The sequence below is a fragment of the Microbacterium sp. NPDC055599 genome (genome assembly GCF_053618975.1).
In genome coordinates, this window is sequence record NZ_JBSHIM010000004.1 from 1 (window position 1) to 56,856 (window position 56,856).

Here is a 56,856-nt window from a genome sequence, read left to right on the forward strand (position 1 = left end):
AAGACCGGGCCGGTCGAACGCGGGGCCACGCCCATCCAGCCCACGGACGCGGGGCGCGAGGACGCGGTGTTCGCCGCCCTCGGTGACGAGGCCCCCATGATCGAGAACCATCAGGACATGATCACGGCTCTCCCGCCCGCGGCCGTGCTGATGGCCTCCAGCGCGGCGGTGGAGAACCAGGCCTTCCGGCTGGGCGCGCACGTGCGCGGCGTGCAGTTCCACCCCGAGGCGTCCGCCGCCGACCTGGAGCGCTGGGACGACGCGGCGCTGCGTGGCGAGGGACGGTCGCTGCCGGCCCTGATCGCGGAGGCCGAACGCGTGCACGACCACAACACCGCCGCGAGCCGCGCGCTCATCGAGGCATTCGCCGACGAGGTGCTCGCCGGGGTCTCGGCATGACGTCCCCCGGGCCCCGCGGGCCGGCGGAGGCGACGGACGAGGGCGTCCTCCGGCTCGGGCTGGACGACGACGCGCGGCGCGGGGCCCCCGCGGCCGTCGCGGCGGTGTGCGACCGGGGCACGGTGCGGGCGGTCGCGGTGCACGGACACCCGCACGGCGACGGGCGCCCGACCACACGCGACACCGTGTTCCGCATCGCCTCGATGTCGAAGAGCTTCCTCGCCGCGACGGTCCTGGTGCTGCGCGACCGCGGACTGCTCGACCTGCACGCGCCGATCACCACGTCGGTACCGGGCGTGCGACTGCTCCACGGCGGCCGGGAGTGCACGGTGACGGGGGAGCAGCTGCTGTCGAACCGCTCGGGGCTGGGAGAGGACAACGCCTGGGTCGACCGTCACCTCGGCGCCGGCCGGGAGGAGCTCGCGGCGCTGTTCGCGTCGGGGCTGCCGCTCGCCGCGGTCCCCGGCACCGTGTATCAGTACTCCAACCTCGGGCAGTCGCTGCTCGGGCGGGCGGTCGAGGCCGTGACCGGGAGAGCGGTGGAGGACGTGGTGCGCGAGGTGCTCCTGGAGCCGCTCGGGCTGCACCGCACCGCGCACACCCCCGACGCGTTCCCCGACGACGAGCGGGCGCACGGTTTCCGCACGTTCGACGGCGGGGAGACCTTCCGCCCCGAGCCGTTCGTGGGGGCGGGGGCGCTCGGGTGCATCGGCAGCATGGTCAGCACGGTGGACGACATCGCGACGTGGATGTGGTTCCTCGGCTCGGCGTTCACGGATGAGCCCGTGGCGTCGGAGGTGCTCTCACCCGCGTCACGCAGGGAGCTGCAGCAGCCGCGCACGCCCATCCCCGGGCCGCCAGGGGCGTTCCCCGGACACGAGCTCGCCGCCGCCGGCTACGGCTACGGGCTGGTCGTCGAGGAGGATCGACGGTTCGGGCGGATCGTGCAGCACTCGGGCGGGCTGCCCGGGTTCTCGTCGCACATGCGGTGGCACGCCGCGACCGGGCTCGGCGTGGTCGCCTTCGGCAACTCGGATAACTTCGCGGCGCGGCGCGTGGCCGGCGTCGCACTGGACGAGCTCCTCGCGGGCACGGGGGCGCCGTCGGCCGTGGTGCGACCGTGGCGGGAGACCGTGGCGGCGGCGCAGGCCATCGATGCGGCGATCCGTGAGGGCCGGTCCGCCTCCGCGTATCCCGTCCTCGCGGATCACGTGCTGGCCGACGTGCCCGCGGATGTGCGGGATGCGCGGCTGGGCGCCCAGCTCGAGGAGGTCGGCGGACTCGTGCCGGAGCAGGCGCCGTTCGCGGAGCGTGTGGTCGCCGCCGGGAGCGAGGCCGAGCTGCGCTTGCGGATCGCGGGAGTGCGGGCCGATCTGCGCGTCGAGGTGCGGATGATCGGGCTGCCCGAGCCGCGGATACAGTCACTGTCGGTCGTGGTCGTGCCGACGGGGGAGTCGCGGTCGGAGGGGGAGCAGCCGGGCCCGGCCGACCGCCACCGCCTCGTGCTCCCCGCACTCTGACCTCCGGCGCACGAGGGCCGCGGTTACAGATCGACCCCGTCCAAAAATCGGTTCTAGGATGGATCCATCCCACCCGATCGTTCTGAGGACCGTCATGCCCGCCACCCCCGTGCGTCGTCTCCTGCCCGCCGCCGCGCTCGCCGCCGTCACCGCCCTGGTGCTCGCCGCGTGCGCCGGTCCCTCCACCGATGCCGACGGCGAGGTGGGCGATGAGCTCGTCTGGTCGATCGAGGGCGCGAACCTCTCCGCGGGGCACATGGATCCGCAGGTCAGCCAGCTCGACGTCTCCGGCATGGTGCAGCGCGCCGTGCTCGACTCGCTCGTGTTCCAGGAGGAGGACGGCAGCTTCAGCCCGTGGCTGGCGACGGAGTGGGAGGTGTCGGACGACAGCACCGAGTACACCTTCACGCTTCGCGACGACGTGACCTTCACCGACGGCGAGCCGTTCGACGCCGAGGCCGTGAAGGCGAACTTCGACCGCATCGTCGACCCGAAGACCAAGTCCGCGCAGGCGGCCAGCATGATGGGCGCCGACTTCTACGAGGGCACGGAGGTCGTCGACGAGCACACCGTGAAGGTCACGTTCACGCAGCCGTACGCCCCGTTCCTGCAGGCCGCCAGCACGCCGCAGCTGGGCTTCTACTCGCCCGCGGTGCTGAAGGAGTCCGCGGCGAAGCTGAAGGCCGGGGGCCCGGGCGTCACCGTGGGCACCGGTCCCTTCGAGCTCACCGAGTACACGCCCGATCAGGAGCTCGTGTACACGCGCAACGACGACTACGCCTGGGGGCCGCACGGGGAGAAGGCGCCGTCGTTCCAGACGCTGCGCGTGGAGATCCAGCCCGAGGCCGCCGTGCGCAGCGGCGTCGTGCGCAGCAGCGAGGCCGACCTCGCCAGCGACATCCCGCCGAACCTGGTCGAGGAGCTCGGCGACGGCGTCACGGTCGACTCGGTCGAGTATGCCGGCCTGCCCTACTCGCTGTACCTGAACGAGAAGTACGGCGTGTTCGCCGACGAGAAGGTGCGCCAGGCGTTCGCGCGGGGCATCGACATCGACGCCGCCGTGGAGGAGATCTACTTCGGCCAGTTCCCGCGGGCGTGGAGCATCCTCGGCTCGACGACGCCCGGGTACGACGCGGCGCTGGAGGGCACCTGGCCGTACGACCAGGACGCCGCGAACGCGCTCCTCGACGAGGCCGGGTGGACCGAGCGCGACGCCGACGGCATCCGCATGAAGGACGGCGCGCGCCTCTCGGTGCGCTGGATCGCGTGGACCCCGGTGCCCGACGACCAGGCCGCGCTCGCGAACGCCATCCAGTCCGACCTCAAGGCGATCGGCTTCGAGGTGCAGCGCGAGGTGCTGGAGCCGGGCGCCTACAACGCGCAGTACGAGCCGAAGACGTTCGACCTCACGGACTGGGGCTTCTCGGGTGTGGACGCCGACTTCCTGCGCAACCACCTGCACAGCGAGGGCTTCCAGAACGCCTCGCAGGTCACCGACCCCCAGATCGACGCGCTGCTGGAGCAGGCGGTCTCCTCGAGCGACCAGGACACCCGCAACGCCCTGTACGCGCAGCTGCAGGAGTGGAACGCCACGTACACCGCGATCGTGCCGCTCTACAGCCCGTCCGCGATCACGGCGGTCGGCGAGCGCGTGAACGGCCTGCAGTACGACCTGTACGGCCGGCCGCTGTTCTACGATGTGACCCTCGGCTGAGTCCGCTCAGCCGCCGGGACGAGGGAAGCAGGACGCAACGGTGAAGGCTGCCCTGCCGCGGATCGCCGGCCTCCTCGCGACCGTGGTGGTGGTGCTGTGGGGCGCCGCCACCCTCGCGTTCCTCGCCTTCCGGCTCATCCCCGGCGACCCGGTCTCGGTGATGCTCGGCCCGCAGGCGCAGGTGAGTGATGAGGTGAAGGACGGTATCCGCGCCGAGCTCGGGCTCGACCGGCCCGTCCTGGAGCAGTACGCGTCGTTCATCGGGCAGCTCGCCCGGGGCGACCTGGGCGAGTCGTATCAGCTGCGGCTGCCGGTGACCGAGGTGATCGGCCGTCAGCTCGGGGCGACCCTGCAGCTGTCCGCGCTGGCCCTGGCGATCGCCGTGGTGCTCGCGCTCGCCGTGACCGTGCTGGTGCGCGGACGGACGGCGCGCGCGGTGGCCGCGGCGGTCGAGCTGGTCGTGCTGTCCTCGCCGGTGTTCTGGATCGGGCTCGTGCTGCTGAGCGTCTTCGCGTTCGGTCTGGGGTGGTTCCCGGTGTCGGGCGCCCGCAACCCTGCGACCCTCGTGCTCCCCGCGGTCACGCTCGCGCTGCCGGTGGCGGCCCTGTTGAGCCAGGTGCTGCGCGACGCGCTCGTGCAGGCCGAGCGGATGCCGTTCGCCGAGACGGTCCGCGCGCGGGGGGCGAGCCCGTCGTGGTTCACGCTGCGGCACGGACTCCGTCACGGCGCGGCCTCGGGCGTCACGCTGGCCGCCTACCTCACGGGCTCGGTGCTGGGCGGCGCGGTGCTGGTGGAGACGGTGTTCGCGCGGCCGGGGCTGGGGCGCGTGACCCTCGCGGCGATCAGCGACCGCGACCTCCCCGTCATCACCGGCATCATCCTGCTGAGCGCCGTCGTGTTCGTGGCGGTGAACCTCGTGGTCGAGCTCGTGCATCCGCTGATCGACCCCCGGGTGCGGGCCGCAGCGGCCGGAGGCGCCCGATGAGCCGCGGTCAGCGGGCGGCCCTGTGGTCGGCGGTCGCGGTGCTCGCGGTGATCGCGGTCGCGGCGGTGTGGCCCGACCTCCTCGCTCCGCAGGACCCGCTGCAGACCGACGTGCGTTCGGCCCTGCTGCCGCCCAGCCCCGAGCACCTGTTCGGCACCGACCAGAGCGGACGCGACGTGTACGCGCGCGTGGTGCACGGGGCCGGGCGGTCGCTGGGCATCGGGCTCCTCGCGACCGGGATCGCGGTCGTCGTCGGGCTGCTGGTCGGCGCGGTGGCGGGGATGGCGCCGCGGGGCGTGGACCTCACCGTGATGCGGGTCAACGACGTGCTGATGGCGTTCCCCGAGTTCCTGGTGGCGCTCGTGGTGGTCGCGGTGCTGGGCCCGGGACCGGTGAACATCGCGATCGCGGTGACCCTGGCCGCGGTGCCGGTGTACGTGCGCCTGGCCCGGGTGCAGACCAGGACGCTGCGCGTGGCCGAGCACGTGGAGGCCGCGCGCATCCTCGGGGTGCCGCCGCTGCGGGCCTTCACCCGTCACGTCGCCCCCGGGGTGCTGGGCTCGCTCAGCGTGCTCGCGACGATCGGCATCGGATCCAGCATCCTCGCCGCCGCCGGGCTCAGCTTCCTCGGCCTCGGGCCGTCCGAGCCGACCGCGGAGTGGGGGCTGATGCTCGCCGGAGGCCGGAACGTGCTCGGACAGGCGTGGTGGATCTCGGTCTTCCCCGGCATCGCGATCACGCTCTCGGTCGTGTGCGCGACGGTCGTCGGACGGATCCTGCGGGCCAGGGCGGACGGGAGGACGGCATGAGGGCGCTCGAGCTGCGGGGTCTGCGGATCGCGTTCGACGGCACGGCGGTCGTGGACGGCGTCTCCCTGTCGGTCGAGCGCGGCGAGTGCGTCGCGATCGTGGGGGAGTCCGGTGCGGGCAAGACCCTCACCGCCCGCGCTCTGCTCGGGCTCACGCCGCGTGCGGCGACCGTGACCGCGGAGGGGCTCGTGATCGACGGGACGGATGCCGCCGCCCTCGGCGAGCGCGCCTGGCGGCGCCTCCGCGGCGCGCGGATCGGCCTGGTGTCGCAGGACGCGCTGGTCTCGCTCGACCCCCTGCGCCGCATCGGGGCGGAGGTCGCCGAGCCCCTGCGCCTGCACCGCCTCGCGCGCGGCCGGGGCGCCGTGTCGCAGCGGGTGCAGGAGCTGCTGCGGCGCGTGTGGCTGCCCGAGCCGGAGCGCCGCGCCCGCCAGTACCCGCACGAGCTCTCCGGGGGACTCCGCCAGCGCGCCCTGATCGCCTCGGCGCTCGCGGCGTCCCCGGCGGTGCTGGTCGCGGACGAGCCGACGACGGCGCTGGACGCGACGGTGCAGGCGCGCATCCTCGACCTGCTGCGGGAGATCGCCGACAGCGGGACAGCGGTGCTGTTCATCAGCCACGACGTCGCGGCCGTGCGCCGGCTGGCCGACCGGGTGCTGGTGATGAAGGACGGCGTCGTGGTGGAGTCGGGTCTGGTCGCGGAGGTGCTGGAGCGTCCGCAGCACGAGTACACCCGGGAGCTCATCGCCGCGACCCTGCACGAGCCGCGCGACGCACCCGCCGGCGAGGCGGCCCCGATCCTCGTGGCCGAGGGCGTGGCGAAGTCGTTCGGCGCCACGGCCGCCGTGGTCGGCGCGTCGTTCACGGTGCCGGAGGGGCGCACGCTCGGGATCGTGGGAGAGTCCGGGTCGGGCAAGACCACGCTCGCGCGGCTCCTGGTCGGCGTCGAGAAGGCGGACACCGGGTCGCTCGCCTGGCAGGGATCGCCGCGGGTGCAGCTCGTGCACCAGAACCCGCTCGGCGCGTTCGACCCGCGGTGGACGATCGGGCGGTCGCTGCGCGAGGCCCTGGAGGCCGGCGGGGTGCCCCGGTCCGAGCGCCGTGCACGGGTCGCGGGGCTGCTCGCCGAGGTGGGCCTCGGCCCGGAGCTGGCTGCCCGGCGCCCGCTCGCCCTCTCCGGCGGACAGCGGCAGCGCGCGGCCATCGCCCGGGCGCTCGCCGCCGACCCCGAGGTGCTGGTGCTCGACGAGCCGGTGTCCGCGCTCGACCCCTCGGTGCGCGAGCGCGTGCTGCGGCTGCTGGCGCGGCTGCAGCGGGAGCGACGGCTGACGATGGTCCTGGTCTCTCACGACCTCGACGTGGTGGGCGCGGTCGCCGACGAGGTGCTGGTCATGCAGGACGGGCGCATCGTCGAGCAGGGTGCGACGGCCGAGGTGTTCGCCGCGCCGCGACACCCGTTCACGCGCGAGCTCCTGGCCGCGGCCGGTACCGCGCGCCCCTGACCCGATGCCGTGGTCCCGGGGTGCCGCATCCGCGTACACTGGGAGCACGAGCATCGATCCGGCCATCACCGGGGAGCTCTCGGAAGAACGGTCCCGGCCCCGCGTCGTGGCTCAGTAGAACCGAGCGGGGCAGGCCCGTCACAGCCGCAGTGAGAGTGGTCGCGTCGCACGGCGCGGCACGCGAGGTGGTACCGCGGTCCGCGAGGGTCGTCCTCGCAGCAGCATCCGCCACGACGACCACTGCGAGACACGATGACCTACCCGCGCTCCTCCTTCGGACCCGCCGCCGACCAGGCCGCCACTGTGGCGCCGAGCCCCCGCTTCCCGCAGATCGAGGAGGAGGTGCTCGACTTCTGGAAGACCGACGACACCTTCCGCACCTCCATCGCGCAGCGCGAGGGCGCCCCCGAGTGGGTGTTCTACGACGGCCCTCCCTTCGCCAACGGGCTGCCCCACTACGGCCACCTCCTGACCGGCTATGCGAAGGACGTGTTCCCGCGCTTCCAGACCATGATCGGCAAGAAGGTCGACCGCGTCTTCGGATGGGACACGCACGGTCTTCCCGCCGAGCTCGAGGCGATGAAGCAGCTCGGCATCACGGAGAAGCGCGAGATCGAGGAGATGGGCATCGACGTCTTCAACGAGAAGGCGCGCTCGTCCGTCCTGAAGTACACGCACGAGTGGCAGGACTACGTCACCCGCCAGGCGCGCTGGGTCGACTTCGAGCGCGGCTACAAGACGCTCGACCTCGGCTACATGGAGAGCGTGCTGTGGGCCTTCAAGACCCTGTACGACAAGGGACTCGCCTACGAGGGCTATCGCGTGCTGCCGTACTGCTGGCGCGACGAGACCCCGCTCTCCGCGCACGAGCTGCGCATGGACGACGACGTGTACCAGATGCGCCAGGACCCGTCGGTGACCGTGACCTTCCCGCTCACCGGCGCCAAGGCCGAGGCGCTCGGGCTCACCGGCGTGCGCGCGCTCGCCTGGACGACCACCCCGTGGACGCTGCCGACCAACCTCGCGCTCGCCGTGGGGCCCGACATCGAGTACGTCGTGCTCCCCGCGGGGCCTGCGGGCGCGGCGGACGTGCATCAGGGGCGTGGCGCGCCCTCGGCCGACCTGGTCGCCGTCGAGTCGTCGGCGCACCGCTACCTGCTCGCGAAGGACCTGCTGGGCGGCTATGCCAAGGACCTCGGGTACGAGAGTGCGGAGGAGGCGGCGGCCGCGGTCGAGGCGACGCTGCGCGGCGCGGAGCTGGCCGACATCACGTACGACCGGCTGTTCGACTACTACGCCGACGAGGAGACCTACGGCACCCAGCACGCCTGGCGCATCCTCGTCGACGACTACGTCACCACGACCGACGGCACCGGCATCGTCCACCAGGCGCCCGCCTACGGTGAGGACGACCAGCGCGTGGCGGGGGCCGCGGGCATCCCGACGATCCTGTCGCTCGACGACGGCGGCCGCTTCCTGCCGAACGTGACCGATGTCGCGGGCGAGCTGTGGATGGACGCCAACAGCCCTCTCGTGCGGATCATCCGCGACAACGGGCGTCTGGTGCGCCTGCAGAGCTACGAGCACTCGTACCCGCACTGCTGGCGGTGCCGGAACCCCCTGATCTACAAAGCCGTGTCGAGCTGGTTCGTCCGCGTCACCGACATCAAGGACGACATGCTCGCGAACAACGAGCAGATCACCTGGGTGCCGGAGAACGTCAAGCACGGACAGTTCGGCAAGTGGCTCGAGGGCGCGCGCGACTGGTCCATCAGCCGCAACCGCTACTGGGGCTCGCCGATCCCGATCTGGAAGAGCGACGACCCCGAGTACCCGCGCGTCGACGCGTACGGGTCGCTGGAGGAGCTGGAGCGCGACTTCGGCACGCTGCCGCGCAACCCGGAGGGCGAGGTCGACCTGCACCGGCCGTACATCGACCACCTGACGCGCCCGAACCCCGACGACCCGACGGGCCAGAGCACGATGCGCCGCATCGAGGACGTGTTCGACGTGTGGTTCGACTCCGGCTCGATGCCGTACGCGCAGGTGCACTACCCGTTCGAGAACCAGGAGTGGTTCGACTCGCACTCCCCGGCGGACTTCATCGTGGAGTACATCGGCCAGACCCGTGGCTGGTTCTACGTCATGCACGTGCTGTCGACCGCGCTGTTCGACCGCCCGGCGTTCACGGGCGTCAGCTGCCACGGCATCGTGCTCGGCAGCGACGGCTACAAGATGTCGAAGTCGCTGCGCAACTACCCCGACGTGTCCGAGGTGCTCGACCGCGACGGCTCCGACGCCATGCGCTGGTTCCTCATGTCGAGCGCCGTGCTGCGCGGCGGCAACCTGATCGTCACCGAGGAGGGCATCCGCTCCGGCGTGCGGGAGTTCCTGCTGCCGCTGTGGAACTCGTGGTACTTCTTCGCCACCTACGCCAACGCCTCGGGCGACGGCGGGTACGAGGCGTCGTGGTCCACCTCCTCCACCGACGTGCTCGACCGCTACATCCTGGCGCGCCTGGGCGATCTGGTGCGCGAGGTGCGGGCCGACCTGGAGGGCCTCGACTCGACCACCGCGTCGGCCCGCCTGCGCGACTTCGCCGAGGTCCTGACCAACTGGTACATCCGCCGGTCGCGCGACCGGTTCTGGGTGGGCGTCACCGACGACCCGCAGAGCCGCGAGGCGTTCGACACGCTCTACACCGTGCTGGAGACGCTGTGCCGCGTGGCCGCCCCGCTCGTGCCGCTGGTCAGCGAGCGCGTGTGGCAGGGCCTCACCGGCGGCCGCAGCGTGCACCTGCAGGACTGGCCGGACGCCGGGCAGTTCCCGGCGGCCGACGAGATCCGCGACGCGATGGACGCCGTGCGCGAGCTGTCGAGCGTGGGCAACGCGCTGCGCAAGAAGGAGAAGCTGCGCGTGCGGCTGCCGCTCGCGCGCCTCACCGTCGTGTCGCCGCTGGCGGGCGACCTCGGGCAGTTCGAGGACATCCTCCGCGAGGAGCTGAACGTGAAGTCCGTCGAGCTCGTGTCCCTCACGGAGGACGCCGCGGCGGAGTACGGCATCAGCCACCGGCTGAGCGTGAACGCGCGGGCGGCCGGTCCGCGACTGGGCAAGCACGTGCAGAAGGCGATCCAGGCCGCGCGCTCGGGCGACTGGTCGGAGAGCGACGGCGTCGTCACCGCCGGCGGCATCGCGCTGGAGCCGGCGGAGTACGAGCTCGTGCTGGAGACGACGGGCCGGCCCGAGGGCGAGGCCCTGGCGATCGTGCCGTCGGGCGGCTTCGTGCTGCTCGACACCCGCACCACACCGGAGCTGGAGGCCGAGGGGCTCGCGCGCGACGCGATCCGCGTGGTGCAGGAGGCGCGCAAGAACGCGGGGCTCGACGTGAGCGACCGCATCGTGCTGGCGCTGAATGCGGCGCCCGCGGAGGCTCCGGCGCTGGAGGCGCACGCCGAGCTGATCGCCGCGGAGACCCTCGCCGTCGCGTTCGCGGTGCAGTCCACGGACGAGCTCGACCGTCTCGTCGACGAGGTCACGAGCCCCGGCGACGGCGTGCACCGCAGTGGGGCGAAGGCCCTCGGGGCGGGCAAGGCGCCCCTGATCGTCACGATCGACACGAACCTGGAGAGGGTGGGCGCATGAGCGCGAGGGACAGGGCGGACGCCGTCTACGAGACGCTGCTGAGCCGTGCGGGGGAGCGGTGGGTGCAGCCGCGCAAGGAGCGCACGGCCCGCGTGCTCGCCTACCTGGATGACCCGCAGCGCACGTACCGCGTGATCCACATCACCGGGACGAACGGAAAGACCTCGACCGCACGGATGATCGAGAGCCTGCTGCGCGCGCACGACCTGCGCACGGGCCTGTTCACGAGCCCGCACCTGGAGCGCTTCACGGAGCGCATCATGATCGACGGCGAGCCGATCGCCGATGAGGCCGTGGCCGACGCCTGGGACGAGATCGAGCCGTTCGTCGCGATCGTCGACGCCGAGCTGCAGGCCGAGGGCGAGGAACCCCTCACGTTCTTCGAGCTGCTGACGGTGCTGGCCTTCGTCGCGGTCGCCGACGCCCCGGTCGACGTGCTGGTGCTCGAGGTGGGCATGGGCGGCGAATGGGATTCCACGAACACGGCGGACGGCGACGTGGCGGTGTTCGCGCCGATCGACATCGACCACGCCGACCGCCTGGGCGACACGATCGCGAAGATCGCGGAGGTCAAGGCCGGCATCATCAAGGAGGGCGCAGCGGTCGTCTCGGCGCAGCAGCCCGCGGAGGCCGCCGAGGTGCTGCGTCGCGTGGCCGCCGAACGGCACGCGACCATCGCCTTCGAGGGCGAGGACTTCGGTCTCGCAGAGCAGAAGCTCGCGGTCGGCGGGCAGCTGCTCACGATCCGCGGCCTGGCCGGGCAGTACGCCGAGGAGTACCTGCCGCTGTACGGTGCGCACCAGGGGCACAACGCCGCCCTCGCTGTCGCGGCGGTGGAGTCGTTGATCGGCGGTGCCTCGCAGGCCATCGCGGGCGGCATCATCTCGGACGGCCTGCAGGGGAGCACCTCGCCGGGGCGGCTGCAGCTGCTCGGCATCGCGCCGACGGTGATCGTCGACGGCGCGCACAACCCGCACGGCGCCGCCGCGCTCGCCCAGGCCCTCGACGACAGCTTCGACTTCGACGAGTGGGGTCTGGTGCTGGGCATCCTGGCCGACAAGGACGCGGCGGGCATCGTGGCGACCCTCGCGCCGGCCGCGGCGCACGTGTTCGCGACCGCGCCGGAGTCGGATCGCGCGAGCGATGCCGACATGATCGCCGACCTCGTCGAGCAGACGGGCCGCCGGGCGACCGTCCACCCGTCTCTGGCCGACGCCGCCGATGCGGCGCGCGAGTGGGCGGCCGCCTCCGACCGCCGCGCCGTGATCATCGCCGGATCGGTCGTGCTCGCGGGGGAGGCCATCGCGCTCTCGGAGGACGAGGACTGGAAGGCGGGGTGGCGCGCGTGAGTGCCGACGCCGCCTCGCCGCGCCCCGCGCGCCGGCCGCGTCCGCCGCGCACGCTGGTGCAGAAGCTCGCCCCGATCGTGCTCGGCTTCGAGGCGATCGTGGTGTTCCTGGTGGGTCTGACGCTGTTCGGCCTCAAGGCGCTGCCGGCGGGCATCGAGCAGTGGTGGGGCATCGTCGGCGGTGCCGTGGTGGCCCTCGCGTGCATCGTGATCGCGGGGCTCATCACGAAGCCGGGGGCGATCGCCGCCGGCTGGATCGTGCAGGTCATCGTGGCCCTGGCGGCGATCGCCGTGCCGGCGGTGCTGCTCGTCGTGCTGATTTTCGGCGGCATGTGGGCGTATGCGACCATCATGGGGGCTCGGCTCGACGCACGACGTCCCGCTCAGCCCTCGACCGAGACTCAGACAGAGAGTGAATGACATGGCCACCGAAGAAACCCTCGTCCTCGTCAAGCCCGACGGCGTCGCCCGCGGCCTCACCGGCGCGATCCTCGCCCGCATCGAGGCGAAGGGATACGCGCTCGTCGACATCCGCCTGGTCGAGCCCGACCGCGACCTGCTCGCGCAGCACTACGCCGAGCACGAGGGCAAGCCGTTCTACGAGCCGCTGCTGGAGTTCATGATGTCGGGGCCCTCCGTCGCGATCCGGCTCGCGGGCAACAGGGTCATCGAGGGATTCCGCTCGCTCGCCGGCACCACCGACCCGACGACCGCCGCGCCCGGCACGATCCGCGGCGACTTCGGGCGCGACTGGGGCCTGAAGGTGCAGCAGAATCTGGTGCACGGTTCGGACAGCCCGGAGTCGGCCGCCCGGGAGCTGGGCATCTGGTTCGACTGACGACCACACGACGAAGCCCGTCCGCCGAGAAGGCGGACGGGCTTCGTCATGCGTGCGGCCGGCTCAGAAGACCATGCCGATGACCTCGCCCAGCAGGTCGAGCCCGCGCAGCTGCGCGAGCAGGATCACCACGGCGTAGGCCAGGACGGTCGCGAGCGGCACCCACGCCATGAGGCGGTTCGCGCGGGCCTGGGTCTTCTCGTTGCTCGTGAAGCTCCCGTTGCGGGTGAGGTGGAGCATGGTCGCGAAGAACGTGGGGATCGTGACAGACCAGGTGAGCATGCACCAGGGGCAGAGCACGCCGAGGTTGGGGGCGTACAGGCTCTGCCAGATCAGCCAGCAGACGAGCCCGAAGGCGAAGGTGATCCCGGCGCCGAACGTGAGCCAGAACCAGCGGGGGAAGCGGGCGCCGGCGAGCAGAGCGACGCCCATGAACAGCGGCGCCATCCAGCCGGCGATGCCGATGATCGGGTTCGGGAAGCCGAACACCTCGCCCTGCCACGAGCCGAGGTTCTTCCCGCACTGGATCATGACGCTCACGTTGCAGCTGAGGTCGGCGTCGGGGTTGGCGAGCTGGATGAACTTGTCCATCGTGAGCTGGAAGGCGGCGAACCACCCGATGACGGCCGCGACGATCAACCAGACGGCGTAGACGACGGGGCGGGTGCGCTGCTCGCTCATGTTCAGGATTATCTCAGCGAGTGCTATGGATGGGGCGAGAACGGCCCCGGGGAAAACGCGCCATCATCACCGATGCCGCGAACGGGGCCATGTGGTGCGATAATGACCTGTGATGCGATGAACGGCGCCGCCGCGACACGCATCGACGCAGACTTCGGGGCCCATGCCCCACGCGACCAGAGCCCAGAGCCGGTCGCACGCCGATTGAGTTCGCGGAACCCGCGGGTACCGCATGAGATTTCACGGAGCACCCGGTGCCCGTGCAGGGAGTACGCCAGAGATGGCCGATGAGAACAATGACCACAACCCCTCCGCTCTCGATCTCCCGGCTGGTGCCGCGGATCCGGTGACGGAGCCGACGGCTCCCGCGACCGACGACACGCTCGTCGCGCCGCTCGCCGAGGACGACACGGCGGACATCGCCGCCGACGTCGCGGCCGACGAGCTCGCCGCCGACAACGCCGCCGTAGAAGATGCCGCGGCCGCAGCCGACGATGCCGCCGCAGCCGAGGTGGAAGACGCCGCCGCCGCGCAGGACGCCGCCGACGCGGTCTCCGAGCGGGCCGACGCCGACGCGGCATCCGGCGTTCCCGCCGACGAGGAGAGCGCGGACGAGGCTCCTGCCGACGCGGACGCCGCCGCTGACGCGCCGGCGAGCCAGGAGGCTGCCGGAGACGCTCCCGCCGATACCGTACCCGCCGCCGATGAGCCCGCCGAGCACGCTCCCGCCGCTGATGCGTCGTCCGACGATGCTCCCGCCGAGGGCGAGCCCGCCGCCGAGGCGCCGTCCGAGGAGGCTCCCGCCGCCGAGGCGCCGTCTGAGGCCGCTCCCGCCGAGGCCGCTCCCGCCGCCGAGAAGACGGAACCCGAGGCGCCGGCGCCCCTGACCGCCGTCTCCCTGGGCCTGCTGCCCGAGGTGTTCGTGTCGCAGGTGTCGACCCAGCTGCACTTCTACGCGCCCGAGGTCGTCCCGCTGCCGGCACGCCCCGGTCGCGACGAGCGTCCTGCCGAGCGCGACCAGGAGGAGTCGTCCTCCGGCCGCCGTGGCCGCCGCCGCCGCGGAGGTTCCGACGGCGACGAGCAGCGCGACGAGCCGCGTCAGCGCCAGCGCGTCGTGGAGTACATCACCGAGCCGAAGGCCATCAAGGGCTCGACGCGCCTGGAGGCCAAGAAGCAGCGCCGCCGTGACGGGCGCGACGCGGGTCGCCGTCGTCCGGTCGTCACCGAGGCGGAGTTCCTCGCGCGCCGCGAGTCGGTCGACCGCAAGATGGTCGTGCGCTCCAAGAACGGTCGCACGCAGATCGGCGTGCTGGAGGACGGCGTGCTCGTGGAGCACTACGTCGCCCGCAACCAGGACGCGTCGCTCATCGGCAACGTCTACCTCGGCCGTGTGCAGAACGTGCTCCCCAGCATGGAGGCCGCGTTCGTCGACATCGGCCGTGGTCGCAACGCCGTGCTGTACTCCGGCGAGGTGGACTGGGACGGCGTCGAGACCGGCAACCAGCCGCGCCGTATCGAGCTGGCCCTCAAGCCCGGCGACCGCGTGCTCGTCCAGGTCACGAAGGACCCGGTCGGCCACAAGGGCGCCCGCCTCACGAGCCAGATCTCGCTGCCCGGCCGCTACCTGGTGTACGTGCCCGGCGGGTCGATGAACGGCATCAGCCGCAAGCTGCCCGACAACGAGCGGGCGCGACTCAAGCGCATCCTCAAGGAGGTGCTGCCCGAGTCCTCCGGCGTGATCGTCCGCACGGCCGCGGAGGGTGCGACCGAGGAACAGCTGACGCGCGACGTCCAGCGGCTCACGTCGCAGTGGGAGCACATCCAGAAGCAGGTGGAGAGCCAGCAGGCACCCGCGCTGCTGCACGCCGAGCCGGATCTGCTGGTCAAGATCGTCCGCGACGTCTTCAACGAGGACTTCACGAAGATGCTCATCCAGGGTGAGGACGCGCAGCGCACGATCCGCGCCTACCTGGAGAGCGTCGCGCCCGACCTGCTCGAGCGCGTCGAGTCCTACGAGGACGAGGTCGACCCCTTCGACGCGTTCCGGATCACCGAGCAGATCGAGAAGGCGCTCGACCGCAAGGTGTGGCTGCCGTCCGGTGGCTCGCTCGTGATCGACCGCACCGAGGCGATGACGGTCGTCGACGTCAACACCGGCAAGTTCGTCGGTTCGGGCGGCAACCTCGAGGAGACCGTCACCAAGAACAACCTCGAGGCGGCGGAGGAGATCGTCCGTCAGCTGCGGCTGCGCGACATCGGCGGCATCATCGTGGTCGACTTCATCGACATGGTGCTGGAGTCCAACCGTGACCTCGTGCTGCGGCGTCTGATCGAGTGCCTGAGCCGCGACCGCACGAAGCACCAGGTGGCCGAGGTCACGTCGCTGGGCCTCGTGCAGATGACCCGCAAGAAGCTGGGCCTCGGGCTGCTGGAGACCTTCAGCGAGGCGTGCGAGGTCTGCGCGGGTCGCGGCGTCATCGTGCACCACGACCCGGTGGTCAAGCACCGCGCCAACGGCGGCAACGGCGGAGGCGGAGGAAACGGCGGTCGCCGCCAGCGCGGCAACGGGAACGGCAACGGCAACGGGAACGGCAACACCGCTCCGGTCGTGGCCGCGGTGACGCACAGCATCACGGAGGGCGCGAAGTCGGCGCTCGCCCAGATCGCCGCGTCGACCATCGCCCCCTCGGGTGACGCCCCCGCCGAAAGCGCACCGGCCGAGCAGGCCGCCGCGCCCGCCGCCGAGCGTCCGAAGAAGGCCCGCAAGAAGCGCGGGGCCGACCGCAAGGGCCCGAAGTCACCGGCCGAGGAGCTCCTCGACTCGGTGCTGGACGCGCTTCCCGAGCCGAAGGCACCGGGGCAGGGGCGTGGTCGCCGCCGGGTGACGACGGCCGCGCTCTCCGGCACGCCGGTGTCGGTGGCGGCGGAGAGCTCAGCGCAGCCGGTCGCGGCCGCGGACCCGGAGGCCTGACGCGATCAGGCGGCGCACCAGTTCCTTTCCCGGAACGTGCTGGGCGCCGCCGGCGATCAGCCGCGCCACCGCGTCCTCCGGGACGTCGTAGTGGTCCAGGTCGAACGCGCGCGCCGGGATGCCGTGCGCGCGGGCGAAGTCGTGCAGCTCGTCGAGGTCGGTGTCGCTGACCAGGTGCGCCCACAGGCGTCCATGGGCCGGCCAGAGGGGGTCGTCGACGAGTACGGTCACCTCGCCAGCCTACGACCGGAGGCGCGACCGGTCTCACTTTGCGAGGGGCTCCGGCATCCGGTAAAGTAGTCCCTTGGTGCGCATGCCGCGTCGTCCTCGACGGCCGATGCGGAGAGTCTTGCATTCGCGCCCGTCGTACCAGCGACGCATGCAAGCAACAGTCTTCCCGTGAGATTCTCGGAGCCGCGTGCTCCCCAACGAAACAGGTATGAAGTGGTTTACGCAGTAGTGCGCGCCGGTGGCCGGCAGGAGAAGGTCGAGGTCGGCACCATCGTTCAGCTCGACCGTGTTCAGGCGGCCCAGGGCGAGAAGATCGAGCTGCCCGCTGTGCTGCTCGTCGACGGCGCCACGGTGACCACCGACGCCGACGCGCTGGCGAAGGTCAAGGTCACGGCCGAGGTCGTGGGCAACCTCCGCGGCCCGAAGATCGTCATCCAGAAGTACAAGAACAAGACCGGCTACAAGAAGCGTCAGGGCCACCGCCAGGAGCTCACGCGCGTCAAGATCACCGGCATCAAGTAAGACCGAGGAGACACAGGACATGGCACACAAAAAGGGCGCAAGCTCCACCCGCAACGGTCGTGACTCCAACGCTCAGCGACTCGGTGTGAAGCGCTTCGGCGGTCAGCAGGTCCTCGCCGGCGAGATCATCGTCCGCCAGCGCGGCACGCACTTCCACCCCGGCGTGAACGTCGGCCGTGGTGGCGACGACACGCTGTTCGCTCTGGCCGCCGGTGCGGTCGAGTTCGGCGCGAAGGGCGGCCGCAAGGTCGTCAACATCGTCGCTGCTGCTGAGTGATCACAGCACCACGCTAGACATCCGGTTCGGGGCGGGCTTCGGCTCGCCCCGTCCGCGTATCTGCCGTCAGTCTTCCCCCGCTACCTGAAGGACACGCACACATGGTCACGTTCGTCGACACCGTCACGCTGCACCTCCGTGCGGGTAAGGGCGGCAACGGCTGCGTCTCGGTGCACCGGGAGAAGTTCAAGCCCCTCGGCGGCCCCGACGGCGGCAACGGCGGCGACGGTGGCGACATCGTCCTGGTCGCCGATCCGCAGACGGGCACGCTGCTGTCGTACCACCACTCGCCGCACCGCTCCTCGGGCAACGGCGGGCCGGGCATGGGCGACCACCGGTCGGGCTTCGACGGCGAGTCCCTGGAGCTTCCGGTCCCGGTCGGCACGGTGGTCAAGTCGCCGTCCGGCGAGGTGCTCATCGATCTGATCGAGCCGGGGGAGCGTTTTGTCGTGGCCGCCGGCGGCCAGGGCGGCCTGGGCAACGCCGCCCTCGCGACACCCAAGCGCAAGGCCCCCGGTTTCGCCCTGCTCGGCACGCCCGGCTATGAGGGCGACGTCGTGCTCGAGCTGAAGACCGTCGCCGACGTCGCGCTGGTGGGCTACCCGTCCGCCGGCAAGTCGAGCCTGATCGGCGCCATCTCGGCCGCACGCCCGAGGATCGCGGACTACCCCTTCACCACGCTCCACCCGAACCTGGGCGTCGTGCAGGTGGAGGACTTCCGGTTCACGGTCGCCGACGTGCCGGGACTGATCGAGGGCGCGAGCGAGGGCAAGGGCCTCGGCCTGGAGTTCCTGCGTCACGTCGAGCGCTGCTCGGCCCTGCTGCACGTGCTCGACTGCGCCACGCTCGAGCCGGGCCGCGACCCGATCTCCGACCTCGACGTCATCCTCGCCGAGCTGGCCGCCTACGAGGTGCCGGAAGGCCAGACGCCGCTGCTGGAGCGTCCGCAGCTCGTCGCGCTCAACAAGGTGGACGTGCCGGAGGCGCGCGACCTCGCCGAGCTCGTGCGCCCCGATCTGGAGGCGCGCGGCTTCCGCGTGTTCGAGATCTCGACGGTGTCGCACGAGGGTCTTCGCCCGCTCACGTTCGCGTTGGGCGAGCTGGTGGAGAAGCACCGCGCCGAGAACATCGCGGCGGAGAAGCCGCGTGAGCGCGTGGTCATCCGGCCGCGGGGCTCGAAGAGGGACTTCTCGATCCGCGTCGAGGGCGGCACCTACGGCAACGTGTACCGCATCCTCGGCGAGAAGCCGGTGCGCTGGGTGCAGCAGACCGACTTCCAGAACGAGGAGGCCGTGGGCTACCTGGCCGACCGCCTCGAGAAGCTGGGTGTCGAAGACGAGCTGTTCCGCCTCGGTGCCGTGCAGGGCTCGACGGTCGTGATCGGCGAGGGCGACAGCATCGTGTTCGACTGGGAGCCCACCATGAGCTCGGCCGCGGAGCTCATGACCGCGCCGCGTGGCACCGACCCGCGCCTGGCGCCGAACTCCCGCCGCACCACGTCCGAGCGCCGCGAGCAGTACTACGAGCGGATGGACGCCAAGGCGCAGGCGCGCGCGGAGCTGGAGGCCGAGCGCCTCGCCACCGCCCGCGAGGGCGACGAGTGACCGCACGCACGCGCGCCGACCTCGCGTCGGCGTCGCGCATCGTCGTGAAGGTCGGTTCGTCGTCCATCAGCGGCGAGTCGTCCTGGCGCATCCCGGTGATCGTGGAGGCCCTGGCCGCCGCGCACGCCAGGGGAGCCGAGGTGGTCCTGGTGTCGTCCGGCGCGATCGCCTCCGGCATCCCGTTCCTCCGGCTCGACGCCCGCCCGACCGATCTGGCGACGCAGCAGGCCGCCGCGGCGGTGGGCCAGAACATCCTCGTGTACCGCTACCAGGAGGCCCTGCGCCCGTTCGACATCGTCGCCGGGCAGGTGCTGCTCACCACGGGTGACCTGGAGAACCCGACGTCGCGGTCGAATGCCCGTCGGGCCATGGAGCGCCTGCTGGGTCTGCGCACCCTGCCGATCGTGAACGAGAACGACACCGTGGCGACGCAGGAGATCCGCTTCGGCGACAACGACCGCCTCGGCGCGCTCGTGGCGCAGCTGATCGAGGCCGACGCGCTGATCCTGCTGAGCGACATCGAGTCGCTCTACACCAAGCCGCCGACCGACCCGGGTGCCGAGCCGATCGACGTCGTGGCCCCCGACGCCGACCTGTCCGGACTGGAGTTCGGATCGACGGTCGTGAACAGCGTCGGTACCGGGGGAGCCGCCACCAAGGTCTCGGCGGCACGTCTCGCTGCAGCCTCGGGGATCGGCGTGCTGGTGACCAGCGCCGACCTGGTCGACCGGGCCCTCACGGGCGACGACATCGGGACCTGGTTCGAACCGGCGACCTCCTAGACTGGGCGGATGACCGACCCGACCCCCCAGGCGCGCCTGGAGCGCGCGAAGGAGGCCTCCCGCGCCACGGCCGGCCTCACCAGCGACGACAAGGCGCGCGCTCTCGAGGCGATCGCCCTGGCCCTGGAGGAGAACGCGCCGCGGATCATCGAGGCGAACGGGCGCGACATCGCCCGCGGCCGCGAGGACGGCATCGGCGACTCGCTGATCGATCGCCTGCGGCTCGACGAGCGCCGGGTCTCCGCGCTGGCCGCGGCGGTGCGCGAGGTTGCGGCGCTGCCCGACCCGGTCGGTCGCGTGGTCGGCGGTCACCGCATGCCCAACGGTGTCGCGCTGGAGCAGGTGCGGGTGCCGTTCGGCGTGGTCGGTGCGATCTACGAGGCCCGGCCGAACGTGACGGTCGACATCGCCGCCCTCGCCCTGCGGTCCGGCAACGCCGTGGTGCTGCGCGGGGGCAGTGCCGCGCGCGACTCGAACACCGTGCTGGTGGAGGTCATGCGTGGCGCTCTGGAGGGGGACGGGGTCACCCCGGAGGCGATCCAGACGGTCGACGACTTCGGTCGCGAGGGCGCGAAGGCCCTCATGCACGGTCGCGGTCTGATCGACGTGCTCGTTCCCCGCGGCAGTGCCGGCCTGATCGAGACGGTCGTGACGGAGTCGACCGTGCCGGTGATCGAGACCGGCGCCGGCAACGTGCACATCGTGCTCGACGAGAGCGCGCCAGACGACTGGGCGCGCGACATCGTGGTGAACGCCAAGGTGCAGCGTCCGAGCGTGTGCAACGCGGTGGAGACCGTGCTCGTGCACCGGCAGGCCGCGCCGCGGCTGATCCCCCTCGTCGCGAGCGCGCTCATGAGCGAGGGTGTGGCGATCCACGGCGACGACATCGTCGCGGGGCTGGTCGCCACCGTGATCCCGGCGACCGAGGAGGACTGGGCGACCGAGTACCTGAGCCTGGACATCGCGATGAAGGTGGTCGACTCGCTCGACGATGCGCTCGACCACATCCGCCGCTACAGCACGGGTCACACCGAGTCGATCATCACGACCGACACCCGCAACGCCGAGCGATTCCTGGCCGAGGTGGACTCCGCGGTGGTCATGGTGAACGCGTCGACGCGCTTCACCGACGGCGGGGAGTTCGGATTCGGCGCCGAGGTCGGCATCTCGACGCAGAAGCTGCACGCCCGCGGGCCGATGGGACTGTCCGAGCTGACCAGCACGAAGTGGCTCGCGCGTGGGGCGGGTCAGACGCGCGGCTGAGGGCTAGACTGGGGGACGCTGCATCCCCGACACCCGAGACAGCACGCCACGAAACGGAGCAAGGATGAACCTCGTCGCACAGATCGCGATGGCCGCCGCAGAGACCGAGCACCACGGCAACGTCGCGCTCGACACCCTGATCTTCGGAGTCATCGCCGCGATCGTGTTCGCCGCTCTCGGGTTCGTCACGCTGTCGTACAAGAACGTGGCGAACCGTCACTCGGCGAAGGCGGAGGCCTGGGCGGCGAAGCACGGCAAGGACGGCCACGAGGCGGGACACGGCCACTAGGCCTTTCATGAGCACTGCGACCACGCGCGCACCGCGCATCGGCGTGATGGGCGGCACCTTCGACCCGATCCATCACGGCCACCTGGTCGCCGCCAGCGAGGTCGCGCACTCCTTCGATCTCGACGAGGTGGTCTTCGTTCCCACCGGACGGCCGTGGCAGAAGGCGGAGGTCACGCCCAGTGAGCACCGCTATCTCATGACCGTCATCGCGACCGCGTCGAACCCCCGGTTCACGGTGAGCCGGGTCGACATCGATCGCGCCGGCCCCACCTACACGATCGACACGCTCCGCGATCTCAAGGCTCAGCGGCCCGACGCGGAGCTGTTCTTCATCAGCGGCGCCGACGCCGTGGCGCAAATTCTCAGTTGGAGAGACCATGATGAACTGTGGGAACTGGCCCACTTCGTCGCGGTCTCCCGCCCAGGACACGTTCTGAGCATCGACGGCCTCCCGAGCGACGACGTCAGCCAGCTGGAGGTGCCGGCGCTGTCGATCTCGTCGACGGACTGCCGAGAGCGAGTCCGCGACGATCAACCGGTCTGGTACCTCGTCCCCGACGGCGTCGTCCAGTACATCGCGAAGCACCATCTGTATCGGAGCAAGGAATGAGCACATCGGATCAGCGAGGTCCGCTCACGCGGAAGCAGCTGCGGGAGATCCGGTTGACTGGATCCACCCCGGTCATCACGGAGGAGCAGGCCGAGGCCGCTGCGGAGGCGGCGAACGCGACTCCGCCGGCGGCCCCGCTTCCCCGCGCGGCCGAGCCCGCCCCGGTGGCGCCGGCCCCGGTGGCCGACTCCGCGGTCGACCTCGGTGCCGCACCGCTCACCCGTCGCCAGGCGCGTGAGCAGGAGAAGATCAAGACCGCATCCGTGCCGGTCGTGGGAGCCGAGGCGACCGAGGACGACCGCGACGCCGCCCCCCGCGCAGAGGAGTCGGACGACGACTCGTCGATCGTCTCGGGCATCCCCGACTTCTCCTCGCCATCGGCCCCGGTGGTCGACGAGGTCGACGACGACGACGACGTCGACGACGAGGTGTCGATCGAGCCGGTGAGCGCCGCCGACGCCGTCGAGTCCGCCGGGAGCGTGCCGCTCGCCGAGCCGGCGGAACCGGAACCGGTCGACGTGGCCGAGCTGCTCGGCGTCCCCGACGCCGCGGAGGCCGACGAGGCTGAGCCCGGGTCGACGGACGAGCGCGACGACCTGCTCGCCGATCAGGACGACGACCGCGGCGAGGTCGCCGACGGCGAGCGTCCCACCGTGAGCCCCGCGTTCGGCGAGGGCGTGCTGGCCGCCGAGGAGCCGGCGAAGCCCGCGTCGTTCCGGCCGTCCTTCGACGAGCTGCTCACGTCCAACGACTCGGGCGGCTCGCACCGCTCGCCCAACGCGCTGATCTTCACGCCGTCGCCCGGGGAGGGGTCGCTGTCCGGGCCCGTCGCGTCGACGGGGGAGATCCTCATCACGGGTTCCTACGAGCTGCCGAAGGGCATCGGTTCGCAGGGCCACGCACACGGCACCGCCGACGGCAAGGATGTCGACGCCGTCCTCATCGACGGGGAGCTGCCTCCGGCGTCCTCGCCCACCCCCATCGCTGCCAGCTCGGCTGTCAGCACCATCAAGCCCGCCGGCGAGGTCATCCGTCCGCCCGCGCCCGAGAAGGGCAATCGGCTGATGCTGATCCTGGCGATCGTCGCCGGTGGCCTCGCTCTCGCGCTGGGTGTGGCACTGGTCGTCGCCTTCACCACGAATGTGTTCTGATGCAATCACCTGAAACCGCCGAAGAGATGCTGCGCATCGCCGCCGAAGCCGCCGTCGCGAAGGGCGGGGAAGACCTGGTGGCGCTCAACGTCTCCGAGCCTCTTCCGCTCGTCGACATCTTCCTGCTCGTCACGGGCAACAGCGAGCGCAACGTCGCCGCGATCGCCGACGAGATCGAGGACCGCCTGGTCGAGTCCGGCCACAAGCGCGTGCGCCGCGAGGGCCGCGCGGAGGCGCGGTGGGTGCTGCTCGACTTCGGCGACCTGATCGTGCACGTCTTCCACCAGGAGGAGCGCGTCTACTACGGGCTCGAGCGCCTGTGGAAGGACTGCCCCGTGATTCCGCTCGACGTCGTCGAGACCGCTGCAGACGCGGGCTGAGGTGGCCACCCATCTGGTGACCGGCGCCGGTTCCGGTATCGGCGCCGTCCTCGCCCGTCGCCTCCTCGAGCGCGGCGACCACGTGGTCGTGCTGGCGCGCGACGCGGGGAGGGCGCGGCAGATCTCCGACGAGCTCCCCGGTGCCACGGCGATCGTGGGCGACCTCGCGCAGCCGGGGCGGCTCTCGTGGGCGCTGTCGAAGCAGAGCCTGCCCGACCGCCTCGACGGTCTCGTGCACGCCGCCGGTGTCGTGGACCTCGGTGCCGTGGGCGAGCTCACACCCGCCCTGTGGGAGCAGCAGCTCGCCGTCAACCTGGTCGCGCCCGCGGAGCTGACGCGCCTGCTGCTGCCGGTGCTGCGGGTGTCGCGCGGGCACGTGGTGTTCGTCAACTCCGGGGCCGGGCTCCGGGCGAACCCGGAGTGGTCCGCCTATGCGGCATCGAAGCACGGCCTGCGGGCCCTCGCCGACGCGCTGCGTGCGGAGGAGGCGGAGCACGGCGTGCGCGTGACCTCGATCTACCCCGGCCGCACGGCCACGCCGATGCAGGAGCGGGTGCACCGACAGGAAGGGGCGGAGTACGACGCATCGCGCTTCATCACCCCGGACGCGGTGGCGACCACGATCCTCACGGCGCTCGACCTTCCGCGTGACGCCCACCTCACCGACCTGACCGTCCGTCCCGCCGGCTGAGCTGCGGCGCTCAGGCCGACAGCCGCGTGCGTCGCTGGAGCATGCCCCGCTCGGCGCGCGTCTGCGGCGGGATGGCCGACAGCAGCGCCTGCGTGTACGGGTGCGCGGGGTGCCGGTAGACCTCCTCCGTGTCGCCGACCTCGACCATGTCGCCGAGGTACATCACGGCGACGCGGTCGGCGATGTGCCGCACGAGGGACAGGTCGTGCGCGATGAACACGATCGACATGCCCAGACGCTCGCGCAGCTCGCACAGCAGGTCGATGATCTGCGCGCGGATGGAGACGTCGAGCGCCGACACCGGCTCGTCGCACACCAGGACATCGGGGTCGAGCGCGAGGGCGCGGGCGATGCCGATCCGCTGTCGCTGTCCGCCGGAGAACTGGTGCGGGAAGCGCGAGGCCATGTCGGGGTCGAGGCCGACCAGTTCGAGCAGCTCGGAGACCCGCTCGCGGCGTGACGCCGGGGTGCCGGTGCGGGTGGCGGCGAGCGGCTCGGCGATGATCTGCTGCACGGTCATGCGCGGGTTCAGCGACATGTACGGGTCTTGGAACACCATCTGCACGCCGCGGCGCAGCACCTTGCGGTCGCGCAGCCGACCCCGCGTCACGTCCTGGTCCCGGTAGCGCAGTGTGCCGGCGTCGGGGGAGTCGAGGCCGACGAGCATGCGCGCCAGGGTGGACTTGCCGCTGCCGGACTCGCCGACGATCGCGAGGATCTCGCCGCTGCGCAGGGAGAGGTCGACGCCGCCGACGGCCGTGACGCGGTGTGCGCGTCGTCCGCTCCCGGAGCGGAACGTGCGCTCGAGTCCTCGTCCCTCCAGGATCGGCGCGGAGCCGTCATCGTCCGCCGCGGCGCTCACGTCCTGCGGCATCGAGTCGAGCAGCTGCAGCGTGTACGGATGCCGGGGTGCGGTGAGCACGTCGTCCGCCGGACCTGACTCCACGATGCGCCCGGTGCGCATCACGGCGACCCGGTCGGCGACCTCCATCACGACGCCGAGGTCGTGGGTGATCAGGAGGACGCCCATGCCGAGGCGGTCGCGCAGCGACAGCAGCAGGTCGAGGATCTGCGCCTGCACCGTGACGTCGAGGGCGGTGGTCGGCTCGTCGGCGATGATCAGGTCGGGGTCGAGCGCGATCGCCATCGCGATCAGGATGCGCTGCCGCTGTCCGCCGGAGAACTGGTGCGGGTAGTCCCGGACCCGCTTCTCCGGGCTGGGGATGCCGACCAGGGTGAGCAGTTCGACGGCGCGCGCCTCGGCTTCGCGACGACCGACGGGCGTGTGCGCGCGGATCAGGTCGATGATCTGGTCGCCGATGCTGAGCACGGGGTTGAGTGCGGAGAGAGCGTCCTGCATCACGAGGCTCACCCGGACGCCGCGCAGGCGCCGATGCTGCTCCGGCGTGACGGTGAGCAGGTCGGTGTCGCCGAGGGAGAGGGTCGCGGCCTCCACGGTGCCGTTGTCGATGAGGCCCATGATCGCGCGCGCCGTCATCGACTTGCCGGAGCCGGACTCGCCGAGCAGCGCGAACACCTCGCCGCGGTGCACGGTGAGGTCGATGCCGTCGACCACGCGCTGGGGTCCGCGCGAGCCGTCGAGGGTCACGGTGAGGCCGCGGACGTCGAGGACGACGGTGTTCTCGGGGACGGATGTGTTCTCCATGGATGACATCATGCCAGCATCCTGGCGCTGAATTGTTTCGAACAGGAAACATCTCGGCCGAAAATCATCACAACAGTTGACTTTCGCGCCGGAATCGTCGAGATTCGAGGAAATCTCCCGCTCGACGAACGGGAGGCCACTCCCGTATCGACCCGAAGGAGCGCATCCGTGCTCGAACAAGCAGACCGCTACACCGGCTACACCGCGTACGACTACCTGGAAGCCGGCAAGGACTACCGCGAGTTCCGCTACGCCAAGCAGATCGGCCGCGTGCCGGCGTACGACCTCGGCCTCAGCGACGCGCAGAAGGAGCGCACCGAGCGCCTCCTCCGCGAAGAGACCGTGATCTCGCTGCACGAGCACGTGCAGGTCTTCCCCGAAGACATGGGCGAGCTGCGCGACCACATCCGCCAGGGCCGCGAACCCACCGGCTACCAGGGCCTCGCCCGCTCCGGTCTGACCGCGGTGTTCGACAACGGCATGGACGGCACCTGCTGCATCTCCAGCGACGCCGGGTGGAAGTACCAGGACGTGCTGTTCGACCTCGGCGTGCGCATGGCCGACCTCGCGCACCAGGACTTCGTGATCAAGGCCGAGTCGATCAAGGACATCCGGTACGCCGCAGAGACCGGCCGCGTCGCGCACATCTTCGCGCTCGAGGCCGCGACCATGATCGAGAACGAGGTCGACCGGCTCGATGTGCTGTACGGCTTCGGCGTCCGCCAGATGGGCATCGCCTACTCCGAGGCGAACATGCTCGGCGGCGGCCTCAAGGAGCGCGGCGACGGCGGACTCACCTACTTCGGCGAGCGCGCCGTGGAGCGGATGAACAAGCTCGGCATCGCGATCGACATCTCGCACTCGGGTGACCAGACGTGCCTCGACGTGATCGCCCACTCCACCAAGCCGGTCTTCATCACCCACGCGGGCGCCCGCGGACTGTGGCCGACGAACCGCATGAAGACGGACGAGACGATCATCGAGTGCGCCAAGCGCGGCGGGGTCATCGGCATCGAGGCCGCACCGCACACCACCATCTCGCCCCAGCACCCGAAGCACTCGCTGGAGTCGGTCATGGACCACTTCCAGTACTGCGTCGACCTGGTCGGCCTGGAGCACGTGAGCTTCGGACCCGACACGCTGTTCGGCGACCACGTGGGCCTGCACGACGCGTTCTCCTCGAACCTGTCGCTGGGTCAGGCGCACGCCAACGTCGACTACGAGAAGCAGCCGTACGTCGACGGCATCGAGAACCCCGCCGAGGCCTTCTACAACATCATCGGCTGGCTCGTGAAGCACGACTACTCCGACGACGAGATCCGCGCGGTCGTCGGCGGCAACACCATGCGCGTCCTCGAGGAGGTCTGGGTCTGATGAAGCACAACACGTTCCTCGCACTCGGTGCGGCCGCGGTCCTCGCCGTCGGCCTCGCCGCGTGCGCCCCCACGGCACCCGAGCCGGGGGAGTCGTCCGCCGCGACCGGGCCGAGCGATGAGACGCTCAGCATCGGTACGACGACCGACGTCGTGAACTTCAACCCCGTGCTCGGCAACAGCCGCACGGACTCGTGGGTCACCAACCTGATGTACCCGCACCTGCTGAGCATCAGCGACGACGGGACCAAGGAGGCGCACGTCGCCACCGAGTGGGGCTACGTCGACGACACCACCGGGTTCTACGAGATCCGCGACGACCTGACCTGGAGCGACGGCGAGCCGCTCACGGCGGAGGACGTCGCGTGGACGCTGAACGCGGTCAAGCGCGACCAGGCGCCCGGCACGTTCTACGGCCAGCTGGGCAACCTCGACACCGCGACCGCGGTGAGCGACACCCGGGTCGAGCTGACGCTCACGCAGCCCGACTCGTCGATCATCGACGAGATCGGCTTCTGGGGTGTCGTCGTGCCGCAGCACGTGTTCGAGCCGAAGGGATCGATCGCGGAGTTCGCGAACGACGGCAGCGACGGCGGCTGGGTGGGCATGGGCCCGTTCATCATGACCGACTTCCAGGTCGGCCAGCACTACACGCTCGAGCGCGTGGAGGACTACCCGCTGGTCGACGGCGGCGTCCCGGGACCCGCCGAGGTCGTGTACCGCGTGTACCCCGACGTGAACACCGAGATCCTGGCGCTGCAGAGCGGCGAGATCGACGTGATCGCCAATGCCCTCCCGCCCGCGCAGGTCGAGCAGCTGAAGGGCACCGACGGACTGCAGGTGATCGAGGCCGCCGGTCTCGGCTACGCGCACCTCGTCTACAACATGGAGAAGCCCGACCTCGCGAAGACCGAGGTGCGCCAGGCGCTCGCCCACGCGGTGGACTACGAGGCCATCCGCACGGTCGTCCTGCAGGGGCAGGCCGTCTCCACGGGTTCCAGCGCCCTGATGCCGGTGCTCGCGAAGTACTACGACGACTCCGTCACCGAGTACGAGTTCGACCCGGAGAAGTCGCGCGAGCTCATGGAAGACGCCGGGTACACGGCGAACGCCGACGGCATGTTCCCCGTCTCGTTCCGCCTGATCTACTCGCTGCAGGACAGCGTGACCAGCCAGTGGGCGCAGATGGTGAAGGACAGCGCGGCCGAGGCCGGCATCACGATCGAGCTGCAGGGCACGGAGCGCAACACCTACCTCTCCATGACCAACGAGGGCGACTACGACATCTACGCCGGCAACTTCGCCATCATGGACGACCCGGTGACGAACTTCGCCCTGTCGTACCTGCCCGGCGGCGCGATCAACTACACCCACGTCGACGACCCCGAGCTGAACGCACTGATCGAGGAGGGCATGGTCACGTTCGACGAGGACGACAAGATCGAGATCATGCGCAAGGCGAACAAGATCGTGCACGAGCAGGTCTACGACAACATCATGTACACGCAGAACCTGTTCTTCGCCGCGAGCGACGAATGGTCCGGCTTCATCTCCAAGCCGAGCGAACTGCTGTCGATCGTGAACCCGCTCTCGCTCGCGAGCGCGCACCCGGTCGAGTAAGAAAACCCCCACTCTCGAGGAAGGTCGCCCGGGTGTCCCGAGCATCGTTCATTCTCCGTCGCGCAGGTCGAGGTCTGCTCACGATCTGGTTCGCCGTGACCGTGACGTTCCTGCTCCTGCGTCTGCTGCCCGGCGATCCGGCCCTTGCGCTGGCGAGTCCGAACATGACGGAGGACATCCGGGCGACCATCCTCGAGCAGTACGGCCTCGATCAGCCGCTGATCGTGCAGTACGGCCTGTACATGTGGCAGCTGCTGCAGGGCAACCTCGGCATCTCCTTCACGCAGTCCATCCCGGTGACCGACGTGCTGCTGCAGCGGCTGCCGTGGACGCTGCTGCTGACCATCACCGCGCTCGTCCTCACGATCCTGATCGGGGTGCCGCTCGGCGTCGCGGCCGCCTCGCACCGGGGTCGCTTCATCGACAGGGCCGTGCAGGTGCTCGGCGTGACCGGGCAGTCTCTGTTCGTGCCGAGCGTCGCGATCCTGCTGCTGTTCGTGTTCGGGCTCAACCTCGGCTGGTTCCCCATCGGCGGCGCCTACACCAACAACACCTACGGCTTCGAGTGGTACCTCAGCGTCGCGCAGCACCTCGTGCTCCCGGCGGTGTCGCTCATGCTCATCCAGGTCGGCTCCTACGTGCTGACCATGCGCTCCACCCTCATCGAGACGCTCGGCGAGGACTACATCCTGCTCGCGAAGGCGAACGGCCTCCGCGGCCGCCGCATCCTGTGGAAGCACGCGCTGCGCAACGCGCTGCTGCCGACCACGACGCTGATCGGGCTCCAGCTCGGGTTCCTCGTCGGCGGGGCGGTGCTCACCGAGACCGTCTTCGCCTACCCGGGCATCGGCCGCGGCATCTACGAGGCCGTCACGCAGCTCGACTTCCCGGTGCTGCAGGGCGCATTCCTCATGCTCGCCATCACCGTGGTCGTGGCCAACACGGTCACCGACATCATCTACGGCTACCTGGACCCGAGAGTGAAGACCGCATGACCGCTCCGCTGCCCTCCACCGAGAACCTCGTCCCCAGCGAACCGACCGCGGCCGGCAGCGAGCGGGCCAGCGCGCACACCTGGCGCGCCTTCCGCCGCGACCCGCTCGGCATGATCTCGCTCGGCCTGCTGATCCTGCTCGTGATCGTCGCCCTCGCGGCGCCCCTGATCGCCCCGTACCCGGCGAGCTACGGGCCCGACGTGCTGCGCCCGCCGAGCGGGGACCACTGGTTCGGCACCGACGCGCTCGGCCGCGACGTGTTCTCCGAGGTCATCTGGGGCACGCAGCAGAGCGTGCTGGTCGCCGTGGCCGCCTCGGTGATCGCGATCGTCTTCGGCACGATCATCGCGGTGATCGGGGCCTACTTCCGCAAGCTCGACAGCATCATCAGCGTGATCGTCGACATGACCCTGTCGCTGCCCGTGCTGCCGCTGATGATCCTGATCGCGGCGCTCGTGGGGCCGAGCACCTCGACGATCATCTTCGTGGTCGCGGCGTTCTCGTGGCCCGAGGTCACCCGACTCGTCCGCTCCCAGGCGCTCACGGTCGTCGGGCTGCCGTACGTCGACGCGTCCCGGCTGATGACGACCTCTCCGCTGTGGATCATCACGCGGCACGTGCTGCCCGCGGTGACCCCGGTGGTCGTGGTCTCGGTCGTGGTGACCGCGTCGCGGGCGGTGCTGTCGGCCGCGGGGCTGGCGTTCCTCGGACTGGGCGACCCGACCACGTGGTCGTGGGGCCGCATCCTGTACGAGGCACAGCAGGCGGGCGCCATGGTGAGCGCGTGGTGGCTGACGCTGTTCCCCTCCATCGCGATCCTGATCCTGGTGCTGTCGGCCACCCTCCTGTCCATCGCCTACAACGACGCGCGCAACCCGCGCCACCTGTCCCGCTAGGAGCACCGCATGACCGTCTTCGATCAGCGCCTCGCGCCGGAGTTCTTCGACACCGTGCAGCAGCGTGTCCGCGAGCGGATGGGGGAGGAGGGCTTCGACGCCTTCCTGACCGATCACCCCGAGGACATCGCGTACCTCACCGGCTTCTTCCACCACCCGTCCGAGCGGCCGGTCGCGATCTGGGTCGAGGCGGGAGGGCGTGTCGTGATGCTGCTGCCCGAGCTGGAACGCGAGTACGCGCAGTCGCAGTCCGCGCGCGCCGAGCTGGTCGCGTTCTTCGAGTTCCCGGGGGTCGTCCCGCCGTTCCAGGTGCTCGCCGACGCGGTGTCGCCGCGCGGCAGGGTCGGTTTCGCGACCACGATGCCGTATCAGCGCCTGGCCGCCGCCCGCGCCGCGATGCCGCACGCCGAGCTCGTGCCGTCCGACCTGCTCACCCGCACCCGATACGTGAAGTTCCCGGAGGAGGTGGTGCTGCACCGCGAAGCCGCCCGCATCACCGACCTGATGCTGGAGGCCGGGGTCGCACTGGTGCGCGAGGCCGTCGCGGCGGGCGGAGAGCTGCCCACCGAGGCCGAGCTGGAGCGGCACGTGACCTCCGCCGGCACCCGTGTCATGTATGCCGAGCACCGCAACGTGGTCGTGGCCTCGCTGCTCGCGGGCGGTCTGGTGTACTCCGGCGCGAACTCCGCGTTCCCGCACGGGCTGCCGTCGGTCAACCGGCTCCGGGCGGGGGACACCTTCATGCTCTCGCTCGGCTGCGCCGTGGGCGGCCGCTTCATCGAGGGCGAGCGCACGTTCGTGCTCGGGGAGCCCACGGCCGAGCAGCGCCGCTACCACGACACGATCCGCGACGCCCAGCGCGTGGGCCGCGAGACCATCCGCGCGGGCCTGGAGTGCCGCGAGGCGAACCGGCTGTGCCTCGACGTGATCCGCGACGCCGGGCTGGGCGAGTTCATCCGGCACCGCCAGGGGCACGGCATCGGTCTGGGCATGCACGAGGCGCCGTGGCTGGAGGACGGCGACGCCACGCTCCTGGAGGCGGGCATGGTCGTCTCCAACGAGCCGGGCATCTACGTGCCGGGGCACGCCGGGTACCGCATCAGCGACAGCATGCTCGTGACCGCCGACGGCGCCGAACCCCTGACCACCTATCCGCGCAGCCTCGACGAGTGCACCATCGCGCTCTGAACGCCTGTTGAAGAAAGAGGACGACATGACATCCACCCCCGACGTCTCCCCGGAGTTCGCCGCCGCCACGAGCGACCACCAGTGGGTCGAGATCAACGGCAACCACCTGGCCGTCGAGGTGCTCGGCCCCGAGGGCGCGCCCGTCATCATCACCCACCACGGAGCCCCGGGGCTGGGGTCGCGTGCCGAGCCGCGCGCGAGCTTCGGCCGGCTCGCCGACGAGTACCGGGTGGTCGTGTTCGACGCCAGGGGCAGCGGCCAGAGCGAGGGGAACGGCACCTACAGCCACGAGCAGTGGGCGGCCGACATCGACGGTCTGCGCGAGTGGATCGGCGCGGAGAAGATCGTCATGGCCGGCGGCTCCTACGGCGGCTTCATGACCATGGAGTACGCGCTGCGCTACCCCGACCGCGTGGCCGCGCTCGTGCTGCGCGACACCTCCCCGGACAACTCCAACGCGCACCTGGCGCGCGAGAACGCCCTCGCCTCCGACCGGGTCGACATCGACATGGAGAAGTTCGACCGCATCGACCTCGGGCAGGTGCGCGACGACGAGGACCTCAAGGACTGCTGGCGGGAGATCCTGCCCCTGTACGACTTCGTCTACGACCCCGAGGCGGTCGAGCGGAAGGTGCAGGCGACGCCCTACCGCTACCGGGCGCACAACTACGCCTTCTCCGTGAACCTGCCGGACTACGACCTGAAGCCGCGGCTGCCCGAGATCGCAGTCCCGACACTCATCACCGTGGGCCGGACCGACTGGATCACGCCAGTATCGTGTAGCCAGACGATCGCCGATCTCATCCCGGACTCCGAGATGGTGGTGTTCGAGAAGTCGGGGCACTCCCCGCAGATCGAGGAGGCAGAGGCGTGGACGGAAGCGGTGCGCACGTTCCTGCACCGGGTGTACCCGCCGACCCGATGACGAGCGTTCCACTGACGAGAGAAGTGAGCGATCTCGACCGGAGGATCGTCGTCGCACTTCAGCAGGACGGACGCGCGAGCTGGACGTCGATCGCCGAGTTCGCCGGCGCGTCCGTCTCGACGGTCACCCGGCGCGGGCAGCAGCTGCTCGCCGAGGGTGTGGTGAGCGTGGGCATCGTGCCGACCCTGGGCAGCGAGGGGCACGTGGAGACGTTCTTCGTGCGCATCAACTGCACCCCCGGGTCGCAGCTGAGCGTCGCGCAGGCGCTGATCGGCTCCCCGTACGTGCGGTTCGTGACCCTGGTGACCGGCAAGTTCGACGTGTTCGCGGAGGTCGTGATCCCGGGGGACTCGGCGACCTACGCGCACGTGCTCACGGATCTGCAGGCCATCCCCGGCGTGGAGCGCTGGCGCAGCGACCTCGTCGTGCACACGTACAAGGTGAGCTTCGACTGGGGGCGTCAGCTGTACGACTCGCACGCCGAGGCCGCCAGCGACCCGAAGTCGTACATGCCGGCACCGAACACGTGCGACCCGACGCACTTCGACGACGCCGACCGGGCGATCGTCGCGGAACTGCGCTACAACGGACGGGCGTCGTTCCAGTCGATCGCCGATGCGCTCGACATGAACGAGAGCAGCGTGCGGCGCCGGTACGAGCGGATGCGCAGCGCCGGCTGCCTCACGACCGTGACGATGGTGCCCGCGTCGGCGCTGGGCATGAGCGCGGAGACGCTGCTGATGCTGCGGGTCGAGCCGTCGCGCATCGCCTCGGTGGCACAGACGCTCGCGCAGCACGTGTCCGTGCGGTTCCTCGCGGCGGCGCTGGAAGAGAACTCGCTGTACTGCGAGATCATCCTGCCGAGCACCGAGACCCTGCACGACTTCCTCACCGGGACGATCGCGCACCTCAAGGGCGTGCGCGGATGGAACGCCGCGATGGAGCTCGTGTTCATGAAGCGCGGGTTCATCGAGACTCCGTGGTGGCGGGCGCAGGTGGCCTCCGCGGGCGGGCTCGACACCTAGTCCTGCACTTCGACGGTCAGGTGTCAAGGGCCTACCCTTCCGTGCCCGCAGGGCGCACCCTCCTTATAAGAGAGTCCTGGAGGGCCCCCAGATGTCCGACATCCCCGATCCCCGTTTCGTGCTCCACCGCATCACGCCGTCCGAGTGGGTGATCAACGACCTGCGCTATCCCCAGAACGACCCGCGCCACGTCGTCGCCTGCGTCTACGAGCTCGCCGACACCGAGGTCGAGGTGACGTGGCTGCGCGACCTTCCGCTCGCGATCCGCTACGGCACCGCGTTCGAGGTTCTCGAAGAGGTCGAGCGGATGCAGGGGGCGAGCCGGGCCACGCGCCCGATCGCGATCCCGCACCGCCCCCCGCTGCTGGCGACGTGAGCGCCGCAGCGCGGAGAGAAGGGCACCACCTCGGTCGAGGCGGTGCCCTTCTCTCGTCCGGCGGTCAGGCGTCGTCGCCGTCGACGTCCGCCGTCGTGGCGGCGCGGTCGGCCTCGGCGCTGTCGATCTGTGCGTCGTCGGCATCCTCGTCGAGCACGCGTTCGCCGTCGACCTCGCGCGTGGGCACGTCTTCCGCGTCACCCTCGGCGAACGGCGGGACGGGCGGGATCGGGGGAGTCGGGTTGGACATGGGGCATCCTTTCGTCGGCGGATGGGACCTGTCTACGTCGACGCGGGGGGCTTCGCGAGACGGTTGACGCTCGCGCGCTGCGGCGCTAGCCCCGTGCAACCTCACCGGAAACGAAGAAATCCCGCGATCTCTCGCGGGATTCTCTGGTGGACCTGAGGGGACTCGAACCCCTGACCCCCTGCATGCCATGCAGGTGCGCTACCAGCTGCGCCACAGGCCCAGAAGCCGCTCCTCATCTGCCGGAGCAACTCGAACAGCGTACTACACGAAGCGACACCGGCACCAATCGGGGCGGGCAGCCCGGGCGCGTCGCCGGGGTGGAACAACCGCGGCTCTCCGGGCGTTCCTGACAGCGTGAGCATTCTCGACAGCCTGGTGATCGGTGCAGGGCAGGCCGGCCTCTCGGCGTCGTACCACCTGACCCGGCTCGGGATCCCGCACGTGGTGCTCGACGCCGACGAGCGACCGGGCGGCGCCTGGCAGCACCGCTGGGACGCGCTGACCATGAGCGACGTGCACGGCGTCGCCGAGCTGCCGGGCGACACCCCGCCCGCGCGCGACCGACGTCGAGCCAACCAGGCGGTGCCGGAGTACTTCGCGGCCTACGAGCGCGCACACGACCTCCCCGTTCTGCGCCCCGTGCACGTGCGTCGCGTGGACGACCACGACGGGCTGCTCGTGGTGCAGGCACCGGAGGGGGAGTGGACGAGCCGCACGCTCGTGAACGCGACCGGCACCTGGACCCACCCGTTCGTGCCGCACGTGCCCGGCATGGAGACCTTCCTCGGCGAGCAGCTGCACACGGTCGACTACCCGGGACCGGAGCACTTCCGAGGCCGCCGAGTGCTCGTCGTGGGCGCGGGCGCGTCCGCGGTGCAGTTCCTCGGCGCCCTCGCCCCGATCACCGAGACGCTGTGGGTCACGCGGCGACCGCCCGTCTGGCGCAGCGACGACTTCACCCCCGAGGCAGGGGCCGCGGCGGTCGCGCTCGTCGAGCAGCGCGTCGCGGCCGGGCTCCCACCGCGGAGCGTCGTCAGTGTGACCGGGCTGATGCTGCGTCCGCAGGAGCGCGAAGCCGAGCGGCTCGGCGCCTATGCGGACCCTCGGCCGCTGTTCGCACGCATCGAGCCCGACGGCGTGCGCTGGGCCGACGGCTCGTTCGAGCGGGTCGACGTGATCCTCTGGGCCACCGGGTTCCGGCCGGCGATCGGACACCTCGCGCCGCTGCACCTCCGCAGCGCGTCGGGCGGCATCCAGCTCGACCGCCGCGGCCGCGGCACGACCGCGGTCGCCGACCCTCGCGTGCAACTCGTGGGATACGGTCCCTCGGCCAGCACGATCGGCGCGAACCGCGCGGGGCGCTCGGCCGCGAAGGGCGTGCAGCGGGCGCTGGCCGCCACACCGGTTCCCGTCGCGACCGGCTGAGGGCGCGTCCGACGCAGAGCGGCCGGGCTTCTCGATACGCTGAAGACCATGCTGCGCATCATCCTCACGGTCGTCTGGCTCCTGCTCACGGCCTGGCTGGCGATCTGGGTGGGCGAGGGACTGTTCGGCGTCGATCAGCGCCACTCGATCCTCCCGTTCGCGGGCGAGGACACGCTGGGGGGCCCGATCCTGATCGGCGTCGCCTGGGGGCTGCTGCTCACGTTCGGCGGCACGATGACGGGGTTCGGCCGCCGCACGAAGCTCCGCGGCGAGACCCGGATCGGCGTCGGCACGATCGTCGAGCTCTCCCGCACGGGCGTCACGATCAACGACGTGCCGCAGTACGACCTCTTCCTGCGCGTGAGCCCCGCTGAGGGCGACGACTTCATCGGCCAGCTGCGGATGCTCATCGACCCCTCCGACTCCGCGGGACTCCAGGTCGGGCAGCCCGTGCCGGTGCGGTACAGCACGACCGACCACGACACGGTGCAGCTCGCCGACCTCAGCGACCCGACCGTGCGAGAGGCGATGCTGCAGTGGCGCATCGACCGCGGGCTCATCGACCCCGCCCAGGTGCGAGCCAGGACCACGGGCACCGCGGTGCCCGCGTCGGTGCTCGAGGTGCGCCCGACCGGACGCCGCAGGGAGGGGCAGAGCGAGCTCGCGCTCAAGGTGCTGGTGGCACCGGAGGGGGCGGCGACCTGGGAGGCCGACACCACGGTGTTCGTGTATCCCCAGGCCGTATCGCGGCTGCAGGTGGGCGCGCCGATCTGGGCGTACTACCGGCGGGAGGATCCGCACACGGTGGCGGTCACGATCGAGAAGGAGGCGACGCGATGAACCCGCTCGACACCCTCATGTGGCTCGTCAACTTCCCCGCGTCGCACGGCTACGCCATGGTGTTCATCGCCGGCTTCTCGATCCTCGGGCTCTTCGCCGTGTCCGCCAGAGGAGCCACACCGGGTGGGTCGCTGCGGGCCATCCGCGAGCGGGAGGGGCTGCTGCCGCTCGACAACCGCCCGCGGGCCGGGATCGGCGGGACGATCGTGCGGATCGTGTTCCGGGTGCTCGCCTTCGTGATGCTCGGGTCGCTCGTGATCGGCATCCTGAGCCTGACCGGCGTGCCCGTCACGCGCGCGTACATCTACGACAACGGGCGACCGACGACCGCCACGATCGACGGGGACTGGGTCACCTTCACGACGGCGGAGGGTGTGGAGTACACGCTGGAGAGCAACTTCTTCACCCCGGCGGTGTACCCCGACCGCGACGCGTACCTGCCGAGTGGCGCCCCGGTCGTGGTGCGCTACCTGCCCGACCACCCGCAGGCGTTCGTGATCGACAGCGCGCAGACCCCGCGCTGACGTCGGACCCGGCGCGTAGGGTGGAGGCATGTCGCGCGTCCTCGTCTTCGGCGGCCATGGCCGCATCGCCCTCCTGCTCGCCCCCCTTCTCGTCGCCCACGGCGACGAGGTCACCAGCGTGATCCGCAACCCCGACCACGTCGCCGACGTGGAGGCGACGGGGGCCACCGCCGTGGTGGCCGATATCGAGCAGCTCGACGTCGACGCCCTCGCCGACATCATCCGCGGGCACGACGCCGTGGTGTGGTCGGCGGGTGCGGGCGGCGGCGACCCGAAGCGCACCTACGCGGTCGATCGGGACGCCGCGCAGCGCTCGATGGACGCCGCCGAGCGCGCCGGGGTCGAGCGCTACGTCCTGGTGTCGTGGATCGGCTCCACCGCGGAGCACGGGGTCCCGCAGGACGACCCGTTCTTCGCGTACGCCGACGCGAAGTGGGCCGCCGACGAGCACCTCCGCGGCTCGAACCTCGCCGGGACGATCCTCGGACCGGGCGGTCTCACGTTCGACGAGCCGACCGGACGCATCCAGATCGACCCCGAAGGCCGAGGAGAGGTCTCGCGCGCCGACGTCGCGGCCGTCATCGTCGAGGTCCTGCAGAATCCGGCGACCGTCGGCCGCACGATCCGCTTCGGCAACGGCGACGCGGACTCCTCGCTCCCGATCGCCGAGGCCCTCGCGGGCTGACCGTGACGGAGGCCCCGACGTGCCCCTGAGGCCCGCGCGACGGCGCACGGTCGGTGTGCTCGCCGCGCTGGCGCTCGCCCTCTGTGCGCCGCCCGCCGCCGCGCCGCCGCTGCCCGCTGCGACATCGACCGCAGCGACGTCGACCGCCCCTCCCGCGCCTGCCGCTGCCGCGACCACCGCGGGGGAGACTCCCGCGCCCACCGACGATGCCGGGAGCGCCGACGCCACGGTGGACGCCGCCGACACCGCGTATCTCCGCGAACGCGCCGCCGCCGCGGTCGCCGACCTGCCCGTGGCGCAGCAGGCGGCCTCCATCGTGATGGGACACATCGGCGGCACCGACCCGGCCGCGCTGGCCGCCTACATGCAGGCCGGGTTCGGCGGGTTCATCCTGATGGGGGCGAACATCCCCGGCACCGACGCCGAGCTGCACGCGCTCACGGATGCTCTCGCGGTGGACCCGACGCTGCCTCCGCTGATCGCGGTGGACCAGGAGGGCGGCCTGGTCTCCCGGCTCGACGGGGACGTGTTCCCCGCCTCGACGACCCTCAAGGACCGCCCGGTCGCCGACACGTCGGCCGCGTTCGCCGCCCGCGGTGCACTGGTGGCCCGTGCGGGCATCACGGTGAACTTCGGCACGGTCGCAGACGTCACCGCCGACAGCGGCTCGTTCATCTTCGGGCGGGCCCTCGGCACCGACCCGTCCGGGGCGGCCGAGCGCGTCGCGGCGGCCACCTCGGCGCAGCAGCCGTTCGTCGCCTCCGCACTCAAGCACTTCCCCGGCCACGGTGCGGCTCCGGGCGACTCGCACCACGCGATCCCGACCACCGGACGGAGCCTGGAGGAGTGGAAGACGACGGACGCGGTGCCCTTCGCCGCGGGCATCGACGCGGGAGCCTCCCTCCTCATGTACGGGCATCTCGCCTACACCGCCGTCGACCCGCTGCCCGCCTCCCTGTCCGCGACGTGGCACACGCTCGCCCGTGACGAGCTCGGCTTCGACGGTGTCTCGGTGACGGACGACCTCGGGATGCTGCTGTCGTCGGGCGACCCCGCCTACGCCGATCCGGTGGCGAACGGGGTGGCGGCGGTCGCGGCGGGCAACGACCTGGTGCTCATGGTCGCCGGCTCCGACGCGCAGACCGCCGGACGCATGGCCGCGGGCATCGCGGCGGCGGTCGACGCGGGCACCCTGCCCGCGGAGCGGCTGGCGGACGCCGCGACGCGAGTACTGGCCCTGCGGATGCAGCTCGCGGGATCCACCGCGACCTGGGGAGTCTGCGACACCTGCACCCCGGCGGGCTGAGGCGGAAGCGACGGCTCAGGCGACGGCGCGTGCGTCCGAGCCGAGCCAGGCGCGGAGCAGAGCCGCGCGCAGCACCGCCCCCCGCTCCGCGAAGCCGCGCTGTCGTCGCACGTACTCGGCCTTGCCCTCCGGCGTCTCGATGCGCACGGGCTCCACGTCCCAGGCGGCCAGGTCGTAGGGAGCGGCCTGCATGTCCAGCAGGCGGATGTCCCTCGCCAGCTCATAGGTGTCGAGCAGCAGCTCACCGGGCACGAGCGGCCCGAGCTTCATGGCCCAGCGGTACAGGTCCATGCCGGCGTGCAGGCACCCCGGCTGCTCGACCTGGGGCTGCCCGTCCCTGCTGAGCGTCGTCCGGTTGCGTGGCACGGCCTCCGGGGTGAAGAACCGGAACGCGTCGAAGTGGGTGCACCGCAGGTCGTGCGACTCCACGACCGCATCGGTGCCGTCCTTCCCGAGGCGCAGCGGCACGGGGTGACGGTGCTCGTCCGCGCGATACACCATCGCCCACTCGTGGAGTCCGAAGCAGCCGAACTGACCGGGCCGCGAGGCCGTGCGACGCAGCATGCGCTCGACCAGCGCGGCCAGCTCGGGCTTCTCGGCCGCGTACCGGTCGGCATCGGGAACCACCGCGTCGGGGGTCGCGCCGGGGGAGTACCAGCGCCACCCGGCACGCTCGGCGGCGTCACGCAGCTCGACCCCCGCACCGGGGTGCCAGCGCCGCAGCTGCGCGGGCTTGTAGGCGTAATAGGTGTGGAGGAAGTCCCACACCGGGTGCTTCTCGCCGCGGGACAGGCGGGCACGGTGGTCGGCGGTCAGCGCGTCGGCACGCTCCCGATGCGCCTGCTCCCGCGGGAGCCACTCCTCGCGCGACAGGGCCATGTCAGTGCAGGATGCCCACGTCGCCGAGCTGGTCGCGCAGACCGGCACCGTCTTCGGCGCTGACCCACGGGGCGGCGTCCGCCTCGTGCGACTCCATCTCGGCGCGCCCACCGGCGAGCACGGCCTCGGCGGGAAGGAGGCGCCGGATGGCCACACCGGCCACGGAGTCGGGGTGCTCTTCCTGGAACTGCGTGTAGATGGCCTCGTCGTGCTGGCCGTCGTCGCCGATCAGCAGCCACTTCACCTCGGGGAACTCGGTGGCCAGGCGGCGCAGGTTCGTGAGCTTGTGCTCGCGGCCGCTGCGGAACCAGCGGTCGTGCGTCGGGCCCCAGTCGGTCAGCAGCAGCGACCCTGCGGGGAACAGGTGCCGCCCGAGGAACCGGGAGAGCGTGGGTGCGACGTTCCAGGCGCCCGTGGACAGGTACACCATGGGCGCGCCGGGGTGCTGGCGCAGGAGCTGGTCCAGCAGCACCGCCATGCCCGGGACCGGGATGCGGGCGTGCTCATCCACGACGAAGGAGTTCCAGAAGGCGATGAACGGGCGCGGGAGCGCCGTGACCATCACCGTGTCGTCCACATCGGACACGACCCCGAACCGGGTGTCCGCCGCGACGATGAACGCCCGCGCCTCGATCGGCTCCTGCCCCTCGACCGTGACCGTGAAGGTCTGCCACCCGGGCTCCAGGTCGGCGCGGATCACGGCGTCGATCACACCACCGCGGTCGGCGACGACCTGGTGAGTGCTGTCGCCCACGTGCACGCTGACCGACGCGAACCCGACCGGGATGCCGACGAAGCTGCGCCAGCCGCGGATGCTCGCCGGCTCGCCGTCCCGGTTGCTGCGCTGCGGCGGCACGATGAGCACCCGCCCCAGCACGCGCACCCACCCGGGACCGCCGTAGCCGGGGAACGGGAGGATCGTGGCGCTGCGGCCGCGTCGGCGCGCTCGCCCCTCGCGCCACACGTGGAGGCGGTGCTCGAGCCGTGCGAACCAGTGGATCCTGGGCGCCGGGGGTGGGGAAGCCATTGCCTCAGTCTTTCACGTCGGCGTCCGTGCCCGCCTCCGGCGCCTCCAGATGCCGCGCCTCCAGCCGCTGCAGCAGCTTCTTGCCCAGATACGCCAGGAGCAGGAAGAGTGCGATGGCGCCGACGAAGATGTAGCTCGCATAGTGCACCCGGTCGACGAGGTCGCGGAAGCTTCCCGCCGCGAGCGAGGTCACGCTCACGTAGGCCGTGGCCCAGATGATGCAGGCGGGCGTCGTCCACGCCAGGAAGCGGCGGTACGGGTACTCGCTCATCCCGACGGTCAGCGGCACCAGGGAGTGCAGCACCGGAAGGAAGCGGGAGAGGAAGATGGCGATGCCGCCGCGGCGGGCCAGGTAGTTCTCCGCGCGCACCCAGTTCTGCTCGCCGATGCGGCGCCCCAGCCACGACGAGCGGATGTGGGGACCGAGCCACCGGCCGAGCCCGAAGCCGATGCTCTCGCCGATCAGGGCGCCGACCACGACGGTCACGCCCATCGCCACACCCTCCCAGGGGGTCGCGATCCCCATGGAGGCGATGATCACGATCGTGTCGCCGGGGACGATCAGCCCGATCAGGATGCTCGTCTCCAGCATGACCGCGAGTCCGGCGACCAGCGTGCGCGTGACCGGATCGATCGACTGCACGGTGTCGAGGAGCCAGAGCAGGAGGTCGTCCACCCCCTGAGAATATCGGGCGTCGCCGCACCTAGGCTGGGAAGGTGCGCGCGCACCTGAGCCCCCGACCCCTGCCGACCTGGGCGGACCCCGAGCGGCTGTTCCGCGTGCTCGCCGCCAGGGCGGGTGACGTGTTCTGGCTGGACGCGGGGGACGGAGCCGCGGAGGGGTGGAGTCTGCTGGGGGTCGGCGTGCCGTCGCCGAGACCCGACGATGTGCGGCTGGACGGCCGCGTCTCCGAGCCCGGGCTCCCCCCGTTCCTCGGCGGATGGGTCGGCTGGTGCACGTACGAGGGCGGTGCCGCGGCCGCCGGTGCCCCGGTGTCCGCGGACGACCCGGTGCCCGACGGCTGGATGCGGGTGACCCACGCGATCGCCTGGGACCATGCGCGCCATCGCCTGTGGGCGCTCGACCCCGCCGGGCCCGACGCCGACCCCTGGGCGGACGAGCTCCTCGTCGCGGCGGTCGACCCCACTCCCGCGCGGCCGGATCCGGTACCGGGGACCACCGTGGCCCGGCACACCCCCGCGGAGTACGCCGAGCTCATCGAGCGGTGCCGCGCCCTGATCCGCGCGGGCGTCGCGTATCAGCTCTGCCTCACCACGCGCTTCACCGTGCCGGGCACGCACGACCCGGTCGAGGTGTACCGGAGGCTGCGGTCGGCGACCCCCGCGCACCACGGGGGCTTCGTGCGCATCGGCGGGCGCGCGCTGCTGGGCGCCAGTCCGGAGCAGTTCCTCCACGCGGCGGGCGGAGTCGTGCGCACCCGGCCGATCAAGGGCACCCGGCCGCGCAGCACCGACCCCGACACGGATGCCGCGCTCGCCGCCGAGCTCGCCGGCGACCCGAAGGAGCGCGCGGAGAACGTGATGATCGTCGATCTCATGCGCAACGACCTGTCGCGCGTGTGCGTGCCCGGCACGATCCGCGTCGACGGGCTGTGGGTCGTGGAGAGCTACCCGGCCGTGCACCAGCTCGTGAGCACGGTGAGCGGCACCCTGGCGGACGGCGTCACGCTCGGCGCGCTGCTCGCGGCCGCGTTCCCCGCCGGCAGCATGACCGGAGCGCCGAAGCTGTCGGCGATGACGCGGCTGCACGAGCTGGAGAGCGGCCCCCGGGGGGTGTACGCCGGCTGCTTCGGCTACGTGGGCGTGGACGGCGCGGTCGACCTCGCGATGGTGATCCGCAGCATCGTGATCGCGGGGGACGAGGCCGTGGTCGGAGCGGGCGGCGGGATCACGTGGGGCTCGGTGCCGGCGGCCGAGGTCGCCGAGGTCGCGACCAAGGCGAGGGCTCCGCTCGCGGCGCTGGGCGCGGAGCCGCCGTGGCCGTGGGGTTCCGATATCCTGAACTGATCCCGCAATTCCCCTCAGATTGGTCGTGCGTTCGTTGTCCGAGAACCTGTCCACCGCTCCCGTCGACGAGGAGATGCCCTCGGCGCACGCCATCCAGGCCAAGTGGCAGAAGTACTGGGCGGAGCACGAGACGTTCCTCACCGGCGGCGACGGCGACACCCGCCCGCGGCGCTACGTCCTGGCGATGTTCCCGTACCCCTCGGGCGACCTGCACATGGGGCACGCGGAGAACTACCTCTACTCCGACATCGTGGCGCGGTTCTGGCGTCACCGCGGGCACAACGTGCTCAACCCGATCGGCTGGGACTCGTTCGGCCTGCCCGCCGAGAACGCGGCGATCCGCCAGGGCGCGGACCCGCGCGAATGGACCTATCAGAACATCGCGCAGCAGAAGGTCGGCTTCGAGCAGTACGGCGTCTCGTTCGACTGGAGCCGCGTCCTGCACACGTCCGACCCGGAGTACTACCGCTGGAACCAGTGGCTGTTCCTGAAGATGTACGAGCGCGGCCTGGCGTACCGCAAGAAGAGCCCGGTCAACTGGTGCCCGAACGACCAGACGGTGCTGGCGAACGAGCAGGTCGTCGACGGTCGCTGCGAGCGCTGCGGCTACGAGGTCGTGAAGAAGAAGCTCACCCAGTGGTATTTCCGCATCACCGACTACGCGGATCGGCTGCTCGACGACCTGAACCAGCTCGAGGGTTTCTGGCCGCACAAGGTGCTGCAGATGCAGCGCAACTGGATCGGCCGCTCGGTCGGCGCCGACGTGGACTTCCGCATCGAGGGCCGTGACGAGCCGGTGACGGTGTTCTCCACGCGCCCCGACACCCTGCACGGTGCGACGTTCTTCGTGGTAGCGCCCGACTCCGATCTCGCCGCTGAGCTGGCCGCCGAGGCTCCCGTCGAGGTGCGCCAGCGGTTCCAGGACTATCTGGAGCAGGTGCAGAAGGAGTCCGACATCGATCGGCAGTCCACGGATCGCCCCAAGACGGGCGTGTTCCTGGAGCGCTACGCGATCAACCCCGTGAACGGCGAGAAGCTGCCGGTGTGGGCCGCCGACTACGTGCTGGCCGACTACGGCCACGGCGCCGTGATGGCGGTTCCCGCGCACGACCAGCGCGACCTCGACTTCGCCCGCGCCTTCGACCTGCCGGTCAAGGTCGTGGTCGACACGACCGCGCCGATCACGGGGGCCATGCCGGTGATCGAGGTCGACGAGGAGGGCGTCCCGATCGACACGGGCGCCGCGCTCGACGAGCAGCACCCCGCATCGACCGGTGTCGCGCTCACGGGCGACGGTCGCATGATCAACTCGGGTCCGCTGAACGGGCTGTCCAAGCGCAACGCGATCGCCCGCGCGATCGAGCAGCTGGAGGCGTCGGGCACGGGCCGTGCGGCGAAGAACTACCGTCTGCGCGACTGGCTGATCTCGCGACAGCGCTTCTGGGGAACGCCGATCCCGATGCTGCACGGCGACGACGGCCGCATCGTGCCGGTGCCCGAGGACCGGCTGCCCGTGAAGCTGCCGAGCGTCGAGGGACTCGACCTCAAGCCCAAGGGCACCTCGCCGCTGGGCGGGGCGGAGAGCTGGGTGCGCACGACCGACCCGGAGACCGGCGACCCCATGCTGCGCGACCCCGACACGATGGACACGTTCGTCGACAGCTCGTGGTACTTCCTGCGCTTCCTCTCGCCGAACAGCGACACCGTGGCGTTCGACCCCGCCCAGGCGTCGCGCTGGGCGCCGGTGGACTCGTACATCGGCGGCGTCGAGCACGCGATCCTGCACCTGCTCTACGCACGCTTCATCACGAAGGTCCTGTTCGACATGGGCCTGATCGACTTCACCGAGCCGTTCTCGAACCTGATCAACCAGGGGATGGTGCTGCTCGACGGGCAGAAGATGTCGAAGAGCAAGGGCAACCTGGTGCTGTTCCAGGAGGAGCTCGACGCGCACGGCGCCGATGCGCTGCGCGTGGGCCTCGCCTTCGCCGGTCCGGTGGAGGACGACAAGGACTGGGCGGACGTGTCGACCACGGGCGCGCAGAAGTTCCTCTCGCGTGCGCTGCGCATCGGGCACGAGGTGTCCAGCCCGGTCGACGTGGTGTTCGACGGGGGAGACGCGGCCCTGCGTCGCGCCACGCACAAGCTGCTCGCGGAGGCTCCGGCCCTGGTCGAGCAGACCAAGTTCAACGTGCTGGTCGCCCGGCTGATGGAGCTGGTGAACGTCACCCGCAAGACCATCGACGGCGCGGGCGGTGCGGGCGACCCCGCGGTGCGCGAGGCCGCCGAGACGATCGCCGTGATGCTCGACCTGATCGCGCCGCACACCGCGGAGGAGATGTGGGAGCTGCTCGGGCACGAACCGTCCGTCGGACTGGTCACGTGGCGCTCGGCCGACCCCGCGCTGCTCGTGGAGGACACGGTCACGGCCGTCGTGCAGGTGGGTGGCAAGGTGCGGGCTCAGCTCGAGGTCCCCGCGCGCATCGGCGAGGCCGAGCTGGAAGCGCTCGCCCGCGCGGATGAGCGCGTGATCCGGTCGATCGGCGACCGCGAGATCGTGAAGGTCGTCGTGCGCGCTCCCAAGATCGTCAGCATCGTCGTCGCGGGCTGATCCGTCGCGACCTCCGGAGCCGCGGTCACGCGTCCCGGTCGGCGCGCGCGGCGTCCGCGACGGCGATGCCCCGGCGCATCGCCGCGCGAGACGCCTCGTCCCACGGGCCGGACTCCGCGAGCGGGATCTCGGTCAGGTAGCGGCGCTCGGACTCCGGCAGGAGCGTCACGAACCGGGTCGGATCGGAGCCGGCCGTCGCATACAGAGCCGGACCGTCCGCGTAGTACAGATCGCACGCGACGAGACGCCCGTCGCTGCCGCGCATGATGTTGGACGGGTTCTGATCGAGGGGGCCGCACCAGGGCAGCGCCCGCGCTGCCCTGGCATGGATGCGGCGCACGACGTCGACGAGCTCGGCGACGTGCGGTGCGCGTTCGGCGATGGCGGTGTGGAAGGCGACCGCGTCCTTCTCGTCGACCGCGTGGAGCCACTCCATCACCTGCAGATCCCCGCCGCCCGCGAGTCGGCGGTGCGCGAACAATCGCGGTACCTGACCGGTGTGCGCGGCTTCGCGATACAGCGCGGCCGTGTACGGTCCGACCGGATCGAACGGGCTGATGCGCACCGCGGCGACGCCGTCGGGCGAGCGCAGGGCGAAGGCCCAGTCGCCCGCGCCGCTCGGCGTCCAGCCCGCCTCGCGGAAAGCGCGCTCAGCGTCGTGATGAGAGGCCTCCGGGGGCAGGTCGTCGACGATGTCGGTCACCGGTCCAGTCTGCGCCACGCGGCGGGCACGCATCGGAAGAGAGAGCGGCGTGCCCGGGCGCCGGCTCATGCGTGCTGCCAGCCTGGCGGCGTCGGAGCGAGCTCGGCTCCGATCGCCCCGCCTTCGGCTCTGCACGGCGGACCGGGCGCCGCTGTTGTCCACGACCGGCGGTTCTCCGTGGTCGCGGGGGGTCTGCGGAGACCTACCGTGACGGGGTGACTCCTCCCGCACCGACACCCGTACCCCGGCAGCGACGACTGCGGCTCGGTGTGGGCGCCGCGGTGGCGCTCGCGCTCGTCGTGCTGTCGGCCGCGGTGGGTCTGGGCATCCTGCGCGGCCAGGGCGCACCGGCGGAGTCCTTCCCGGTGGGCGACCGCGCGACGGCCGCGCCGTCGTCCGACGTGCTGTACGTGCACGTGCTCGGCGCGGTCGAGCGGCCGGGACTGTACGTCGTCGGCGGTGATGCGCGGCTGGTCGATGCGGTGGCGGCTGCGGGTGGTACGACGGTCGACGCCGACCTCGCCGCGATCAACCTCGCCCGCCGGGTCGAGGACGGCGAGCAGATCCTGGTGCCCGTGGTCGGCGGGTCGGGCGCCGGTTCTCCTGCCGCGGCACCCACGGACGCGCGGATCGACCTCAACGCGGCCGACCAGGCCGCGCTGGAGACGCTGCCGCGGATCGGTCCCGCCCTGGCTGCACGCATCATCGCGTGGCGGGAGGAGAACGGACGCTTCCAGTCGGTGGACGACCTCCTCGGCGTGCCGGGCATCGGGGAGAAGCTGCTCGCGGGATTACGCGACGGGGTACGGGTGTGAAGTCCCGCGATCTCCGGCTCGTGCCGGTTGCCCTCGCGGTGTGGGCGGCGGCGCTCGTCTGCGTGTTCCAGCCCGGTCTCGCGGCGGCCTGTGCGCTCGTGTGCGGCGTCGCGGCGGGCGTCGTCCTGCTGGTGCTGCTCGCGCGGGGGAGGCACGGCGCGGGGCTGGTCCTCCTGATGCTCGCGGCGGCCGCGGCCACGGCGCTGTCCGTGGGGTACGCCCTTCCGTCGCGCGAAGCCGCCGCGGGACAGGGCGGCCGCGTGGTCGAAGCGGTGGTCGAGGTCACGTCGTCCGCGTCCACCGGTCAGGACGGGCGGCTCTGGGTCGAGGCGACCACGCAGAGCCTCGGTCCGCCGGGTCGGGCGCGCCCGGTCGCGGTGCCGGTGCGGATCGGGACCGCGACAGCCGACGGCATCGACCTCGGCGCTCGGCTCCGCGTCGTGGGGGAGACCTCGGCGACAGAGGCGGGGGAGCGCGCGGTGCTGGTGCTCTACGCCACGACCACGGAGGTCGTGCAGCCCCCGTCCGGGGTGTTCGGCGTGGCCGCCACGGCGCGCCGCGCCTTCGTCGACCGCGCGCTGCGGCTGCCAGAGCCGGGCGGCGCGCTCCTGCCGGGACTCGCCGTGGGGGACACCAGGGCGGTGGGCTCCGACCTGGACGAAGACATGCGTTCGAGCGGTCTCAGTCACCTCACGGCCGTCAGCGGGGCGAACTGCGCGATCGTGGTGGCGGCGGTCTTCGGGCTCACGACGCTGTGCGGTGGCGGCCGGGCGCTGCGGGTGGTGCTCGCGGCCACGGCGCTCTCCGGCTTCGTGGTGCTGGTCACGCCGGAGCCGAGCGTGGTGCGCGCCGCGGTGATGGCGGGCGCGGGGATGCTGTCCGTGCTCCTGGGACGACCGAGCGCCGGTGCAGGCGTGCTCGCCCTGTCGACGATCATGATCCTGGTGTCCGATCCGTGGCTCGCCGCGACGCCCGGCTTCGCGCTGTCGGCCGTCGCGACGGGCGCACTCATCCTGCTCGCACCGCCGTTGTCACGCGGATTGCGACGGTGGATGCCGGGCCCGGTCGCGCTGGCGATCGCGGTCCCGCTCTCGGCGCAGCTCGCGTGCGGCCCCATCATCGCGCTGTTCGCGGAACAGCAGTCGCTCATCGGCGTGGCGGCGAACCTGATCGCGGAACCCGCGGCACCGGTCGCGACCGTGGTCGGGCTGCTCGCCTGCCTCGCGGGGCCCGTGCCCGCGGTCGCCGACCTCCTGGCCGCCACCGCGTGGCTGCCCGCGACCTGGATCGCGACGACCGCCCAGGTGACCGCGGACCTGCCCGGTGCGACCATCCTGCTGCCCGCAGGGATCGGCAGCGCGGCACTGGTCGCCGGGCTCGGCGCCGCGGTCGCGGTCGTGTGCCTGGAGGGCGGGAGCCGTGGTCCGCGGTGGCGCGTGCGCGGCGGCGCCGTGCTGCGCGGTGGCGCCGTGACGGTGCTCGTGGTCGCCGGCTCCCTCGCCGGGGCGCAGGCCCTTCTCGGCGGGCCCCTCGCGACGGCCGCGACCCCGGACGCCTGGTCGATCGCCGCGTGCGACGTGGGTCAGGGCGACGCGCTGCTCGTCCGATCCGAGGGCGCCGTGGCTCTGATCGACACCGGTCCGGCGCCGGAACCTCTTCGCGACTGCCTGCGCTCGCTCGGCATCGACCGACTCGACCTGCTCGTGCTCACCCACTTCGACCTTGACCATGCGGGCGGCGTCGAGGCCGTGCGGGGCCGGGTGTCCGCGGTGCTGCACGGGCCGACCGCCGACGCGGACGACGAGCGGACCCTCGCCTCGCTCGCGGCCGGGGGAGCACGGGTGGAGCAGGCGTCCGCGGGGCTCAGGGGAACCCTGGGCGGGGCGACCTGGCGCGTGCGGTGGCCCGTTCGCGATACGACGGCGTTCCCCGCGGGCAACGACCTCGGCGTCGTGATGGAGTTCAGCGGGGGAGAGGTGCCTCGCTCGCTCTTCCTCGCCGATCTGTCGGCCCCTGCGCAGCGGCTGCTCCAGCGTTCGGAGCGCCTCGGCCCGTACGCGGTGGTGAAGGTCGCCCACCACGGCAGCGCCGACCAGGACCCCGGGCTCTACCAGGCGCTGTCACCCGTGGTCGCGCTCATCAGCGTGGGCGCCGACAACGACTACGGGCACCCGCGCCGTGAGACGCTCGACCTGCTGGGCGCGCTGGGAGCCCAGGTGTATCGGACCGACGAGCGCGGACGCATCCTGCTCGGGCTGCGTCACGGCGCTCTGGCGATGTGGAGCGAGACGACCCCCGAGCGTCGAGGTCGTCGCCGCGGCAGCGGGACATCGTGCAGGTCTGCGCCGAACCAGCGGCAGCGATCGTCCGATCGCGGTGTCGGACGCCGCCGGTAGGCTGGGGTCATGGCAGCGTCCCGTCCTCCCGCCCGCGGTGGCGCGAAGCCCGCGAAGATCCCGCAGGTGTCGTGGCGCGAGCCCCGTCCCGCCCCGATCGTGCTCGTCTCCGGTCCGGAAGAGGTCTGCGCCGAGCGTGCGATCGCCGGTGTCCGCGACTATCTGCGCGCCGAGGATCCGGCCCTCGAGGTCAGCGACGTCCGCGCCGACGACTACGCCCCGGGCACGCTCCTGGCCCTCACATCGCCCTCCCTGTTCGGTGAGCCGCGCCTGGTGCGGGTCTCCGGCGTCGAGAAGTGCTCCGACGCGTTCCTGCAGGAGGCTGTGTCCTATCTCGAGCAACCGCAGGAGGGCGCCACGGTCGTGCTCCGCCACACGGGCGCGAGCGTTCGTGGCAAGAAGCTGCTCGACGCGCTGCGTGCCGGCACGGGCGGGGGCATCGAGATCCCCTGCCCGGCGATCAAGAGAGACGGCGACAGGGTCGACTTCGCGGCGGGGGAGTTCGCGGCCGCCAAGAAGCGCATCGCGCCCCCGGCCCTGCGAGCCCTGGTCTCCGCGTTCGCCGACGACCTCACCGAGCTCGCCGCCGCCTGCCAGCAGCTGATCGGCGACGTCGAGGGCGACGTCACGGAAGAGGTCGTCACCAAGTACTACGGCGGCCGCGTCGAGGTGTCGGCGTTCGTCGTCGCCGACACGGCGATCGCCGGGCGCTACGGCGAGGCCCTGGTGTCGCTGCGGCACGCCCTGGCCTCCGGAGCGGATCCGGTGCCCATGGTCGCGGCGTTCGCCATGAAGCTGCGCACGATGGCGCGGGTCGCCGGGAATCGGGAGCCGAGCCGTCAGCTCGCGCAGCGCCTCGGGATGAAGGACTGGCAGGTCGACCGCGCCCGCCGCGACCTCGCGGGCTGGAACGAGCGGTCGCTCGGGATGGCGATCCAGGCCACCGCCCGCGCCGACGCCGAGGTGAAGGGGGCCGCCCGCGACCCGATCTTCGCGCTCGAGCGCATGGTCACGGTCATCGCCACGCGGGAGCCCTTCGGCGGCTGAGCGTGCGGCGCCCGCAGCCTGGCAGCGGTCCGCCACCCGTGAAGATGCACGTCGCCGGCGCGCAGTCCCGGCGCGAGCGTGTGCCGCTGCACGCCGCCTCCGCGATGGAGGGCATGTTCCCGGCCCCTCGCTTGTCCCGTGTCGACCCCACGTGTTCCGGGAACGACAGAAGGCCCGCCTCGCGAGGAGACGGGCCTTCCGGATGATCAGATGCTCAGAGAGCGGCGACCTTCTTGGCGATGGCCGACTTGCGGTTGGCCGCCTGGTTCTTGTGGAGCACGCCCTTGCTGACGGCCTTGTCGAGCTTGACCGTGGCCTTCTTCAGGACCTTCTCGGCGGCGGCCTTGTCGCCGGCGGCGACGGCCTCGCGGGTCTGGCGGACGAGAGTCTTCAGCTCGCTCTTCACGGCCTTATTGCGCTCGTGAGCCTTCTCGTTGGTCTTGTTGCGCTTGATCTGCGACTTGATGTTTGCCACGTGTGGACGCTTTCTGTACAGGAGTTGTTCGGAGTGCCGGCAGCAGAAGAGGGCTGCTGCACGGCGGTCGTGAGGGAAGAACCCACACGCAAGCCAAGAGTCAACTCTACCAGTCCCGGATGCATCGCGCGAAACGAGGCCGCGTCCGCGAAACTGCGTCGCGCTCGGAGTGGTACCGGGTGCAGAATCATCCTGACCCGACAACGACGTCAAGGAGCCCCATGACCCCCGCCTCCGTTCCTTCCCCCGCGCTCGGCCGGCTCCGCTGGTCTGCGGCGACCTCGGCGCTTCAGATCGAGGGCTCGCGCTCCGCCGACGGGGGAGGGCGCTCGATCTGGGACGACTACCTCGAAGCTCCCGGCGCGATCGTCGACGGCTCCACCGCCGACCCCGCCTGCGACAGCTACCGCCATCCCGAGCGTGACGCCGACCTCGCCTCCGCCCTCGGCCTCGACCGCTACCGCTTCTCGATCCCGTGGGCGCGGGTGCAGCCCGACGGACGTGGGCGCGGGAACACCGCAGCCCTCGACCACTACTCCCGGTTCGTCGATCTGCTGCTGGAGCGCGGCGTCACGCCGTTCCCCACGCTGTTCCACTGGGAGATGCCGAGCACCGTGGAGGAAACGGGCGGGTGGCTCGCGCGCGACACCGCCGAGCGATTCGGCGAGTATGCGGCGATCGTGGCCGACCGCCTGGGCGACCGCGTCGCGCACTGGTATACCCTCAACGAGCCGGCGATGACGACGCTCCAGGGCTATGCCGTGGGTGCCCTCGCGCCGGGGAAGCAGCTGCTGTTCGACGCGCTGCCCACCGCGCACCACCAGCTGCTGGCACACGCGCGGGCCGCGGCGGCGCTGCGCACGCGGGGGGCTACGGCGGTGGGACTGGTCAACAACCACACCTGGGTCCTCCCGCTGCACGATGCGCCAGAGGACCACGAGGCGGCGTTCGTCTACGACCTCCTGCACAACCGGATCTTCAGCACCCCGCTGCTCGAGGGCGCGTACCCCGACCTGGAGGCGCTCGGGCTGCCGCCGCTGCCCGTCGAGGAGGGCGACCTGGCGGCGATCGGCGGCTCGATCGACTTCTACGGCGTCAACTTCTACAACCCCACGACTGTGACCGCCGCTCCCGCCGGTGGCTCCATCCCGTTCGACATCGTGCCGACCCCCGGTGTGCCGGTGACCGGTTTCGGACAGGAGTGGCCGATCATGCCGTCCGCCCTGCGCGACCTGCTGGTCGATCTGCACGCCCGGCATCCGCAGCTGCCGCCCGTGATCATCGGCGAGAACGGCGCCTCCTTCCCCGAGCCCTCCACCGCGACCCGCGTGGACGACGCCGACCGGATCTCCTACCTCTCCGGCCACATCGCCGCGGTCGCCGAGGCCATCGACGCCGGAGTGCCGGTCGAGGAGTACACGGTGTGGTCGCTGCTGGACAACTGGGAGTGGGCCGACGGGTACACCCAGCGCTTCGGGCTGGTGCACGTCGACTTCGCCACGGGGGAGTGCACCCCCAAGGCCTCGTACGACTGGTACCGCGACCTGATCGCCTCCGTGCGCGCGGGCGTCACGACCTCGGCGGCACAGCGATGACCGCGGCTCCGGCGACGCAGCGCGTCCGGGCCGGCGCGCGGTGGATGTCACTGTTCACGCTGGCGTGGCTGGCGATCTGGACCGTGCAGCTCACCCCGGTGCAGCTGCTCCTCCCGCTGCAGCTCGACACCCCGGAGGACGACTGGATCCGCGGAGTCGTGTCCTCCGGTCTCGTGCTCGGGGTGGGCGGGCTGGCGGGCATCGTCGCCGGTCCGGCCGCCGGTGCCCTGTCGGATCGGGCGCGGGCCGGACGGCACCGCCGACGCCCGTGGGCGCTGGGTGGCGTCTGGCTCACGGCCCTGTGCCTGGTGCTGACGGGTTTCGCGACCGGGCCCTGGGCGGTCGGCGCCGGGTGGGTGGGCGTCTCGATCGGCGTCGCGGTGTCGTCGGCCGCCTTCACCGCCCTGATCGCGGATCAGCTTCCGACCACGCAGCGGGGGGCCGCCTCGGCCGCCGTCGGCTCCGCTCAGGCGGTCGGGATCGTGCTCGGCGTCGGGCTGGTCGTGCTCCTGGGACTCGACATCGTGTCGGGCTACCTGCTCCTGGCCGTGGTGATCGCGGTCGCGGGGTCGGCGGCCGCGCTCCTGCTGCCCGACCCGCCGACGACCGAGGCGCTGCGTCCCCGGGAGGCCGGACGCCCCCGGCTGGCCTCGCTGCGCGACCGAGACTTCGCCTGGATGCTGTCCGGTCGGCTGGTGACCAACGTCGGCAATGCGCTCGGCACCGCCCTGTTCCTGTTCTTCCTGCTGCACGGGCTGGGGCAGGAGAACGCGACCGCCCAGGACAACCTGCTGCTGCTGATCGTCGTCTACACGGTGTTCGTGGTGCTGGCCTCGGTGGTCACCGGCCTCGTGTCCGACCGGACGGGGCGGCGCCGCACGCTCACGGTCGCCGCTACCGTGGTGCAGGCGGCGTCCGGAGTGGCGATCGTGCTGGTGCCCACGTTCGAGATGACCATGGTCGCCGCGGCGCTCATGGGGCTCGGCTACGGCGCCTTCTCCACGGTGGGACTCGCGTTCGCGGCCGACCTGCTGCCGGACGAGCAGGACCGCGCCCGCGACCTCGGCATCGTGAACGTCACCGCGGCGCTCGGTCAGCTGATCGGCCCGGTGCTCGGGGCGGGGCTGGTGGCGCTGGTCGGCGGCTTCTGGCTCGTCTTCCTCGCCGCTGCGGTGCTGTCGCTCGTGGGGGGCCTGCTCACGGCGTTCGCACGGCAGCCCGCCCGCTCATGAGTCCTCGGCCTGCGCCTGGACGGTGGCGATCGCGAGGGCCAGCACCGCGTTGAACACCCGGGGTCGCATGGCCGTGACCAGGTGCGTGGTGCGGGGGACCACGATGAGTTCCGCGTGCGGTGCGAGCCGGCGGAACAGCGGTTCGTTCAGGCGCAGCTGGTCATACTGCCCGTTCACGAACCACAGCGGCACGTCGATGCGCGGGACGGCGGCGGCCACGTCCAGCGCGGCCAGGCTGCGCAGCGCGGTGTCCTGCATGTCGAGCGCGTAGCCACCGGCCTGGAAGTCGGCGCGGTTCTCGGCGGGGATCGTGGCGGCGAGCATCTGCCGCGTGAGCCACAGGCCGCGGTCGGGGAGCGAGTCGACGGCCCGCGCGAACAGTCGGTACGCGCGGAGCCCTGCGCCCTGGGGAAGCGAGGTGCAGGCGGCCGCGACGAGCCCGGCGACCGGAGGACGCTCGGCGCCGCCGGTGTAGGCGAGGGAGAGCAGTCCGCCCATCGAGTGCCCGACCAGGAGCACGGGTCCGCGCTCGGCGGCGGCGCGCACGGCGGCGTCGATCGTGTGGAGTGCCTCGTGCAGCGTGAAGTCCTCCGCCATGCGGGAGCCGTGGCCCGGAAGATCGAGCGCGGTCACGGGGTGCCCGTGCTCCTCCAGGTACGCCACCTGGGAGCGCCACATGGTCGCCGAGGTGCGGATGCCGTGCACGAGGACGGTCTGGACGCTCACTTCTTCAGCATAAAGAAGCGGGGCCGGTGGCGAACCACCGACCCCGCGTCGACACGAGACGTGTCAGAGGGTGTTACTTCTCCCAGCCGACGTTCTCGACCGGCGTGACGCCGAACAGGTCGAGGCCCACGTAGGGCTCCGGCGTGAGGTTCGCCAGGCCGTTCTTGACCACGTAGATCGACGGGCCGTTGTAGAGCGGGATGACGCCCCACGTCTGCTCGATGATCTTCGGCTCGAGCTCCATGGAGGCGGCGGTCCAGGACTCCGCGTCCTTCTGCGACTCGACCTCGTCGGCGATCTGCTTGTCGATCTCGGCCGTGCCGGTGCCCGACAGGTTCAGCTGGCTGTCCGAGCAGTAGAGCTGGCAGAACCAGGCCGGACCGAACGGGTCGGAGTCGGTGAAGCGGAGCGACACCGCGTCCCAGTTCTTCGACGTCAGGTCGTTCGAGAAGTCGGCCGAGGGGCGGACGTCGATCTGCACGTCGATGCCGATCTCCTTCTGCTGCGCCTGGAGCGACTTCGCGAGGGCCTCAAGCGTGGGGTCCTCACCGAACACCGGGTAGGTGATGGACAGCTTCTCGCCGTCCTTCTCGCGGATGCCGTCGTCGCCCTCGGTCCAGCCGGCGTCGTCGAGCAGCTTCTTGGCGGCGTCGACATCGTTCTTCAGACCGGCGGTCGCGAACGAGTCGGAGTAGCCGTCCTGGAACGCATACATGTTCAGCGAACCGGCGGCCGGCTCCTCGTAACCGAGGCCGTTCCACGCGATCTGCTTCTGCTGGTCGATGTTGATGCCCATGAAGAAGGCCTTGCGCACGTCGATGTCCTCGAACTGCGGCTTGTCGGCGTCGACCATGATGATCGTCTTCGCGGTCTGCTGCGCGCGACGCACCGTGGTGTCGTCGACGTCCTGCAGCTGCTTCAGACGGTCGTTGGTGTTGGCGCCCACCATGTCGATCTCGCCGTTCTTGAAGGCGTTGATCGCGGCGTCCGGCTCCATCGCCGTGAAGGTCACCGAGTCGAGCAGCGGTGCGTTGCCCCACCACTCGGGGTTCGGCTTGAACGAGACGAAGCCGCCGTTCGGGTCGAACGTGTCGACCGTGTACGGTCCGGCGCCCCACTCGGGGTGCATGTTGCCGATGAAGCCCTCGTTGAAGACGGTCGGGTCGGCGACGGCCGGGTGCAGCACGCCACCGGTCAGGAACGCCATGGACGGCCAGGCGTAGATGCCGTCGAAGGTGACGACCGCGGTCTTGGCGGAGTCGCCCTGCTCGACGCTCTTGATCTGCTTGTAGCCGTCGGTCGCGTTGGGGGTGAAGCCCTCGTCGTAGGAGCGGTTGGCCTTCCACGTCGCGTCGATGGCCGTCCAGTCCATGTCCGTGCCGTCGTTGAAGTGGGCCTCGTCCGTGAACGTGAACGTGATGGTGGTGTTGCCGTCCTTCTCGCCGATGTCGTAGGCGTCGAGGTACGCGTCGTTCTTCGTGACCTCGCCCTCCGGCGAGACGAGCAGGATCTGCGGCATGTACCACGACCACAGACGCACGGTGTCCGCGCTGCCGTCACCGTTGAAGGCGTTCAGCTGCTCGGGGATCTCGTTGATCGGGAAGTTGACCTCGCCACCCTCCTGCAGGTTGCTGCGGTCCTGGGGGTTGTAGTCGGCGGACTTGGTCTCGACCTTGTCGCCGCCGTTGTCCCCGCCACCGGTGTTTCCGGACCCGCTCGCGCAACCCGCGAGGGCGAGTGCCAGGGCGCCGCTGATCGCGATCGCCCCCAGCAACTTCTTGTTCTTCATGGTGCTCCTTTCGCCTTTCGGCGTTTCATAAAGGGAAGAATAGTTCGCGGTCGCGACCGGCATACCGCCCCGGAGTGAATCGCGCCTAACCGTTATCGGACGGTGACCAGCAACCCCGCGACCGCGGCGATCAGACCGTCGCCGGCTTGGTCGACATGGTCGCCGCGTCGAACACGACGCGCTGGCGGGTGCGCTCCACATCCGGGTCGGGGACGGGGATGGCCGACAGC

General features: G+C 71.3%; 53 protein-coding genes and 1 tRNA gene (1 of these 54 only partly in view). 41 read left to right on the plus strand and 13 right to left on the minus strand.

Annotated features, from left to right (window positions below):
• The 10 genes from ACWGQ1_RS04515 to ndk form a co-directional block, all read left to right on the plus strand.
• Positions 1-399, plus strand: a 399-nt coding sequence (locus tag ACWGQ1_RS04515) for a glutamine amidotransferase-related protein (protein WP_452312443.1), incomplete at its 5' end; no start/stop codon positions are given.
• Positions 396-1,919: a serine hydrolase gene (locus ACWGQ1_RS04520; RefSeq protein ID WP_452312444.1), complete on the plus strand. Its 1,524-nt coding sequence runs from the start codon at positions 396-398 to the stop codon at positions 1,917-1,919. The genes ACWGQ1_RS04515 and ACWGQ1_RS04520, both read left to right, overlap by 4 nt.
• Positions 1,920-2,013: 94 nt before the next feature.
• Positions 2,014-3,633 (plus strand): ABC transporter substrate-binding protein, encoded by a 1,620-nt coding sequence (locus tag ACWGQ1_RS04525; protein WP_452312445.1) that lies wholly within the window; start codon positions 2,014-2,016, stop codon positions 3,631-3,633.
• A 40-nt stretch (positions 3,634-3,673) separates the two neighbouring features.
• The gene (locus tag ACWGQ1_RS04530) at positions 3,674-4,618 is read left to right on the plus strand and encodes an ABC transporter permease (protein ID WP_247981817.1); all 945 of its coding nucleotides are present in this window, start codon (positions 3,674-3,676) and stop codon (positions 4,616-4,618) included.
• Positions 4,615-5,427: an ABC transporter permease gene (locus ACWGQ1_RS04535; protein ID WP_247981816.1), complete on the plus strand. Its 813-nt coding sequence runs from the start codon at positions 4,615-4,617 to the stop codon at positions 5,425-5,427. Before ACWGQ1_RS04530 ends, ACWGQ1_RS04535 begins: the two co-directional genes overlap by 4 nt.
• Positions 5,424-6,929: a dipeptide ABC transporter ATP-binding protein gene (locus ACWGQ1_RS04540; protein ID WP_452312446.1), complete on the plus strand. Its 1,506-nt coding sequence runs from the start codon at positions 5,424-5,426 to the stop codon at positions 6,927-6,929. The genes ACWGQ1_RS04535 and ACWGQ1_RS04540 overlap by 4 nt, the downstream gene beginning before the upstream one ends.
• 252 nt (positions 6,930-7,181) lie before the next feature.
• Complete coding sequence (gene ileS, locus ACWGQ1_RS04545) at positions 7,182-10,571, plus strand: isoleucine--tRNA ligase (protein WP_247981814.1); 3,390 nt, start codon at positions 7,182-7,184, stop codon at positions 10,569-10,571.
• Positions 10,568-11,920 (plus strand): bifunctional folylpolyglutamate synthase/dihydrofolate synthase, encoded by a 1,353-nt coding sequence (locus tag ACWGQ1_RS04550; RefSeq protein ID WP_247981813.1) that lies wholly within the window; start codon positions 10,568-10,570, stop codon positions 11,918-11,920. Before ileS ends, ACWGQ1_RS04550 begins: the two co-directional genes overlap by 4 nt.
• Positions 11,917-12,339 carry a DUF4233 domain-containing protein gene (locus ACWGQ1_RS04555; RefSeq protein WP_247981812.1) on the plus strand — a complete coding sequence of 141 codons (423 nt, stop codon included), beginning with the start codon at positions 11,917-11,919 and terminating at the stop codon, positions 12,337-12,339. The genes ACWGQ1_RS04550 and ACWGQ1_RS04555 overlap by 4 nt, the downstream gene beginning before the upstream one ends.
• Position 12,340: 1 nt before the next feature.
• Positions 12,341-12,757 (plus strand): nucleoside-diphosphate kinase, encoded by a 417-nt coding sequence (gene ndk / locus ACWGQ1_RS04560; protein WP_136034032.1) that lies wholly within the window; start codon positions 12,341-12,343, stop codon positions 12,755-12,757.
• Positions 12,758-12,820: 63 nt separating this feature from the next.
• Here ndk and ACWGQ1_RS04565 read toward each other — a convergent pair whose 3' ends face one another.
• Positions 12,821-13,438, minus strand: a complete 618-nt coding sequence (locus ACWGQ1_RS04565; protein WP_136034030.1) for a vitamin K epoxide reductase family protein — start codon at positions 13,436-13,438, stop codon at positions 12,821-12,823.
• 280 nt (positions 13,439-13,718) lie between these two features.
• Here ACWGQ1_RS04565 and ACWGQ1_RS04570 point away from each other — a divergent pair, with 280 nt between their 5' ends.
• The gene (locus ACWGQ1_RS04570) at positions 13,719-16,409 is read left to right on the plus strand and encodes an Rne/Rng family ribonuclease (RefSeq protein WP_452312447.1); all 2,691 of its coding nucleotides are present in this window, start codon (positions 13,719-13,721) and stop codon (positions 16,407-16,409) included.
• Here ACWGQ1_RS04570 and ACWGQ1_RS04575 read toward each other — a convergent pair.
• The gene (locus ACWGQ1_RS04575) at positions 16,371-16,640 is read right to left on the minus strand and encodes a DUF4031 domain-containing protein (protein WP_136030663.1); all 270 of its coding nucleotides are present in this window, start codon (positions 16,638-16,640) and stop codon (positions 16,371-16,373) included. The two genes, ACWGQ1_RS04570 and ACWGQ1_RS04575, sit on opposite strands and share 39 nt — an antisense overlap.
• A gap of 213 nt (positions 16,641-16,853) precedes the next feature.
• Between ACWGQ1_RS04575 and rplU the strand changes: the two genes are divergently transcribed.
• The 10 genes from rplU (at position 16,854) to ACWGQ1_RS04625 (ending at position 24,209) form a co-directional block, all read left to right on the plus strand.
• Positions 16,854-17,162 carry a 50S ribosomal protein L21 gene (rplU, locus tag ACWGQ1_RS04580; RefSeq protein WP_168387232.1) on the plus strand — a complete coding sequence of 103 codons (309 nt, stop codon included), beginning with the start codon at positions 16,854-16,856 and terminating at the stop codon, positions 17,160-17,162.
• Between the two features lie 19 nt (positions 17,163-17,181).
• Complete coding sequence (gene rpmA / locus ACWGQ1_RS04585; RefSeq protein WP_017202370.1) at positions 17,182-17,439, plus strand: 50S ribosomal protein L27; 258 nt, start codon at positions 17,182-17,184, stop codon at positions 17,437-17,439.
• A 101-nt stretch (positions 17,440-17,540) separates the two neighbouring features.
• Complete coding sequence (obgE, locus tag ACWGQ1_RS04590; protein WP_452312448.1) at positions 17,541-19,043, plus strand: GTPase ObgE; 1,503 nt, start codon at positions 17,541-17,543, stop codon at positions 19,041-19,043.
• On the plus strand, positions 19,040-19,825 hold the full coding sequence (proB, locus tag ACWGQ1_RS04595; RefSeq protein WP_136030666.1) for a glutamate 5-kinase: 786 nt from the start codon (positions 19,040-19,042) through the stop codon (positions 19,823-19,825). The genes obgE and proB overlap by 4 nt, the downstream gene beginning before the upstream one ends.
• 9 nt (positions 19,826-19,834) lie before the next feature.
• On the plus strand, positions 19,835-21,088 hold the full coding sequence (locus ACWGQ1_RS04600; RefSeq protein WP_452312449.1) for a glutamate-5-semialdehyde dehydrogenase: 1,254 nt from the start codon (positions 19,835-19,837) through the stop codon (positions 21,086-21,088).
• Positions 21,089-21,152: 64 nt separating this feature from the next.
• Positions 21,153-21,377, plus strand: coding sequence for a hypothetical protein (locus ACWGQ1_RS04605; protein ID WP_136030670.1), 225 nt, complete (start codon positions 21,153-21,155; stop codon positions 21,375-21,377).
• Between the two features lie 7 nt (positions 21,378-21,384).
• On the plus strand, positions 21,385-21,987 hold the full coding sequence (gene nadD, locus ACWGQ1_RS04610) for a nicotinate-nucleotide adenylyltransferase (protein WP_136035386.1): 603 nt from the start codon (positions 21,385-21,387) through the stop codon (positions 21,985-21,987).
• Positions 21,984-23,138, plus strand: coding sequence for a hypothetical protein (locus tag ACWGQ1_RS04615; RefSeq protein WP_452312450.1), 1,155 nt, complete (start codon positions 21,984-21,986; stop codon positions 23,136-23,138). The genes nadD and ACWGQ1_RS04615 overlap by 4 nt, the downstream gene beginning before the upstream one ends.
• Positions 23,138-23,518, plus strand: a complete 381-nt coding sequence (gene rsfS / locus ACWGQ1_RS04620; protein ID WP_136030675.1) for a ribosome silencing factor — start codon at positions 23,138-23,140, stop codon at positions 23,516-23,518. Before ACWGQ1_RS04615 ends, rsfS begins: the two co-directional genes overlap by 1 nt.
• A gap of 1 nt (position 23,519) precedes the next feature.
• On the plus strand, positions 23,520-24,209 hold the full coding sequence (locus ACWGQ1_RS04625) for an SDR family oxidoreductase (RefSeq protein ID WP_136030677.1): 690 nt from the start codon (positions 23,520-23,522) through the stop codon (positions 24,207-24,209).
• Positions 24,210-24,219: 10 nt separating this feature from the next.
• On the opposite strand, the gene ACWGQ1_RS04630 is transcribed toward ACWGQ1_RS04625, so the two are convergent.
• Positions 24,220-25,887: a dipeptide ABC transporter ATP-binding protein gene (locus ACWGQ1_RS04630; RefSeq protein WP_205828244.1), complete on the minus strand. Its 1,668-nt coding sequence runs from the start codon at positions 25,885-25,887 to the stop codon at positions 24,220-24,222.
• 156 nt (positions 25,888-26,043) lie between these two features.
• On the opposite strand from ACWGQ1_RS04630, the gene ACWGQ1_RS04635 reads away from it, so the two are divergent.
• From ACWGQ1_RS04635 to ACWGQ1_RS04670, 8 genes are all read left to right on the plus strand, one after another.
• Positions 26,044-27,249 (plus strand): dipeptidase, encoded by a 1,206-nt coding sequence (locus ACWGQ1_RS04635; RefSeq protein ID WP_136030679.1) that lies wholly within the window; start codon positions 26,044-26,046, stop codon positions 27,247-27,249.
• Positions 27,249-28,868 carry an ABC transporter substrate-binding protein gene (locus ACWGQ1_RS04640; protein ID WP_136045768.1) on the plus strand — a complete coding sequence of 540 codons (1,620 nt, stop codon included), beginning with the start codon at positions 27,249-27,251 and terminating at the stop codon, positions 28,866-28,868. Before ACWGQ1_RS04635 ends, ACWGQ1_RS04640 begins: the two co-directional genes overlap by 1 nt.
• 32 nt (positions 28,869-28,900) lie before the next feature.
• Complete coding sequence (locus tag ACWGQ1_RS04645; RefSeq protein WP_136035917.1) at positions 28,901-29,863, plus strand: ABC transporter permease; 963 nt, start codon at positions 28,901-28,903, stop codon at positions 29,861-29,863.
• Positions 29,860-30,759, plus strand: a complete 900-nt coding sequence (locus ACWGQ1_RS04650) for an ABC transporter permease (RefSeq protein WP_136030686.1) — start codon at positions 29,860-29,862, stop codon at positions 30,757-30,759. Before ACWGQ1_RS04645 ends, ACWGQ1_RS04650 begins: the two co-directional genes overlap by 4 nt.
• Positions 30,760-30,768: 9 nt before the next feature.
• A complete protein-coding gene (locus tag ACWGQ1_RS04655) occupies positions 30,769-31,947 on the plus strand; it encodes a M24 family metallopeptidase (protein WP_206251110.1) in 1,179 nt (392 codons plus the stop codon).
• A gap of 25 nt (positions 31,948-31,972) precedes the next feature.
• The gene (locus tag ACWGQ1_RS04660; RefSeq protein WP_452312451.1) at positions 31,973-32,872 is read left to right on the plus strand and encodes an alpha/beta fold hydrolase; all 900 of its coding nucleotides are present in this window, start codon (positions 31,973-31,975) and stop codon (positions 32,870-32,872) included.
• 23 nt (positions 32,873-32,895) lie between these two features.
• Complete coding sequence (locus tag ACWGQ1_RS04665) at positions 32,896-33,897, plus strand: Lrp/AsnC family transcriptional regulator (protein WP_240744543.1); 1,002 nt, start codon at positions 32,896-32,898, stop codon at positions 33,895-33,897.
• A 91-nt stretch (positions 33,898-33,988) separates the two neighbouring features.
• The gene (locus ACWGQ1_RS04670; protein WP_136030694.1) at positions 33,989-34,273 is read left to right on the plus strand and encodes a hypothetical protein; all 285 of its coding nucleotides are present in this window, start codon (positions 33,989-33,991) and stop codon (positions 34,271-34,273) included.
• 64 nt (positions 34,274-34,337) lie between these two features.
• Here the strand turns inward: ACWGQ1_RS04670 and ACWGQ1_RS04675 are convergent, their stop codons facing one another.
• On the minus strand, positions 34,338-34,523 hold the full coding sequence (locus ACWGQ1_RS04675; protein WP_136030696.1) for a hypothetical protein: 186 nt from the start codon (positions 34,521-34,523) through the stop codon (positions 34,338-34,340).
• Between the two features lie 144 nt (positions 34,524-34,667).
• Positions 34,668-34,743 (minus strand) — tRNA-Ala (locus ACWGQ1_RS04680).
• A gap of 134 nt (positions 34,744-34,877) precedes the next feature.
• On the opposite strand from ACWGQ1_RS04680, the gene ACWGQ1_RS04685 reads away from it, so the two are divergent.
• From ACWGQ1_RS04685 to ACWGQ1_RS04705, 5 genes are read left to right on the plus strand one after another with little or no spacing between them, the layout of a single operon-like run.
• Positions 34,878-35,948: an NAD(P)-binding domain-containing protein gene (locus ACWGQ1_RS04685; protein WP_206251112.1), complete on the plus strand. Its 1,071-nt coding sequence runs from the start codon at positions 34,878-34,880 to the stop codon at positions 35,946-35,948.
• 48 nt (positions 35,949-35,996) lie between these two features.
• The gene (locus ACWGQ1_RS04690) at positions 35,997-36,788 is read left to right on the plus strand and encodes a hypothetical protein (protein WP_136045772.1); all 792 of its coding nucleotides are present in this window, start codon (positions 35,997-35,999) and stop codon (positions 36,786-36,788) included.
• A complete protein-coding gene (locus tag ACWGQ1_RS04695; protein WP_452312452.1) occupies positions 36,785-37,312 on the plus strand; it encodes a hypothetical protein in 528 nt (175 codons plus the stop codon). Before ACWGQ1_RS04690 ends, ACWGQ1_RS04695 begins: the two co-directional genes overlap by 4 nt.
• A gap of 28 nt (positions 37,313-37,340) precedes the next feature.
• On the plus strand, positions 37,341-37,997 hold the full coding sequence (locus ACWGQ1_RS04700; protein WP_452312453.1) for an NAD(P)H-binding protein: 657 nt from the start codon (positions 37,341-37,343) through the stop codon (positions 37,995-37,997).
• Positions 37,998-38,016: 19 nt separating this feature from the next.
• The gene (locus ACWGQ1_RS04705) at positions 38,017-39,303 is read left to right on the plus strand and encodes a glycoside hydrolase family 3 N-terminal domain-containing protein (protein WP_452312454.1); all 1,287 of its coding nucleotides are present in this window, start codon (positions 38,017-38,019) and stop codon (positions 39,301-39,303) included.
• 15 nt (positions 39,304-39,318) lie between these two features.
• Here ACWGQ1_RS04705 and ACWGQ1_RS04710 read toward each other — a convergent pair whose 3' ends face one another.
• From ACWGQ1_RS04710 to ACWGQ1_RS04720, 3 genes are read right to left on the minus strand one after another with little or no spacing between them, the layout of a single operon-like run.
• Entirely contained in the window at positions 39,319-40,182 is an 864-nt protein-coding gene (locus ACWGQ1_RS04710; protein ID WP_136037315.1) for a 3-methyladenine DNA glycosylase, read from the minus strand.
• 1 nt (position 40,183) lies between these two features.
• The gene (locus tag ACWGQ1_RS04715; protein WP_136033591.1) at positions 40,184-41,209 is read right to left on the minus strand and encodes an App1 family protein; all 1,026 of its coding nucleotides are present in this window, start codon (positions 41,207-41,209) and stop codon (positions 40,184-40,186) included.
• Between the two features lie 4 nt (positions 41,210-41,213).
• Positions 41,214-41,885: a DedA family protein gene (locus tag ACWGQ1_RS04720; RefSeq protein ID WP_136033589.1), complete on the minus strand. Its 672-nt coding sequence runs from the start codon at positions 41,883-41,885 to the stop codon at positions 41,214-41,216.
• 41 nt (positions 41,886-41,926) lie between these two features.
• Between ACWGQ1_RS04720 and ACWGQ1_RS04725 the strand changes: the two genes are divergently transcribed.
• Together ACWGQ1_RS04725 and leuS are read left to right on the plus strand one after the other, a co-directional pair.
• Positions 41,927-43,237 carry a chorismate-binding protein gene (locus tag ACWGQ1_RS04725; RefSeq protein ID WP_452312455.1) on the plus strand — a complete coding sequence of 437 codons (1,311 nt, stop codon included), beginning with the start codon at positions 41,927-41,929 and terminating at the stop codon, positions 43,235-43,237.
• 73 nt (positions 43,238-43,310) lie between these two features.
• A complete protein-coding gene (gene leuS / locus ACWGQ1_RS04730; RefSeq protein ID WP_136037320.1) occupies positions 43,311-45,848 on the plus strand; it encodes a leucine--tRNA ligase in 2,538 nt (845 codons plus the stop codon).
• Between the two features lie 25 nt (positions 45,849-45,873).
• Here the strand turns inward: leuS and ACWGQ1_RS04735 are convergent, their stop codons facing one another.
• Positions 45,874-46,551, minus strand: coding sequence for a hypothetical protein (locus tag ACWGQ1_RS04735; RefSeq protein WP_452312456.1), 678 nt, complete (start codon positions 46,549-46,551; stop codon positions 45,874-45,876).
• Positions 46,552-46,766: 215 nt separating this feature from the next.
• On the opposite strand from ACWGQ1_RS04735, the gene ACWGQ1_RS04740 reads away from it, so the two are divergent.
• Genes ACWGQ1_RS04740 through holA form a run of 3 tightly spaced genes read left to right on the plus strand, consistent with a single transcriptional unit; the run spans position 46,767 to position 50,809 of the window.
• Complete coding sequence (locus tag ACWGQ1_RS04740; protein ID WP_206251120.1) at positions 46,767-47,366, plus strand: ComEA family DNA-binding protein; 600 nt, start codon at positions 46,767-46,769, stop codon at positions 47,364-47,366.
• On the plus strand, positions 47,363-49,762 hold the full coding sequence (locus ACWGQ1_RS04745; protein ID WP_452312457.1) for a ComEC/Rec2 family competence protein: 2,400 nt from the start codon (positions 47,363-47,365) through the stop codon (positions 49,760-49,762). Before ACWGQ1_RS04740 ends, ACWGQ1_RS04745 begins: the two co-directional genes overlap by 4 nt.
• Before the next feature lie 9 nt (positions 49,763-49,771).
• The gene (holA, locus tag ACWGQ1_RS04750; RefSeq protein ID WP_136030521.1) at positions 49,772-50,809 is read left to right on the plus strand and encodes a DNA polymerase III subunit delta; all 1,038 of its coding nucleotides are present in this window, start codon (positions 49,772-49,774) and stop codon (positions 50,807-50,809) included.
• 214 nt (positions 50,810-51,023) lie between these two features.
• On the opposite strand, the gene rpsT is transcribed toward holA, so the two are convergent.
• Entirely contained in the window at positions 51,024-51,284 is a 261-nt protein-coding gene (rpsT, locus tag ACWGQ1_RS04755) for a 30S ribosomal protein S20 (RefSeq protein WP_136030523.1), read from the minus strand.
• Between the two features lie 221 nt (positions 51,285-51,505).
• Between rpsT and ACWGQ1_RS04760 the strand changes: the two genes are divergently transcribed.
• A complete protein-coding gene (locus tag ACWGQ1_RS04760) occupies positions 51,506-52,879 on the plus strand; it encodes a family 1 glycosylhydrolase (RefSeq protein ID WP_452312458.1) in 1,374 nt (457 codons plus the stop codon).
• Complete coding sequence (locus ACWGQ1_RS04765) at positions 52,876-54,111, plus strand: MFS transporter (RefSeq protein ID WP_452312459.1); 1,236 nt, start codon at positions 52,876-52,878, stop codon at positions 54,109-54,111. Before ACWGQ1_RS04760 ends, ACWGQ1_RS04765 begins: the two co-directional genes overlap by 4 nt.
• Here ACWGQ1_RS04765 and ACWGQ1_RS04770 read toward each other — a convergent pair.
• The 3 genes from ACWGQ1_RS04770 to ACWGQ1_RS04780 form a co-directional block, all read right to left on the minus strand.
• The gene (locus tag ACWGQ1_RS04770; protein WP_452312460.1) at positions 54,106-54,837 is read right to left on the minus strand and encodes an alpha/beta fold hydrolase; all 732 of its coding nucleotides are present in this window, start codon (positions 54,835-54,837) and stop codon (positions 54,106-54,108) included. The genes ACWGQ1_RS04765 and ACWGQ1_RS04770 overlap by 6 nt on opposite strands.
• 73 nt (positions 54,838-54,910) lie before the next feature.
• Positions 54,911-56,626, minus strand: a complete 1,716-nt coding sequence (locus tag ACWGQ1_RS04775) for an ABC transporter family substrate-binding protein (RefSeq protein WP_136045721.1) — start codon at positions 56,624-56,626, stop codon at positions 54,911-54,913.
• 130 nt (positions 56,627-56,756) lie between these two features.
• Positions 56,757-56,856: the 3' portion of an ABC transporter ATP-binding protein gene (locus ACWGQ1_RS04780; protein ID WP_136030533.1), read on the minus strand. 1,829 nt of this gene lie beyond the right edge of the window; only the last 100 of its 1,929 coding nucleotides appear in the window; the start codon falls outside the window, past its right edge; it ends in the stop codon at positions 56,757-56,759.

What these genes read in the sequence shown, in the direction of transcription:
- ACWGQ1_RS04520 (WP_452312444.1), top strand. Translation starts at nt 396, where the DNA reads ATGACGTCCCCCGGGCCCCGCGGGCCGGCGGAGGCGACGGACGAGGGC.
- ACWGQ1_RS04525 (WP_452312445.1), top strand. Translation starts at nt 2,014, where the DNA reads ATGCCCGCCACCCCCGTGCGTCGTCTCCTGCCCGCCGCCGCGCTCGCC.
- ACWGQ1_RS04535 (WP_247981816.1), top strand. Translation starts at nt 4,615, where the DNA reads ATGAGCCGCGGTCAGCGGGCGGCCCTGTGGTCGGCGGTCGCGGTGCTC.
- ACWGQ1_RS04540 (WP_452312446.1), top strand. Translation starts at nt 5,424, where the DNA reads ATGAGGGCGCTCGAGCTGCGGGGTCTGCGGATCGCGTTCGACGGCACG.
- ileS (WP_247981814.1), top strand. Translation starts at nt 7,182, where the DNA reads ATGACCTACCCGCGCTCCTCCTTCGGACCCGCCGCCGACCAGGCCGCC.
- ACWGQ1_RS04550 (WP_247981813.1), top strand. Translation starts at nt 10,568, where the DNA reads ATGAGCGCGAGGGACAGGGCGGACGCCGTCTACGAGACGCTGCTGAGC.
- ndk (WP_136034032.1), top strand. Translation starts at nt 12,341, where the DNA reads ATGGCCACCGAAGAAACCCTCGTCCTCGTCAAGCCCGACGGCGTCGCC.
- ACWGQ1_RS04565 (WP_136034030.1), bottom strand. Translation starts at nt 13,438, where the DNA reads ATGAGCGAGCAGCGCACCCGCCCCGTCGTCTACGCCGTCTGGTTGATC.
- ACWGQ1_RS04570 (WP_452312447.1), top strand. Translation starts at nt 13,719, where the DNA reads ATGGCCGATGAGAACAATGACCACAACCCCTCCGCTCTCGATCTCCCG.
- rpmA (WP_017202370.1), top strand. Translation starts at nt 17,182, where the DNA reads ATGGCACACAAAAAGGGCGCAAGCTCCACCCGCAACGGTCGTGACTCC.
- obgE (WP_452312448.1), top strand. Translation starts at nt 17,541, where the DNA reads ATGGTCACGTTCGTCGACACCGTCACGCTGCACCTCCGTGCGGGTAAG.
- ACWGQ1_RS04600 (WP_452312449.1), top strand. Translation starts at nt 19,835, where the DNA reads ATGACCGACCCGACCCCCCAGGCGCGCCTGGAGCGCGCGAAGGAGGCC.
- ACWGQ1_RS04605 (WP_136030670.1), top strand. Translation starts at nt 21,153, where the DNA reads ATGAACCTCGTCGCACAGATCGCGATGGCCGCCGCAGAGACCGAGCAC.
- nadD (WP_136035386.1), top strand. Translation starts at nt 21,385, where the DNA reads ATGAGCACTGCGACCACGCGCGCACCGCGCATCGGCGTGATGGGCGGC.
- ACWGQ1_RS04615 (WP_452312450.1), top strand. Translation starts at nt 21,984, where the DNA reads ATGAGCACATCGGATCAGCGAGGTCCGCTCACGCGGAAGCAGCTGCGG.
- rsfS (WP_136030675.1), top strand. Translation starts at nt 23,138, where the DNA reads ATGCAATCACCTGAAACCGCCGAAGAGATGCTGCGCATCGCCGCCGAA.
- ACWGQ1_RS04630 (WP_205828244.1), bottom strand. Translation starts at nt 25,887, where the DNA reads ATGATGTCATCCATGGAGAACACATCCGTCCCCGAGAACACCGTCGTC.
- ACWGQ1_RS04640 (WP_136045768.1), top strand. Translation starts at nt 27,249, where the DNA reads ATGAAGCACAACACGTTCCTCGCACTCGGTGCGGCCGCGGTCCTCGCC.
- ACWGQ1_RS04650 (WP_136030686.1), top strand. Translation starts at nt 29,860, where the DNA reads ATGACCGCTCCGCTGCCCTCCACCGAGAACCTCGTCCCCAGCGAACCG.
- ACWGQ1_RS04655 (WP_206251110.1), top strand. Translation starts at nt 30,769, where the DNA reads ATGACCGTCTTCGATCAGCGCCTCGCGCCGGAGTTCTTCGACACCGTG.
- ACWGQ1_RS04660 (WP_452312451.1), top strand. Translation starts at nt 31,973, where the DNA reads ATGACATCCACCCCCGACGTCTCCCCGGAGTTCGCCGCCGCCACGAGC.
- ACWGQ1_RS04670 (WP_136030694.1), top strand. Translation starts at nt 33,989, where the DNA reads ATGTCCGACATCCCCGATCCCCGTTTCGTGCTCCACCGCATCACGCCG.
- ACWGQ1_RS04675 (WP_136030696.1), bottom strand. Translation starts at nt 34,523, where the DNA reads ATGTCCAACCCGACTCCCCCGATCCCGCCCGTCCCGCCGTTCGCCGAG.
- ACWGQ1_RS04690 (WP_136045772.1), top strand. Translation starts at nt 35,997, where the DNA reads ATGCTGCGCATCATCCTCACGGTCGTCTGGCTCCTGCTCACGGCCTGG.
- ACWGQ1_RS04695 (WP_452312452.1), top strand. Translation starts at nt 36,785, where the DNA reads ATGAACCCGCTCGACACCCTCATGTGGCTCGTCAACTTCCCCGCGTCG.
- ACWGQ1_RS04700 (WP_452312453.1), top strand. Translation starts at nt 37,341, where the DNA reads ATGTCGCGCGTCCTCGTCTTCGGCGGCCATGGCCGCATCGCCCTCCTG.
- ACWGQ1_RS04710 (WP_136037315.1), bottom strand. Translation starts at nt 40,182, where the DNA reads ATGGCCCTGTCGCGCGAGGAGTGGCTCCCGCGGGAGCAGGCGCATCGG.
- ACWGQ1_RS04715 (WP_136033591.1), bottom strand. Translation starts at nt 41,209, where the DNA reads ATGGCTTCCCCACCCCCGGCGCCCAGGATCCACTGGTTCGCACGGCTC.
- leuS (WP_136037320.1), top strand. Translation starts at nt 43,311, where the DNA reads ATGCCCTCGGCGCACGCCATCCAGGCCAAGTGGCAGAAGTACTGGGCG.
- holA (WP_136030521.1), top strand. Translation starts at nt 49,772, where the DNA reads ATGGCAGCGTCCCGTCCTCCCGCCCGCGGTGGCGCGAAGCCCGCGAAG.
- ACWGQ1_RS04760 (WP_452312458.1), top strand. Translation starts at nt 51,506, where the DNA reads ATGACCCCCGCCTCCGTTCCTTCCCCCGCGCTCGGCCGGCTCCGCTGG.
- ACWGQ1_RS04765 (WP_452312459.1), top strand. Translation starts at nt 52,876, where the DNA reads ATGACCGCGGCTCCGGCGACGCAGCGCGTCCGGGCCGGCGCGCGGTGG.
- ACWGQ1_RS04775 (WP_136045721.1), bottom strand. Translation starts at nt 56,626, where the DNA reads ATGAAGAACAAGAAGTTGCTGGGGGCGATCGCGATCAGCGGCGCCCTG.